This is a genomic window from Caulobacter segnis (assembly GCF_003243465.1).
GTDB classification, from domain to species: Bacteria; Pseudomonadota; Alphaproteobacteria; order Caulobacterales; family Caulobacteraceae; genus Caulobacter; species Caulobacter segnis_A.
Genome location: NZ_QFQZ01000004.1, coordinates 1 through 54,603 on the forward strand (window position 1 = coordinate 1; position 54,603 = coordinate 54,603).

Here is a 54,603-nt window from a genome sequence, read left to right on the forward strand (position 1 = left end):
TTGATCAGCACGTCGATGTTGCCGCCGGCGTTGTCGATCGTCGAGACGAAGTCCTGCTGCTGGGTGATGGCCAGCCAGACGCCCTTGAACTGGACGTCGACGACCTTCCAGGTCTGGCCGCCGCCCAGCACGCGCCACGAGACCGGCAGCGGCTGGCTGATCTGGCCGCCCGAGATGGTGGTGTTGACGATCACGTCGCCGGGCTTGCGAACGACCGAGCCGGTCACCTTCAGCTGTTCGCCGCGGTAGTCGTCGATGCGGTCCTGGTAGACGTTCTCGGCGTAGGTCCTGAAGGCTGGCGCGAAGCGGGCCCGCTGTTCGGGGGTGATGGTGCGGGCGTACTTGCCCAGCACGAAATTGGTCACGCGCGGCACATCCGCCAGTTCGTCGATCGCCTGGTGGAAGACCTGCTTCTTCTGGGCGTCGCTCATGCCTTTGTTGGCCAGCACGGAGATGACGCGCTGGGCCTTGGTCTGCACGAAGGCTTCCGCGCCCGGGTCGCGGGCCTGGGCCATGGCGGGCGCGCTGATCGCGACGGCGCCGAGAAAAGCCAGAAGCGCGGCGTTGGCGCCGCGCCGGGTGTTGAGCTTCAGGGTCATGTTCTTACCAGACGAATTATTGAGGGCTCGGCGTCGCCGGAGCCGTATCGGACGGCGGCGAGTCGAAATCGGGTAGATCCTCGGCTGCGCCGGTGGCCTGTCGAATGAAGGCTTCACGGTACTGTCCGTAGGCGGAACGCGCCGCGACGTATGGGTCGGGCGAGTCCTTCAACGCGCGGAAGGCCGGATCGGCCGAGGCCCGCACGTCGACGATGGTGACGCCCAGACGGGCCTTGCCGAAATCGGTGCTGACGCCGCCGGCCACCGCGCTGACCGGGTCGGTGACCATGTCCAGCGCCCGGCCAATGCCGTCGCGGACGTTCAGCGGACCCATCAGCGGCACGTAGATATAGGCCCCGGGGCCCGCGCCGTAATAGCCGAAGGTCTGGCCGAAGTCGGAGTCGCGGCGCGGCAGATGCATCTTGGACGCCACGTCGAACAGGCCCAGGACGCCGACGGTCGAATTGACCACGAAGCGGGCGGTCGATCGCATGGCCCGCTTGGGCTTACCCTGCAGCGCGAAGTTGATGACGGTGTTGGGCTCGCCGAGATTGTAGACGACCGAGCTCACCCGGTTGCGGACCGGGCGGGGCGTCACGGCCATGTAGCCATGGGCGATCGGCGCCAGCAGCACCTTGTCCAGCCCCATGCCAAGCTTGAACGCGCCGCGGTTGAAGCCTTCCCACGGATCATTGGCGGGCGCCGAACCGGTCGGCTGCTCCTGGGCGTGGACCGCCGGAGCGACGGCCAGAAGCCCCGCAGCCATCGCGATCGCGGCGGCGTTATACCGCCCGCCGAACGCCTGTCGGCGCGCGCCCTTGTCCTGATCGCTCCCACGTGTGCTCCTGATTCCGAAGCCCCCATGTATTGGCGCGCCGCTCCGTATCAAGATTGAGGCGATCATTTCGGTCCACTCAGCTGTTCTTTTGCGCCGATTGCTCGGCGACTGAGGCCGAGAGGCCGCAGTCGGCCGAGATCTTCACAGACGCACAGGACGTCACCGGAGAGTCACGGACGTGCCCAAGCCGTTAGGCGGCATTATCAGATATATCGAAAATAGCTCTTGACCACCTGAGATTCCGATATATCTGTAATTCCGATATAACGAAACGGAGTCGAAAAGACATGTTTGGAAGACATCATCATCATCACCGCGGGCGCTGGGACGGTCGCGGCGACGCGCATCACGGCCGCCACCCGTTCGGCTTTCACGGCGGTCCTCCCGGACGCGGCCGCGGCGGTCGCATGGGCCGGTTCTTCGATCACGGCGACCTGCGCTTCGTGGTGCTCAAGCTGATCGCCGACAAGCCCAGCCACGGCTACGAGCTGATCAAGGCCATCGAGACCGCGGCCGGCGGCGCCTATAGCCCCAGCCCCGGCGTGGTCTATCCGACCCTGACCCTGCTGGAGGAAATGGGCTACGTCACCGCCAGCGACGCCGGCGGCGGCAAGAAGCTCTACACGATCACGCCCGAGGGCGAGGCGTTCCTTGCCAGCAACGACGCGCCCGTCCGCTCGCTGTTCGAGCGCATGGCCGAAGCGGCGTCCGCCAGCGCGGCCTTCTCGCCGCAGATCCTGCGGGCTCGCGAGAACCTGAAGACGGCGTTGCGGCTCAAGCTGCACGGCGGCCAGCTGACGGCCGAACAGATCGCGGCGGTGGCCAAGGCGCTGGACGACGCCGCGTCCGTCATCGAATCGGTCTGAGGGAGGCGACCATGCAGAGCCACGCCCGCGTCGCCACCGACAAGGCGGCCCGCTACATGACCCAGCTGGCCAAGCACTGGAGCCACAAGTTCGAGGTCACCTATGACGAGACCTCGGCCCTGTTTCCGCTGCCGCTGGGAACCTGCCACATGACCGCCCACCCGGACGGCCTCGACATCACGCTCGAGGCCGCCGACCTGGAGGGCTTGACGCGTCTCGAGGACGTGGTGGCCAAGCACCTCGATCGCTTCGCTTTCCGCGAGGGCGAGTTGAAGTACGGCTGGACGCGAGCCTGGCCGGCCGGCGGCCTCGATCCGGCGGCGATCCGCATGAACATCGCTCCCTGAAGCCAGGGGGCCGCGTTCGAAGAACGCTGGTCATCTCCGGTTCATGCGAGCTTCGCTTTAAGGCGGGTCGAGCTTGTCGAGGATGACCATGAAGACTGTGATGACCGCCACCTTCCTGCTGGCGCTGACCTTCGCGTCCGGCGCCGAGGCCGCGCCTCGGGCCCGGGTGCGCGACGTGGTGATCCACGCCGGATGGACCTGGGGCCAGGGCCCCAGCGAGACCTTCACGCGGACCCTGACCGAAGAGGTGGACGAAGGCCTGGCCGCCTGCGCCGCGGGTCAGGACCTGCGGCTCGATCTAAAGATCGAGCGGCTGAATGTGCGCCATCTGGGCGACATCGACCTCAACCGTCCCAACCGCCTGGTCGCCCAGGTCAAGGTGAGGCGGGCCAGCGACAAGGCCGTGATCGATCTCCAGCGGATCGACGTGCAGACGCCCGACGAGGGCCTGATGGCGGCCGTTCGCGACCCCGAGCTCATCCTGGCCGAGGCCACCGGCCGGGCGATCTGCCGGACCTTCTTCGCCGCTCCGGCGGCTTGAGGGCCTAGCCTTCCGTCAGTCCATCAGCCGGCGCGTCAGGTACACGTACTCCAGCGCCTGCCGCCGGGCCGTTTCGGCCAGGTTGGCAGCGCCGGCGTGGCCGCCGTCGATGTTCTCATAATAGAGCACCGGATAGCCCAGCTCCATCAGCCGCGCGGCCGCCTTGCGGGCGTGGGCCGGATGGACGCGGTCGTCCTTGGTCGAGGTCTCGATGAAGACCTCGGGATAGTTCCTGCCGGCCTTCAGGTTGGAGTAGGGGTCGTACTTGGCGATCACCGCCCGCTCGGACGGGATGGCCGGATCGCCGTATTCGCCGACCCACGAGGCGCCGGCCCCGAGCTGGCTGTAGCGGATCATGTCGAACAGCGGCACCTGCACGACGACGGCGTTGTAGAGTTCGGGCCGTTGGGTCAAGGCGACGCCCATCAAGAGGCCGCCGTTGCTGCCGCCCATGATCCCCAGGCGCCGGGGCGAGGTGATCTTGCGGGCGATCAGGTCCTGGGAGACGGCGAAGAAGTCGTCATAGACCTTCTGACGGTTGGCCTTCAGGCCCGCCTCGTGCCAGGCCGGGCCGAACTCGCCGCCGCCGCGGATGTTGGCGACGACATAGGTCCCGCCGCGCTCCAGCCACAGCTTGCCCATAACGCCCGAATAGCCAGGGGTCAGCGGCACCTGGAAACCGCCATAGGCGTAGAGCAGGGTGGGGGACGATCCGTCGTACTTCACGCCCTTGGGCCGCACCACGAAGTAGGGGATCTTCACCCCATCCGAAGAGGTCGCCTCGAACTGCTCGACCACGTGGGTCGAGGCGTCGAAGCGGGCGGGCGAGGCCTTGACCTGCTCGAGCTTCAGCGTCGCCGCGTCGGCCAGCCAGAAGGTGCTGGGCGTCAGATAGCCGGTGACGCTGACAAAGATCCGGTCGTCCTGGTCCGAGGCCGAGCCCAAGCCGATGCTGGAATTGGCCGGCAGGTCCAGTTTCTGCGAGGTCCAGCCCTTGGGGCCGTGGCTGAACACCAGGGCCGCGCCCTTGACGTTGTCCAGCAGGCTGACGACCAGCTTGTTGCGGGTGCTGTTGACGGATTCCACCGACTGGCGCGCGGATGGGCGCAGCACCAGCGTCGCCGCCGCCTTGTCCGGCGCGGCCTTAAGCTTGGCCAGGTCGAAGCTGACCAGGTCGCCGGTTTTGAAGCCCCTGGCCGGCCAGTCCTGCTCCATCAGCACGACCATCTGGCCGTCGACATAGCCCTGGATCGAGCTCTTCAAGGGCAAATCGAGCTTCACCGGCTGGGCGCCGTCGAGCAGATGATATTCACGCTCGAAGAAGGTCACGCCGCGGTAGGCCATTTTCGCGACGACCTTGCCGTCGGCGTCGCGAAGAATGAACGGACTGACCGAGACGTCGGTCTTCTGGCCGCGATAGATCTCGACGGCCTGGTCCAGGGCCTGGCCGCGCTTCAGGGTCTTCAGGACATAGGCGTATCCGGAGTTCGTCAGTTCGCCCGGCGCCCACTCCCGGCCGACCAGAAGGGTGTCCTTGTCGAGCCAGCTATAGTTCTGCTTGCCCTCGGGCAGGACGAAGCCGCCGTCGACGAAGGTCTTGGTCGTGGTGTCGAACTCGCGGACGCTGACCGCGTCCTTGCCGCCGTTCGACAGGGTGACCAGGCAACGGGTCTCTTCGGGCGGCAGGCAGCTGGCGCCCTTGAACACCCAGTTGGCGTTCTCGGCCTTGGAGAGGGCGTCGATGTCGAGGATCGTCTCCCAGGCCGGCTGGGCGGTGCGGTAGCTCTCCAGCGTCGTCTTGCGCCACAGGCCGCGCACGTGGTCGGCGTCCTGCCAGAAGTTGCGCAAGGATCCGTCGCCGGCGAACGAAACCCCCGGTACGCGGTCCTTGGCGTTCAGGATCGCCAGGGCCTTGGCCTCCAGGTCGGCGTAGCGGGCGTCGCCCTGCAGCACGCCCAGGCTGCGCGTGTTCTCGGCCTTCGCCCAGTCGAGGGGGCGGGTTCCCTCGATCTCCTCCATCCACAGATAGGGATCGTCCTTGCCCAGCTCGGACAGGGGCGTGCGGGCTTCGGCGGGCTTGGCGCCGTCGGCGGCGGTCGCGGGGGTCAGGGTCATCAGACTCGTGGTGGCCAGGAGGGCGAGGAGAAGGCGCTTCATCTAGTGGTCCATCAGCTGGCGCGACAGGTAGGTGTAGTGCAGGGCCCAGCGGCGGGCGTTGGCCTTGGGGTCGGCGCCGTTGGCGTGACCGCCGTCGGTGTTCTCGAAATAGAGGTGGTCGACTTTCAGGTCGTCCAGGCGGGCGGCGAACTTGCGGGCGTGGCCGGGGTGGACGCGGTCGTCCTTGGTCGAGGTCGTGATATAGGCCAGGGGATATTTCACGCCGGCTTTGAGGTTCTGGTAGGGGCTGTATTTCTCGATCCAGGCCCGCTCGGCCGGAATGGCCGGGTCGCCGTATTCGCCGATCCACGAGGCGCCGGCCGGCAGCTGGGTGTAGCGGATCATGTCCAGCAGCGGGCTTTCGACCACCACCGCGTTCCACAGGTCCGGACGCTCGGTCATGGCCACGCCCATCAGCAGGCCGCCGTTCGAGCGGCCGTAGGCGCCGAGGTGGCGCGGGGCGGTGGCCTTGTCGGCGATCAGCTTTTCGGCGACCGCGAAATAGTCGTCATAGGCCCGCTGGCGGTTGGCCTTCAGCGCCGCCTCGTGCCAGGCCGGCCCGAACTCGCCGCCGCCCCGGATGTTGGCCACAGCGTAGGCGCCGCCGCGCTCCAGCCACAGCTTGCCGACCAGCGGGTCGTAGACCGGCAGCTTGGACAGGTTGAAGCCGCCATAGGCGTGCAGCAGGGTCGGGTTCTGACCGTTCAGCTTCCAGTCCTTCCTGTGGACCAGGAAGTAGGGGATGGCCGTACCGTCTTTTGAGGTCGCCGATTTCTGCTCGACCACCAGGTTCTTGGCGTCGAACAGGGCGGGCAGGGCCTTGACCGTCTGGGCGGTGGTTCCGGTGGCGTCGGCCAGCTTCAGCTGGGTGGGCGTCAGGAAGCCCTCGACGGTGTAGAAGACGTCGTCGCCCTCGTCGGCGTGCGAGCCCAGCGAGACGGCGGCGTTGTCGATGACCGGCAGCGGCTGGGACGTCACCCCGAACTCGCCGCGTAGCCGCAAACTGACCAGGCTGCCGCGGACATTGTCGTAAACGACGGCCAGCACGCGGTGGTCGGTCACGGCGACCTGGTCGATCGACTGGCGCGGGCCGGGGGCCAGCAGTTGGCAGGGATCGCAGTCGTTGCTGATCGCGATCTCCTTGTCGCGCGCCTTGGTCAGAAATCCTGGCGACACGGCGACGAGCGAGCCGGCTGGAAAGCTCTTCGCCGAGGCATTCGAGTCGATGGTCCACGGCTCCTCGATCTTGAGGACCAGCTTGCCGCCGATCAGACCGCGCACGCCGACCTTCTGCGGGATCGGCAGCCGCTCGGCCCGCTGGCCGTCCCACAGGTAAGTCTCATCGTGGAAGAAGTCGGTGGCGCGGGTCAGCAGCACCACGCGGTTTCCGGCCGCGTCGCGCAGCACGTTCGGCCGGGCCGAGACGTCGCTCTTCTGGCCTCGGAAGATCTCGACCGCCTCGCTCAGCGCCTGGCCGCGCTTCAGCGTCTTGATCACGAAGCCGTAGCCGCTGTCCGTCGTCGTGCCGGGACCCCAGTCGCGGGTCAGGATCAGGGTGTCGGCGTCCAGCCATTCGATGGTCTGCTTGCTCTCGGGTAGGACGAAGCCGCCCGCGGCCGGATCGATGAAGCTCTTGGTCGTCAGGTCGAATTCGCGGACCGTGACGGCGTCCTTGCCGCCGTTAGATAGCGAGATCAGGCACCGGTCGTGGGTCTCGGGTCGGCAGTCCGCGCCCTTCCAGATCCAGTTCCTGCCCTCGGCGGCGGCCAGGGCGTCCAGATCGATCACCGTTTCCCACTGGGGATCGGCGGACTTGTAGGACTCCAGGCTCGTCCGCCGCCAAACGCCGCGAACGTGGGTCTGGTCCTGCCAGAAGTTGAAGACCGTCTTGCCGACGAAGGTCGGCATGGCGATCCGGTCCTTGCTGGCCAGGATCTTCAGCGCGTCGGCCTGCAGGCCGGCGAAGCGCGGATCGGCCGACAGCAGCGGCAGCGTCTTGTCGTTCTGCGCCTTTACCCAGGCCAGGGACTCGGGGCTTTCGACCGCCTCCAGGGCCAGGTGAGGATCTACCGTCTGCGATAAGGCCGCGCCGGCCGGAACGGAGGACAGGATCGCGGCCAGGGCGATCGCGGAACAAGCTCGGAACAGGATCATGGCGGGGGACGGTAGCGCAAATTTTTACCCGCGCCAGAGCTATGCCAAGCGCGATCACACCCCGTCGTCGGGAATGTTCAACAGCTTGCCACAGGCCTTGCAGTGCACGGCGTCCGGATCGTGCCGGCGCAGGCCGCAGGCCTCGCAGGGGTGGACGACCTTGTGTGGCCGCAGGATCGACTGGATCAGGCCGATGAACAGCGACACCCCGCCCAGCATCACCGCCATCGACAGCAGCTTGCCCCAGACCCCCGGCAGGGTGACGTCGCCATAGCCGGTGGTCGTCAGGCTGGTGACCGTGAAGTAGAGCGCGTCGACATAGCCGCCGATGCCCTCGTGCCGGCCCGCGAAGCTCGTATAGACGAAGCCCGTCACCACGAAGACGAAGGTCACCAGCGAACTGGCCGCCCGGGTCACGTCCTCGACCCGGGTGTCGTCGTAGCGTCGCCCGATCGTGCGCCAGAAGAACTCGCTGTGGATCAGGGTCCACAGGCGCAACACCCGCAGGAAGCCGAAGTTGAACAGCCAGGCCGGGAACAGCAGGGTCGCGAGGATCAGCAGGTCCAGCCAGACGATCGGCTTTCGCAGCCACGCCTTTATATCCCCGTGCGCCACGGCCCGCGCGGCCAGGTCCAGCGCCAGGAACGTCGCGACGCCATAGTCGATCAGGTAGAAGGTCACGCCGTGGCGCTGCATCAGCGGCGCGGCGATGAAGAAGGCGATGATCGCGATGTCGATCAGGATGATCGCATAGCGGAATCGCACCGCCGTCGGCGACGCGCCGTGATACAGCGCACGCAGCCGGGCCCGCAGCCTCAGCCCCTCTTGATCCTGACGCTGATGGTCGCGGTGCATTTTGCGCGGCTTTCCACTATATAGCCCGGCCATGAGCCGCACCTTCCTGAAGATGAACGGCCTGGGCAACGACTTCGTCGTGGTCCAGACCCTGACCCAGAGCTTCGAACCCACCCCCGAGGAGATCCGCGCGATCGCCAAACGCGGGGAGGGCGGCATCGGCTGCGACCAGGTCATCGCCATCGACCCGCCCAAGGCCGAGGGCGCGTCGGCCTATGTGCGCTTCTGGAACGCCGACGGCGAGGAGACCGGCGCGTGCGGCAACGGCACCCGCTGCGTGGCCTGGCTTCTGATGCAGTCGGCCGGCAAGACCGAGGTCGCCTTCGACACCGTCGCCGGGCGCCTGTCGGGCGTCGCCGCCGGCGAGAAGCTGGTTACGGTCGACATGGGCCCGCCGCGTCTGGCGTGGAACCAGATCCCGCTGGCCGAAGAGATGGACACCGCCCAGGTCGAGCTGCAGGTCGGTCCCACCGGCGCGCCGCTGGTCCAGGCTCCGGTCTGCGTCTCGATGGGCAATCCGCACGTCGTCTTCTTCGTCGACGCCCCAGTCAGCGACGACTTCGCCGCCAAGGTCGGCGGCCAGGTCGAGCACCACCCGCTGTTCCCGGAAGGCGTCAATGTCGGCTTTGCTCATATCGAGCGCCGCGACCACATCCGGCTGAAGGTCTGGGAGCGCGGCGCGGGCCTCACCGCCGCCTGCGGCACCGGCGCCTGCGCCGCCCAGGTCGCCGCCGTCCGCCGGGGCCTGACCGATCGCAAGGCCAAGGTCGAGTTTGAGAGCGGCGCGCTGACCATCGAATGGCGCGAAAGCGACGGCCACGTGATCATGACCGGCCCGGTCAGCATGGACTTCGCCGGCAAGCTGCCCGAGGCGGTCGCCGCTTAACGCCATGGCGACCTACACCGTCATCAAGGCGACGCCCAAGCCGAAACCCGAAGCCGGGGAGGAGGGCGGTCCCGCCGTCGTCTCCTCCGGCCCGGACGGCGTCCAGGTGGTGACCTTCGGTTGCCGCCTCAACGCCTATGAGAGCGAGGCCATCCGCGCCCGCGCCGCCGCCGACGGCGTCACCGACGCGGTGGTGTTCAATACCTGCGCGGTCACGAACGAGGCGGTGCGCCAGGCCCGCCAGGCGATCCGCAAGGCCCGCCGCGAGCGCCCGGGCGCGCGGGTGATCGTCACCGGCTGCGCCGCCCAGGTCGATCCGGCCGCCTTCGCCGCCATGCCGGAGGTCGACCTCGTGCTCGGCAACGCCGAGAAGGCCGCGCCCGGCGCGCTGCTGGAAACCGGCCGCGTGCGGGTCAACGACATCATGTCGGTCAAGGAGACCGCCGGTCACCTGATCGACGGCCTGAAGGACCGCGCCCGCGCCTATGTGGAGGTCCAGAACGGCTGCGACCACCGCTGCACCTTCTGCATCATCCCCTATGGCCGGGGGAACTCGCGTTCGGCGCCCGCCGCCGAGGTCGTCGAGCAAGTCCGCAAGCTCACGGCCGAAGGCTACCAGGAAGTGGTGCTGACCGGCGTCGACGTCACCTCGTGGGGCGCGGACCTGCCCGAGCAACCGACCCTGGGCCAGTTGGTCGGCCGTATCCTGCGCATGGTCCCCGACCTGCCGCGCCTGCGCCTGTCGTCGATCGACGCGGCCGAGATCGATCCCGACCTCTTCGCGCTGCTGGAGACCGAGCCGCGCCTTATGCCGTATCTGCACCTGTCCCTGCAGGCCGGCGACAATCTGATCCTCAAGCGCATGAAGCGTCGCCACAGCCGCGAGGACGCGCTGAAGCTGGTGGCCGAGGTGCGCCGCGTGCGCCCCGACACCGCCTTCGGCGCCGACCTGATCGCCGGCTTCCCGACCGAGAGCGACGAAGCCTTCGAGAACACCCTGCGTCTCGTGGAGGAGGCGGATCTGGCCTTCCTGCACGTCTTCCCCTACAGCCCGCGCCCCGGCACGCCAGCCGCGCGGATGCCGCCGGTGAAGGGGCCGGTGATCAAGGACCGCGCCCGCCGCCTGCGCGAGGCGGGCCAGCGGGGCCTGGAACGTCATCTCCAGCGCCAGGTCGGCCGCGTGCTGTCGGGCCTGGTCGAACGCGACGGCCTGGCGCGGGCCGAGGACTTCACCGAGATCCGCTTCGAGGGCGAGGCGCCGGCGGGCCGGATCGTGGCCTTCAAGGTCACGGGCCATGACGGCGCCCGGGTGCTTGGGGAGCGGGTCTCCTGATCCGGCGCGCGCTCACCGCGGCTGCTCTGTTCGCCGTCCTGGCCATGGCCCCGGCGCGCGCCGAGCCGGCCAGGCCGGTGACGTTCAGCGTCATGACCTACAATGTCGAGGGCCTGCCCTGGCCGGTCCGCAGCGGCCGCGGCGAGGCGCTGAAGGCGATCGGCCACGAGCTGGCCAAGATGCGCAAGGCCGGTGACGAGCCCGACGTCGTGCTGATCCAGGAGGGCTTCCGCTCCGAGATCTGGGACCTGATCGACGAGAGCGGCTATCCGTATGTGGCGCGCGGACCCAACAAGGGCCAGCGCGATCCGAACATGCTGGAGGGCCAGAAGCCCGATTTCCGGCGCGTGAAATATCGCCGCAAGGGCGAGGGCTTGGGCAAGTGGGGCTCCAGCGGCCTGTGGGTGCTGAGCAACCACCCGATCAACTGGGTCAAGTCGCACGCCTATCACTACTGCGCGGGCCTGGACTGCCTGGCCAACAAGGGCGTCATGCTGGTCAGCCTGGACGTGGCGGGGCTGCCGACGCCGGTCGAGGTCGCCGACACCCACCTCAATTCCAAGGGCGCCTCCGGCGTGCCGCGTAGCCGGGCGACGCAGGCTCACCACCTGCAGGCCGACGAGCTGAAGGGCTTCATGCGGGAGGACCGCACGCCGGGCGCGCCGCTGCTGGTCGGCGGCGACTTCAACGTCATGCACTCGGCGGAGCGCTTCGACCACGTGATGGCCGACTACCCGTTCGAGGTGGTCAGCCGCTGGTGCCACCATCGCCCCGGCGCCTGCGACACCCAGATCTCCTATGACGGCGACGCGCCGTGGCTGGACACCCAGGACCTGATCGGCTTCCTGGACGGGGAACGGGTCACGGTGACCCCCGTCGCGGTCGAGGCGACGTTCGACGGCGCCTCAGAACCGGTGCTGTCCGACCACGACGGCTACAAGGTGACGTTCCGGCTGACGCCGAAGGGATAGGGACCATGGGCTTGAGCGGCGGCTGCCAGTGCGGCGCGGTCCGGTTCCGGGTCGAGGGCGAACCCGGCCGCGCCTCCATCTGCCATTGCCGCATGTGCCAGAAGGCGTTCGGCGGTCCGTTCGGGGCGCTGGTGAGCGTGGCCGTCGATCAGCTGACCTGGACGCGTGGCCAGCGAGCGACCTTCCAGAGCTCGGACAAGATCCGGCGCGGCTTCTGCGCCGCCTGCGGCACGCCACTGACCTTCGAATGGAGCGCCGACAAGATCGACCTGGCGTTGTTCGCCTTCGACGATCCGTCGGCGGTCGAGCCGGTGGTTCAGCTTGCCGTCGAGAGCCGGCCGGCCTGGATGGAGCACCTCGCGGACATGCCGGTGCGGCCGCCGATGGGGCCGACGGGGGCGGTGGTGAGCCGGCAGCATCCCGATCACGACACGTGAGTCCTTCTCCCCTTGCGGGAGAAGGTGGCCCGAAGGGCCGGATGAGGGGTCGATAGGCGGGGCCGTCAGCGCGACCCCTCACCCGACCCGCTGCGCGGGCCACCCTCTCCCGCAGGGGGAGAGGGAAACTCTTCCCCCATGAAGCCCGGCAGGCTCCAGCCGAACTTGATCGCGCAAGCCCGCAACCCGAAGGCGGCGGCGAAGCCCGCGATCCCGGCCGGCCAGAACGCCACGCCCGCCAGCTGCAGCACCGTGAACACGGTCGCCCCCAGCAAGGCGGCGGTGATGTAGATCTCGCGGCGGAGCAGGAGGTTGGGCTCCTCGGCCAGCACGTCGCGGATCACGCCGCCGAAGGCGGTGGTCAGAACGCCCATGACCACGGCGCTGAACGGATGCACGCCCAGGCCCAGCGCCTTGGCCGTGCCGACCACGGCGTAGGCGGCCATGCCCAGGGCGTCCAGCCACAGCAGCGCGCGGAACCGCCAGCCGCGCTTGCCCAGCAGCCAGACCACGGTGGCGGCGGCCAGGCAGGCGACGATGTAGCCGGGCCGCTGCACCCAGAACACCGGCGCGCCGATCAGCAGGTCGCGCAGGGTTCCGCCCCCGACGCCGGTGATCGCCGCGAAGAATCCGAAGGTGATGATGTCGTGCTTGCGCCGGGCCGCCGCGAGGGCGCCGGTTGCCCCAAAAACGGCCGCTGCGGCGTAGTCGAGCCAGAAAAGCGCCGTTCCCAAAGGGTCAAGTTGCACGTCCATGCCCTTTCCTTCGCACGGCTGGGCGGCCCGCGCTAACCGTGTCCGGTTAAATCCCGATTTACACTTTCGCCCGGTCGGCTAAAGGGGCGCGGATGAGCGACAAGCCCGATCAGAAAAAAGGCTGGTTCCAACGCCTGACGTCAGGCCTGGCCCGGTCTTCCCAGCAGATGACCGAGCAGGTCACGGGGGTCTTCACCAAGAAGCCCCTGGACCAGGACCAGCTGGACGCCCTGGAAGAGATGCTGATCGAGGCCGATCTCGGCCCCGAGATCGCCGCCCGTATCACCGACGCCTTCGGCAAGGCGCGCTTTGGCAAGTCGTCGACCGACGACGAGGTCAAGGAGGCCCTGGCCGAGCTGATCGCCGCCGAGCTGGCCGACCGCCAGGGCGACTTCGACCCGCTGAGCGGCCCGCGTCCCTATGTGGTGCTGTTCATCGGCGTCAACGGCTCGGGCAAGACCACGACGCTGGGCAAGATCGCCGCTGACCTGACCGAGAAGGGCGCGCGCGTGCTGATCGCCGCCGGCGACACCTTCCGCGCCGCCGCGGTCGAGCAGCTGAAGGTCTGGGCCGACCGCGCCGGGGCCGACTTCATGTCCAAGCCCACCGGCTCGGACGCCGCCGGCCTGGCCTATGAGGCCGTCGAGCGCGCCAAGGCCGAGCACTACGACGTCGTGCTGATCGACACGGCCGGCCGCCTGCAGAACAAGCAGGGCCTGATGGACGAGCTGCTCAAGGTCATCCGTGTCGTGAAGAAGGTCGATCCGGACTATCCGCACGAGACCCTGCTGGTCCTGGACGCCACCGTGGGCCGCAACGCCCTGGCCCAGGAGAAGATCTTCGGCAACCAGGTCGGCGTGTCGGGGATTGTCATGACCAAGCTGGACGGCACCGCGCGCGGCGGGGTGCTGGTGCCGGTGGCCCGCGCCTCCGACAGCCCGATCAAGCTGATCGGGGTGGGCGAGGGGATCGAGGACCTGCAACCGTTCGACGCCCGGGCCTTCTCGCGCTCGCTCGTCGGCCTCAAGGACTGATCCGTGAACGAAGCGCCGGTCGAGGCCTCCCAAGCGGCCCCCAAGAAGAACGCCGGCTGGGTGCGGACGGTCGTCGACTATGGCGCGGCCATCGCGTTCGGCGTCGCCTATTTCGTCACCAAGGACTTCCAGAAGGCGACCTGGGTTCTGGTCGCCGCCTCGGCCGCCGCGCTCGCGATCGGCTATGCGGTCGAGCGCCGCCTGGCCCTCCTGCCGCTGTTCTTCGGCGGCATGGCGCTGGTGTTCGGGACCCTCGGGCTCGTCTTCCACTCCGACATCTTCGTGAAGATCAAGGTCACGGTGATCAACCTGGCCCTGGCCGCCTTCCTGCTGGGCGGGATCCTGACGGGCCGCCAGCCGCTGAAGCTGCTGATGGGCGAAGCCCTGCATCTGCCGGACGCCGCCTGGCGGACCCTGAGCCTGCGCTACGCCGGCTATTTCGCCCTAGTCGCCGTGCTGAACGAGATCGTCCGTCATACCCAGGACACCGACACCTGGGTCAAGTTCCGTCTGGGCCTGCTGCCGTTGGCCCTGGTGTTCGTGGCCACCCAGATCCCCTTCATGATGAAGCACATGGCCAAGGGCGACGCCCCCGCGGCGGCGGAACCTCCGGACGCGGGCTTCTAGTCCCACGCGCTTTCCGCCGTCCACGGACCGTTGTCGTCAAATCGACGCGTTCCGGTGCTAGCCTTTGTCCGTCGGTCGAGGGACCGTGCGATGTGGGGGCGCGAGACATGGCCAAGAGCAAGGGCGACAAGGCGATCGGCGGTTTGCTGGAGCGTTCGCCCAGTCATCTGCTGCACCGGGTCCTGCAACTGGCGCTCGACATCTATGCCGAGGAATGCGGTCAGGCGGGGGTCACCCAGCGCCAGTTCGCCGTCCTCGCCGCCGTGGCCGAGAACGAGGGCGTCACCCAGACGGCCTTGGTCCGCGCCACCGGCATCGACCGCTCGACCCTGGCCGACATGGTCGCCCGGATGATCACCAAGGGCCACCTGGAGCGCCAGCGCTCCAGCGAGGACGCCCGCGCCAACAGCGTGCGCCTGACCACCGCCGGCCGCGAGGCGCTCGAAGCCGTTCGCCCGATGGTCGCCATGGCCGACGCCCGCATTCTCGCCCTGCTCAAGCCCAGCAAGCGCGAAGGATTCCTTGACCTGCTGGCGGACGTCGCCGGCGCCGACCTGCACCCGGAAGAGGCCGCCCCGAAGTCCAAGAAGGCCAAGGCTGAAAAGACCGACAAGCCGAAGAAGGACAAGAAGGTGAAGAAGGACAAGGCCGCCAAGAAGGCGGCCTGACCGCGCTACTTGGCGTCTGGCCCCGGCATGTGGCCGTAGCTGACGACCTTGGTGATTCGCCAGTCGTCGCCCGTCCGCTTCCAGATCATCAGGAACTTGGCGACCCCGCCGCCCTCGCCCTCGGCGACCGACCGGAAGCCATGCAGCCCCTCCTCGATCGCGCCATAGCCCTTGATCGGATAGACCTTCAGCGAGCCGGGCGTCAGCACGCGCTGGACCTTGCCGCAGATGTACTTTCGGGTGTTCTCGACCACGATGTCGCGCCCGACCGTGACGCCGCCGTCGTCGTGGAAGAATTCGACGTCGGGGGCGAAGAACTTGCCGAACGCCACCATGTCGCAGCGGTTGTAGGCGTCGAAGGCCTGCCGATCGAGCTCGGCCACGGTCTTGACCAGGTCTGGATCGGTCTCGGAGGCGCGCGCCGGTCCTGCGGCCAGGAGGCAGACGGCTAGAGCGGCGATGGCGGTGCGCATGAGATCCCTGCCTTGCGAAGCGACGGCCGTGGGACTCTAAAGGTCTGGTCTTTCAGGTCGACCGGATTTTCCGCAACCGGCCGGTCGGACGTCGGAGCGTCAGACCAGGATGTTCAGCAGCGAACCAGGCCGCAGGATCTTCTGCGGCTGGGCGTCGGGCTGGACGAACGGCTTTTGCGGCGCCGCGCGTTGCTGGGGCTGAGCCTGGGCCTGCAGCTGAACCGTCGAGGGAGCCGCCGCAGGACGGGCCGGCGCGGCTTCGGTCAGGGCCGCCTGGAAGAAAGCCGCGCGCGTCGCCGCGCCGGTCTTGGCGGGGACCGACGGGGTTTGCGACGGAACGACGGGCCAGCCGGCGGGACGGACGTTGCTCATGACTCGGAATCTAGCACGGTTAACAAAGCGTGCGCGAGTATGGTCAACGCAAAGTTAACAAGATCGCCCCGCGACCTGTCCGCGCACCCGGTAAGACGCTACTTCGCCTTCTTCAGCAGGTCCTCGGCTGCGTCCGGCGTCAGCGGGCCGGTGTGCTTGGCGATGATCACGCCGTCGGAGCCGACCAGATAGGTCTCCGGCACGCCGGTGACGCCGAACTCCAGCCCCGCGCGGCCGTCGCGGTCGACCAGATGCAGGGCGAAGGGATCGCCGAGCCGGGTCAGGAACGCCTGGGTGTTGGCGGGCGCGTCCTTGTAGGCGACGCCCACCACCTTCACGCCCTGGGCCTTCAGGGCCATCAGCTGCGGGTGCTCCACCTCGCAGGGGGCGCACCACGAGGCGAAGAAGTTCACCAGCACAGGGCCTTCGCTGGCGTCGCGGATCGCGGTCGGCGTCCCGCTGGTCAGTTCGGGCAATTGCAGGGCGGGGGCGGGCTTGCCGACCAGGGCGTGGGGCTGCACGCGCGGGTCGCGCTTGAGCGCATAGCCGGCGAACAGGCCGGCCAGGGCCAGCAGGATCAGTAGCGGAACGAAGGCCAGCCAGCGCTTCACGACTTGGTCGACTCCAACTCAGCCTGCAGGCGCTCGGCCTCGCGCCGCCAGCGGCGGGCCATGAGGAGGCTGCTGGCGATCATCCAGGCGAAGGCCAGGGCCGAGATCGCGAAGGCGGGCCACAGATAGATCGCGTACTTGCCCGCGTCGAAATCGAAGCTCATCGCGCGCCCTCCGCCAGCTTCAGCGACAGGCTGCGGGCCTTGCGCCGCCAGACCAGGGCGCGGATCCGCACCAGCCACAGGGCGCCGAAAGCGCCGAGATAGGCCAGGCCCATCAGCACGGCCGGCCAGGCGTAGATCGCCGGCAGGCCGTCGCCCTTGGCGGCCATGAAGGTCGAGGATCCCTGGTGCAGTGTGTTCCACCACTCGACCGAGAACTTGACGATCGGCAGGTTGATCAGTCCGACCAGGGCGAGGATGGCGGCGGCACGGGCGGCCTTCTGCTCGTCTTCGAGCGCTCCACGCAGGGCCATGTAGCCGAGATAGAACAGCAGCAGCACCAGCACCGAGGTCAGGCGCGCGTCCCAAACCCACCAGGCGCCCCACATCGGCTTGCCCCACAGCGAGCCGGTGATCAGCGCCAGCGCCGTGTAGACCGCGCCGATCGGGGCGCAGGCCTGGGCGGCGAGGTCGGCGAGGGCCTGGCGGAACACCAGGGCCAGAAAGCTGGCGACGCCCAGGCACAGATAGATGAACAGCGACAGCGAGGCGGCCGGGATGTGGATGAACATCATCCGCACGGTGTCGCCCTGCTGGTAGTCCTCGGGGACCAGGAAGGTCATGACAAGGCCCGCGGCGGCGGCGATCGCGGACAGAACGCCCAGCAGCGGGGCGGCCCATCGCGAGAAGGCCATGAACCGCTCGGGGTTGGTCAGGAAATCGAACGTGTGGCGCGCGTCCATGGATCACGCTCTAGAGCGGCCGGGCGGCGCGGGCAATGGCCGTATCGCTACGGATCAGGAGAAGAAGGGCGACGCGTGCAGGCGCGCCGCCCTCCGGACGCAGGGTCGGGGTCAGCCGACCTTGCGCTGGATCACCATCGTCCGCGAGCCTTTGAACGGCGCGGGGCCGCGGGTCTCGAAACGACGGATGATCATGTGGTCGCCGCCGGCCTCCAGGTCCAGGGCGTCGAAGGCCTTCTGCTGGCTGGGCGACAGGGCGGTATAGAAGGCTCGCGTGGCGGCGGCGCGCTTCTGGATCGCCTCGGCGGCCTTGGTCATCTGGTCGAGGCGCTCCAGCGTGGTCGGCGGCTTGCGCTCGACCAGGCGCTCAGGACCGCCTTTGCCGTCGGCCTCGTCCTTCCTGACCAGGATCTTGGGCGAGGTCGCTTCGACATAAGCCTTCAGGGCGCCGTCCTGGTCCGGCCGCAGCTGCAGGACGTCGCGCAGATGCTCGGCGCGCTTGACCGGATCGAGGCCGCGGCCGTGGTGCATGACCATCATGCCCGGACCCATGGCCATCATCGCGTCCATCGGCGGCGGAGGCGGGGCTGGCGGCGCGGGGGGAGCCGGCGGCGGGGGTGGCGCGGGGATCTGGGCCGAGGCCGCGCCGGCGGCCAGGGCGGTGACGGCGGCGCCCGCGAGCGCCAGGCGGAGAAGGCTTTTACGCATGGTGTGAGCTCCTGTCAGTTGAACTGCCAGAAGCTTGGCCACCGCGATGTGGCGCGAAAATGTCAGCTTAGATGAACAATTCTACAGACTTGACGCGCGGTTGAGACAGCCGGGTTTGCAGATCCGCTCGCCGGCGCTATCACCACTGACATTTCCGGGACATAGCGACGCTACACGTCGATACGAGGCCGGCCGAGCGGCCCGCCCGCCCCCGCTCATCTTCCGCGCGGAGTCCGCATGAAGTCGATCGCGTTCATGGCCTTGGCCCTGGCTGGCGTCTGCTGGGGGCTCGGCTTTCCCACCGGCAAGCTGATCCTGACCGAGGCGCAGGCCGCCCACATGGTGCTGCTGCGGTTCGTGGTCGCCGCCTTGGCCGCCGCGCCGTTCGCGCTGCGCAAGCCCGAGGTGCGGGCGCTGTTCCGCTCGCCGGTCGTGCTGGCCTCGGGCGTGATCTACGGCGTGGCGTTCCTGGTCCAGTTCGAGGGCCTGGCCCATGTCAGCGTCACGGTCGCGGCCCTGCTGGTCGGGGCCATGCCGGCGCTGATCGCGGTCAGCGCCCGGGTGCTGGGCGAGAGGGTTTCGCGGCTGTCCTGGGCCGGCGTGGCGGCGGCGACCCTGGGCGCGGCCCTGATCGCGGGCAAGCCGGACGGCGCCAGCTCGCCTTGGGGCGTCGCGCTGTCGATCGCCTCGCTGTTCCTGTTCCTGGCCTGGCTGTTGACCCTGCGCCGGGCGCCGCCCGCGCCGAACGCCATGGCGATCCCGGCGGTGTCGATCATCATCGCCGCGGTCACCATCCTGCCGATCGCCTTCGTGATGCACGGCGCGCCGAGGCTCGACTTGAGCGCACCGGTCTGGGCCGCCGTCCTCGCCCAGGGCGTGCTGGCGACCCTGCTCGCCACCGCCGCCTGGCAGTTCGGATCGGCGCGGGTCGGGGCCGCGAGCGCCGGGGTGTTCATCAATATCGAGCCGCTGATGGGCGCAGCCTGCGGCGTGCTGCTGTTCGGCGACCACCTGACCTTGCCGCTGCTGGCGGGCGGCGCGCTGATCATCGGCGGGAGTCTCGCGGTGGTGCTGGGCGAGCGGAGCGCCGCGCCGGGCGAGCTGCAGGCGACCGTCGCCCCGACCCCCTAGTCGAGGGCGTTCCGGCAGGCCGCGCCCATGGCCAGCGGCGAAAGGGCGACCGCCCCGACGCAATAGGCCAGCATCAGCAGCAGGCCGCCGGTCCAGGGCAGGCCGGCCGAATAGCCGTCCAGCGCCCCGGCGCCGAAGATCACCGGCGGGGCGAACAGCGGCAGCACGATGACAGCGACCAGCAGGCCGCCGCGCTTGCCGCCCAGCGCCAGGGCCGCGCCCAGCCCGCCGAGGAAGGCGAAGGCCAGACCCCCGACCAGGGCGCACAGCATCAGCAGCGGCATGACCTTCAGGTCCGCGCCCAGCATCAGCGCCGCTACCGGCGCGGCGAGGGCCAGGGGCGCGCCGGTCGCCAGCCACTGGGCAAGGCACTTGGCCACCGCGACGGCCTCCAGCGGCGCGGGGCCCAGCGCCAGCAGGTCCAGGGTCCCGTCCTCGTAGTCGCGCTCGAACAGGCGCTCCAGCGAGAGCAGCGCCGCCAGGGCGAGGGCCAGCCAGGCGACGCCCGGCGCGATCGCGGCCAGGCGCTCGGGCGCGCGGCCCGACGCCATGGGCAGCAGCACCACGACGCAGGCGTAGAAGGTCAGGGCCAGCAGCGGCCCGCCGCCATTGCCCCAGGCCAGGGAGAGCTCCCGGCGGAGAAGGACGCCGAACGCCTTCATTGGCCAATCTCCACGGACCGCGTGGGGATCGGCAGCGGATCGTGCACCGAGGCCAGGATCATGCCGCCGCCGGCCAGATGCTCGCTCATCACCTCGCCGAACGCGGCGCGCTGTCCCGCGTCCAGGGGGGCCATCGGCTCATCCAGCAGCCACAGCGCCCGCGGGCTGGCGGCGAGGCGCGCCAGCGCCAGGCGTCGACGCTGGCCAGCGGACAGGCGGCGAACCTCCAGGTCCAGCAGGCGCACCAGGTCGAAGCGCTTGGCGGCCGCGCGGGCGCTCTCCTCGGTCCCGCCGGTCCACAGGGTCTGGAAGCGCAGCTCTTCCCAGGCCGTTCGGTTGGACTTGAGCCCGTCCTGGTGGCCCAGCAGGTGCAGCTGCTCGGCCCGCGCCGCGTCGGCCTCCAGCGGTCCGGTGTCGCCCTCGAAGGTGATCTTCCCCTCGGCGGGGCGCAGCAGGCCGGCGACCGCGCGCAGCAGGCTGGTCTTGCCTGCGCCATTTCGTCCCACCAAGACGGCCGCTTCGCCGGAAGACAGTCTGAGGTCAAGGTTCGAGAACAGACGGCGCTCGCCCCTGGTAATCGCCAAATCCTTTATGAGAACAACTCTCAACACGCCAAGACCCCGCGCGCGACATGGACGTTAGGCCAACGCAGCGCTAAGAAGCGCGCGGTCGTCCCCCTCCAGTCGGTTTGGGTGGTACGCGGCGCGGAGGCGGAACCTGTGTGTCCCTTCCGATCAGCGCGTGATCCCGGGAGTGGTTTTCGGGCGGCCGTGGACAGAGAAGGATCCTCAGAAATGGCGTCTGTTGACAGCCTGAAAGCCCGTCGCGAGCTTACCGTCGGCGGCAAGACCTACGTCTATTACAGCCTTCGCGCCGCCGAGGAAGCCGGTCTTGCCGGAACTTCTTCGCTGCCGGTCTCGATGAAGGTGCTTCTCGAGAACCTGCTGCGCAACGAAGACGGCGTCTCGGTCGCCGAGGAAGACTTGAAGGCCGTCGCCGCCTGGCTGCAGAACAAGGGCTCGGTCGAGCACGAGATCAGCTTCCGCCCCGCGCGCGTGCTGATGCAGGACTTCACCGGCGTTCCCGCCGTCGTCGACCTGGCCGCCATGCGCGACGCCATGGTCGCCCTGGGCGCCGACCCGGCCAAGATCAACCCGCTGAACCCGGTCGATCTGGTCATCGACCACTCGGTGATGGTCGACAACTTCGGCGACGCCAAGGCCTATGACGCCAACGTCAAGCGCGAGTACGAGCGCAACATCGAGCGCTACCGCTTCCTGCGCTGGGGCTCGTCGGCCTTCAACAACTTCCGCGTCGTGCCGCCCGGCACCGGCATCTGCCACCAGGTGAACCTGGAATACCTGGCCCAGACCGTCTGGACCAACACCGTCGACGGCGCCGAAGTCGCCTATCCCGACACCGTCGTCGGCACCGACAGCCACACGACCATGGTCAACGGCCTGGCCGTCCTGGGCTGGGGCGTGGGCGGCATCGAGGCCGAGGCCGCGATGCTGGGCCAGCCGATCCCGATGCTGATCCCGGAAGTCATCGGCTTCAAGCTGACCGGCGCCCTGCCGGAAGGCGCGACCGCGACCGACCTGGTGCTGACCGTCACCCAGATGCTGCGCAAGAAGGGCGTGGTCGGCAAGTTCGTCGAATTCTACGGCGACGCCCTGGCCAACCTGACCCTGGAAGACCAGGCGACCATCGCCAACATGGCCCCGGAATACGGCGCCACCTGCGGCTTCTTCCCGATCTCGGCCTCGACCATCGCCTATCTGAAGGGCACCGGCCGCACGCCGGAACGCGTCGCCCTGGTCGAAGCCTACGCCAAGGAGCAGGGCCTGTGGTGGGAGCCCGGCGTCGCCGAGCCGACCTTCACCGACAACCTGGAGCTCGACCTCTCGACCGTCCAGCCCTCGCTGGCCGGTCCGAAGCGCCCGCAGGACCGCGTCCTGCTGGCCGACGCGGCCGCCAAGTTCGCCGAGTCGCTGGCCGGTGAGTTCGGCAAGGCGGAGACCCCCGATCTGCGCGCCCCGGTCGAGGGTGAAAACTTCGACGTCGGCCACGGCGACGTGGTCATCGCGGCCATCACCTCGTGCACCAACACCTCCAACCCCTCGGTGCTGATCGCCGCCGGCCTGCTGGCCAAGAACGCGGTCGCCAAGGGCCTGAAGGTCAAGCCGTGGGTGAAGACCTCGCTGGCTCCCGGCTCGCAAGTCGTCACCGACTACCTGGCCAAGGCCGGCCTCACCAAGTCGCTGGACGCCCTGGGCTTCAACCTCGTGGGCTATGGCTGCACCACCTGCATCGGTAACTCGGGCCCGCTGCCGGAAGCCATCAGCAAGACGATCAACGACAACGACCTGGTCGCCTGTAGCGTGCTCTCGGGCAACCGCAACTTCGAAGGCCGCGTGAACCCGGACGTCCGCGCCAACTACCTGGCCTCGCCGCCGCTGGTGGTGGCCTACGCCCTGGCCGGCAGCCTGAAGATCGATCTGGCCACCCAGCCGATCGGCCAGGACAAGAAGGGCAACGACGTCTACCTGAAGGACATCTGGCCCTCGAACGAGGACATCGCCGCCCTGCAGCGCAAGGCGATCAACGAGAAGATGTTCGCCAGCCGCTACGGCGACGTCTTCAAGGGCGACAAGAACTGGCAGGGCATCAAGGTGACCGGCGGCCAGACCTACGCCTGGGAAGCCGATTCCACCTACGTCCAGAACCCGCCCTACTTCCCCAACATGTCGATGACGCCGACCCCGGTGACCGACATCGTGGAAGCCCGGATCCTGGCCGTGTTCGGCGACTCGATCACCACCGACCACATCAGCCCGGCCGGTTCGATCAAGGCTTCCAGCCCGGCCGGCAAGTTCCTGATCGACCACGGCGTCCAGCCGGTGGACTTCAACGGCTACGGCGCTCGCCGCGGCAACCACCAGGTGATGATGCGCGGCACCTTCGCCAACATCCGGATCCGCAACCGCATCACCCCGGACATCGAAGGCGGCGTGACCAAGCACTTCCCGACCGGCGAAGTGATGTCGATCTACGACGCGGCCATGAAGTACCAGGAAGAAGGCCGCCCGGCGGTCGTCTTCGGCGGCAAGGAATACGGCACCGGCTCGTCGCGTGACTGGGCCGCCAAGGGCACCAAGCTGCTGGGCGTCCGCGCGGTGATCTGCGAGAGCTTCGAGCGCATCCACCGCTCGAACCTGGTCGGCATGGGCGTGCTGCCGCTGCAGTTCGTCCAGGACGGCTGGCAGAAGCTGGAGCTGACCGGCGAGGAAATCGTCTCGATCCGGGGTCTGACGGATCTGGCGCCGCGCAAGCAGCTGATCGTCGAGCTGTACCGCCCGACCGACGGCCGCATCGCCCGCTTCCCGGTCCGCTGCCGCATCGACACCCCGACCGAGCTTGAATACTTCAAGAACGGCGGCGTGCTGAACTACGTGCTGCGCAACCTGGCGCGCGCGGACTAAGCGCGAGCCTCCGGGCTTGAAACGAGACGGCCGGCTCCTCGCGGGGCCGGCCGTTTTCGTTCGATCCCCGGCTGACAACGATGTCTTCCCCGTTTCTCCCCATGGACCGCTGCTATTCACGGCCTCGTGAACGGCGATCCTGGGCGTTCTTGGCTTAAGTGACCCGCAAATGCGTAAGGCCGCCCTCTCCCTGTTCTGCCTGACCCTGTCCGGCGTCGCGTCGTCCCTGGCGTGGGCTCCGGCCGCCTGGGCGGGCAAGCCGCCCGTGGTGGTCGAGCTGTTCACCGCCCAGGGCTGCTCGTCCTGCGGCAAGGCCAACCAGCTGGCCGCCGAACTGTCACAGCGCGACGGCGTCCTGGCCCTGACCTATTCGGTCGACTACTGGGACTATCTGGGCTGGAAGGACACCTTCGCCAAGCCGGACTTCGCCGAGCGCCAGCGCGCCTACGCCAAGAAGTTCGCCCTGCGCGACGTGCCCACCCCGCAGATCGTGGTGGCCGGCCGCGTCCAGGCCTCCGGGACCAAGGCCGAGGCGGTCGAGGACCTAGTCAAGTCGGCGGCCAAGGCCCCGCTCAATCCGCCGGACATGGAATTCGTCGGCAAGACCCGGGTCGCCGTCGGCTCGGGCCCGGCGCCGCGCGGCGGCGGCGAGGTCTGGCTGGTGCGCTACGACCCGCGCGAGCAGGACATCGCCGTCAAGCGCGGCGACAACAAGGGCCAGACCCTGATCCACCGCAATGTGGTGCGCGAGCTGGTGCGCCTGGGCCCCTGGGCGGGCAAGCCCAAGCTCTACCGCCTGCCCGCGGCCGCCGACGCCGACCTCGTCACGGTGGTGCTGCTGCAGGGCGCCAAGGGCGGCCGCATCCTGGGCGTTCTGCAGGCGCCCGCCGCCGAGCACTGAGCCCAGGGGCTCAGGCGAACTCGCAGGCTTCCAGACAAGGAAAAACCCGCGCGGCTGGAGGGGGAGTGGCCGCGCGGGTTCCTTTAAGCGTCGCCGAAGTCTGTGGACCGGAGGGGCTGGGGGACTGGACAGGACCCCGATCCGTCTTCGTCGACACTGTTCTTATCGACCCGCAACCCGGCGAGGACGGGACCAAACCAAGGTCCTTTGGCGCCGTCCCGTGGCCATGGCGGGGCAAGTATCTCGACCCTGTTACACACTGCGCGGCGCGCGCAAAAAGCCCGCGCGGGAGGGGGATCCGCGCGGGCTCATGGGGGAGGGGATATTTCAAGTTTGTCGGCTGACCGGCCCGCGATCGGGGGGCTGGGGGGGCTGTTCAGGATCCTGACCGCAGGGTCTCCGATCAGCCGACACTCACCTTATCGACCCCCAAACAGGCGGGCGAAGGACCGAAATAAGGTCCTTTCGGGGCGCGCCGTGTCCATGGCGTGTCATTTCGCCAAAGCGTGTCCTGTCTGACACGACGCTGTTCCATTCGGCGGTTTTCGGACTAGATTCGCCGCATGGCCCTGGAGTCCCAGCCCACCCCCGTCGGCGGCGTCGTCTTCTTCGAGCGGCGAGAGCTCGACCAGCTGATGCGCCTCTATGGCCGCATGGTCGCGGCGGGCGAGTGGCGCGACTATGGGATCGCCGGCCTTTCCGATCGAGCCGTCTTCTCTATCTTCCGCCACGCGGCCGAGGCGCCGCTCTATCGGGTCGAGAAGCATCCCGCCCTGGCTCGTAAGCAGGGGGCCTGGGCGGTGTTCGGCCAGGGCGGCCAGATTCTCAAGCGCGGCCACGAGCTGGCCCAGGTGCTGCGGGTGTTCGAGAAGGGCAAGTTCTCGGTCGTCGACTGAGGCCTTCAGGTCAGAACGAAAAGCCCAGCTTGGCGCCGACGAAGCGGCCGTCGTTGTCGTAGCCGCGCGCCGTGCCGACGCCGCTGGTGTCCGCGCTGGGCTGGATGCCGCACAACACCCCGACGCCGCCCGACACGCCACCTTCCCGACGCTCGATGGCTGTGCGCGCGACGCCTCTTGGCAGGGGCGCCGGCGCGTGGGCGTAGCGCAGCTCGATCGGCCCCACCGGCTTCAGGTTCAGGGGCGCGGCGAGATTGGGCGTCCTGGCGAAGCTCGAGGCGACCGGCGGATAGGCCGGAGCCGGAGCTTGCGCGTGAGCGAGGCCGGCGGTCGCCAGGGCGGCGGTGAGGGCGAGGGTCCGGATCATCGTCGTCTCCATCACCGACAATGTGGGGTCGATTTCGTCCAAGAAAAAGCCCCGGCGGTCTCCCGCCGGGGCTCGTCTGGTCCGGTTCCGGACGCCGCGGTTAGCGGCGGTTGCCCATGATGCTGAGCAGGAATTGGAACAGGTTGATGAAGTGCAGATAGAGGCTCAGCGCGCCATAGTTGGTGGCCACGGCCATCGACTGCTGGTCGCCGCCCAGCTGGTAGTAGGTCATCTTCAGGTTCTGGGTGTCGTAGGCGATCAGGCCCGCGAAGATGAACACGCCCAGGATGCTGATGATGAAGCCCAGGCCCGGCATCGGGAAGAACATCTGCACCAGCGAGGCCAGCAGCAGGCCGATCAGGCCCATGATCAGGAAGCTGCCGAAGCCGGTCAGGTCCTTCTTGGTGGTGTAGCCGAACAGGCTGAGGCCGCCGAACGCGATGGCGGTGATCAGGAAGGTCGCGGCGACCGAGGCGCCGGTATAGGCCAGCAGCCAGACGCCCAGGCCCGCGCCCATCGAGGCCACCAGCGCCCAGTAGAGGATGCCGGACGAGCGGGCGGTCGGGTTACGCATGGCGAACATGGCCACCAGCATCATGACCAGCGGGGCGAAGCGGATGATGGTGCCCAGCATCGTGAAGCCGGCCAGGCGGCCGTCGGGGGTCAGCACGTACAGCAGGCTGGCCACCGGCTGATAGGCGCTGGTCAGGAAGGCCAGGCCAGCCGACAGCAGGAGGCCCAGCGCCACCTTGTTGTAGACGCCGAGCATGAAACTACGCAGGCCGGCGTCAACCGACATGTCGGCGCGATCCGCCGGGATCGAGCGCGCGTAGCCGCGGTTGAAGTCGTTCATCGAATTGAGCCCTTGAGCTAGGCGTCCACGATGGACGCCTGCCAAATATCGGGTGTCCTACGGCCCGGCGCAATCCCCGTTCGAAAAGTATACATGGTATGCCGCCGGCGGCCGCCTCGACGCTTTCCAAGCCGCCGCCGGACCCCTTAAGAACAAGGCGAACAACAAGAACGAGGGACGCCGATGGAGTACGCCAAGCTGGGTCGGACCGATGTGATGGTCTCGCGCTGCTGCCTGGGCACCATGACCTGGGGCTCGCAGAACACGGAAGCCGAGGCCCACGAGCAGATGGACTACGCTCTGGGCCGCGGCGTGACCTTCTGGGATACGGCGGAGATGTACGCCAGTCCGCCCAATCCGGAGACGCAAGGGCGCACCGAGGAATACATCGGCTCGTGGTTCCAGAAGACGGGCAGGCGTCATGAGGTCGTGCTGGCCTCCAAGGTCGCCGGCCAGGGCGCGGCGTTCGGCGGCCTATCGTGGATGCGCAAGGATGGCGCGACCACCCGCCAGACCAAGGCCCAGATCGATGAGGCCGTCGAGGGCTCGCTGCGCCGGCTGAAGACCGACTATCTCGACCTCTACCAGCTGCACTGGCCCGACCGTCGGGTGCGGGTGTTCGGCGGCCAGACCTTCAAGGACTACGACCAGGACTTCGAAAGCTTCGGCGATATCCTCGAGGCGCTGGACGCCCACGTGAAGAAGGGCTCGATCCATCACGTCGGCGTCTCGAACGAGTTTCCCTGGGGCGTGATGCGCTTCCTGGCCGAGAGCGAGGCCAAGGGCCTGCCGCGCATCGCCTCGATCCAGAACGCCTATCACCTGGCCAACCGCACGTTCGAATACGGCCTGGCCGAGATCGCCATGCGCGAACAGGTCGGCCTGCTGGCCTATTCGCCGCTGGCCCAGGGGCAACTGACGGGCAAGTACCTGGACGGCGCCCTGCCGGCCGGCTCGCGCAAGGCGCTCTACAATCGGATGCAGCGCTACGAGGGACCCGGCTCCCAGGAGGCCTTCCACGCCTATGTCGCGCTGGCCGAGGCCAATGGAATCCACCCGGCCCAGCTGGCCCTGAAGTTCTGCGATGCGCGCCCGTTCGTGACCGCCACCATCATCGGCGCCACCTCGATGGAGCAGCTGAAGACCAATATCGACGCCTTCGACCTGGCCTGGACCGACGACCTGGAGGACGCCGTCAACGCCATCCACGGTCGCCACCCCAATCCCTGCCCGTAAGCGTTCAGTCAGAATGATCCGTCTCTTCACCGCCATCGCCGTCCCGCCCGAAATCGGCGAGGGCCTGCTCTCGCGCCAGCATGGGATCGAGGGCGCGCGCTGGCGGCCGCTGGAGTCGTTCCACATCACACTGCGGTTCATCGGCGATGTCGCCGAGACCGTCGCCGACGATCTCGACGAGGCGTTGATGCAGATCGAGGCGCCGGCCTTCGACCTGACGCTGGCCGGCGCGGGCCATTTCGGCGAGGGCGCGGATATCCACGCCGTCTGGGCTGGGGTCGAGGACAGCGCGCCGCTGCGCCGCCTGCAGAAGGCCAACGAAGGGGCCGCCCGCGCCGCCGAGCTCAAGCCCGAGACGCGGGTGTACACGCCGCACGTCACCCTGGCTTATCTCAAGCGGCCGGCGGTCTCCGAGGTCGGCGCCTGGATCCAGGCGCACAACCTGCTGAGGTCGCCGAGCTTCCGCGTTGATCGTTTCGGGCTCTATTCCAGTTGGCAGACGAGCAGTGGGTCGGTCTACCGGCTGGAGCGGGAGTACGGGCTCACCTAGCGCGCATCTCCAAAAGCACGTTCTCGTGTCATCCCGGCCGAAGCGTAGCGTAGAGCCGGGACCCAGGGAGTGAAGAAACGCCGCGGTCGCGGCCCCTGGGTCCCGGATAAGCGCTCCGCGCTTTCCGGGATGACACGGAAATGGGTGGCTGAAGCTATGTCAGCCCCTACAGCATCGACGGGATGACGCGGTCCGGCGGCCGGTGGCCGTCCATGAAGGTCTTCACGTTGACGATGACCTTCTCGCCCATGTCGACGCGGCCCTCGACCGTGGCCGAGCCCATGTGGGGCAGCAGCACGACGTTGGGCAGCTTCAGGAGCTTGGGATTGATGGCCGGCTCGTGCTCGTAGACGTCGAGGCCGGCGCCGGCGATCTCGCCCCGGGCCAGCATGTTGGCCAGGGCGCCCTCGTCGATCACCTCGCCGCGCGCGGTGTTGACCAGCACGGCGTGCGGCCGCAGCAGCTTCAGGCGGCGCGCGGACAAGAGGTGGTAGGTCGCCGGGGTGTGCGGGCAGTTGACCGAGACGAAGTCCATCCGGGCCAGCATCTGGTCGAGGCTTTCCCAATAGGTGCAGCCCAGCTCCTCGGCGATGCGCGGGCTGACCGGCTTGCGGTTGTGATAGTGCACCTGCATGCCGAAGGCCTTGGCGCGGCGGGCGACGGCCTGGCCGATGCGGCCCATGCCGATGATGCCCAGGCGCTTGCCCCACAGGCGACGGCCCAGCATCCAGGTCGGCGACCAGCCGTGGAACCCGCCGGCCTTGACCACCTCTGCGCCTTCGACGATCCGGCGCGAGGCGGCCATGATCAGGGTCATGGTCAGGTCGGCGGTGTCCTCGGTCAGGACGCCGGGCGTGTTGGTGACGATGATGCCGCGCGCATTGGCCGTGGCGACGTCGATATTGTCTACGCCCGCGCCGAAATTGGCGATCAGCTTGAGCCGATCGCCGGATCGCGACAGAAGGCGCGAGTCGATGCGGTCGGTGATGGTCGGGACCAGCACGTCGGCGCGGCTCATGGCGTCGACGAGCTCATCGGCGGTCATCGGCGTGTCGGTGACGTTGAGGTCGGTGTCGAACAGTTCGCACATCCGCGTCTCCACCGGATCGGGGAGTTTGCGGGTGACGACGACTTTGAGCTTGCGGGCGGCCATGGTCGGACTGAAAAGCTCTCACTGACGGGCGTTTGAAAGCTGTAGCAAAGGGGCCCGAAGGGGCCAAGCAACATGCCGTCGAAAACAGAACAAGGTTCGCCCCGAATGCGTTTCGTGCGGCTTTTGGCCGGTTTGGCCGCCCTGGCGGCCGGTCACGCCGCCGCCGAAGGCCCCAGGATCACGCCCTCGGGCCTGGATGTGCCGCGCTACGTCTCGCTGAAGTACGCCGAGGTCAATGCGCGCAAGGGCCCGGACGAGGCGCATCAACTGCTGTGGATCTACCGCGCCAAGGGCCTGCCGGTGCAGATCATCGCCGAGACGCGCGAATGGCGGCGGATCTGCGACCCAGAGGGCGGGGTCGCCTGGGTGCACAAGCGCACCGTCGACGGCCGTCGCTCGGCCATGCGCGTCCAGTCGACCAGCCTGCCTTTGCTCAGCGCCCCGAAGGACGGCGCCAAGGTCAGGGCCTACCTGAAGCCCCGGGCCGTGGCGGCGCTCGACAAGTGCGAGAAGGGCTGGTGCCGCCTGCGCGCCGACGGCGCCTCGGGCTGGGCGCGCGAGGGCGAGATCTGGGGCGCCGACCCCGCCGTCCAGTGCCGCAAGGATTGATCCTGATCACGATCTGTTTCGACAGGGAAACATTGAGGCCCGCCCCGGCGCCGTGCTAGGGCGTGGCGCATGCAGAAGAACGCCTACTCCTACGAAGAACTCCTGGCTTGCGGCCGCGGCGAGCTTTTCGGCCCCGGAAACGCCCAGCTCCCGGCCCCGCCGATGCTGATGTTCGACCGGATCGTCCGGATCGAGTCGGAGGGCGGCAAGTACGGCAAGGGCTATGTCGAAGCCGAATTCGACATCAATCCCGACCTCTGGTTCTTCGGCTGCCACTTCATCGGCGACCCGGTCATGCCGGGCTGCCTGGGCCTGGACGCCATGTGGCAGCTGGTCGGCTTCTTCCTCGGCTGGTCGGGCGCGCCGGGTCGCGGCCGCGCCCTGGGCGTCGGCGAGGTCAAGTTCACCGGTCAGGTGACTCCGGACGTCAAGAAAGTCGTCTACAAGATCGACCTGAAGCGGGTCATCATGCGCAAGCTGGTCATGGGCATCGGCGAGGGCGTGCTGGAGGCCGACGGCAAGGTCATCTACGAAACCAAGGACCTGAAGGTCGGAACGTTCACGCCTGAACAGATGGCTTGATCCGTTAGTTATAGACCGGTCGTTTAGTGAAAGAACCGGCCCCTGACGGATCGGAGGGGGAGAAGAGGATTTACAGAATGCGTCGCGTCGTCGTCACCGGACTGGGGATCGTCTCGTCCATCGGCAACAACGCCCATGAGGTGCTCGCCTCCCTGCGCGAGGCCAAGTCCGGCGTGGTCGCCGCTCCGGAATATGCGGAGCTCGGCTTCCGCTGCCAGGTCCATGCCGCGCCCCAGATAGAGTGGGAGCCGCTGGTTGACCGTCGCGCGGCGCGGTTCCTTGCGCCCGGCACGGCCTACGCTCACATCGCCATGGAGCAGGCGATCGCCGACTCGGGCCTGACCGAGGCCGAGATCAGCCACGAACGCACCGGCCTGATCGTCGGCTCGGGCGGTCCTTCGACCCGCGTGATCGTCGAGGCCGCCGCCACGACCCGCGAGAAGGGCCCCAAGCGGATCGGTCCGTTCGCCGTGCCCAAGGCCATGAGCTCGGGGCCGTCGGCGGTGCTGTCGACCTGGTTCAAGATTCGCGGGATCAACTATTCGATCAGCTCGGCCTGCGCGACCAGCGCCCACTGCATCGGCGCGGCCGCCGAGCAGATCCAGCTAGGCAAGCAGGACGTCGTCTTCGCCGGCGGCTGCGAGGAGCTGGACTGGACCCTGTCGAACCTGTTCGACGCCATGGGCGCCATGAGCAGCAACTTCAACGACCGTCCGGCCGTGGCCAGCCGGGCCTACGACAAGGCCCGCGACGGCTTCGTGATCGCCGGCGGGGCCGGGATCGTGGTGCTGGAAGAGTACGAACGCGCCAAGGCGCGCGGCGCCAAGATCTACGGCGAACTGGTCGGCTACGCCGCCAATTCCGACGGCTACGACATGGTCGCCCCGTCGGGCGAAGGCGCGGCGCGCTGCATGCGCCTGGCCATGGCCGAGGCCGGGAACCGGACCATCGACTACCTGAATCCGCACGGCACCTCGACGCCGGTCGGCGACAGCAAGGAGATGGGCGCGGTGCGCGAGGTGTTCGGTGACAAGCCGCCGATGATCTCGTCGACCAAGTCCCTGACCGGTCACAGCCTGGGCGCCGCCGGCGCGCAGGAGGCCATCTACTCGATCCTGATGCTCGACAACGGCTTCGCCGCCGAGAGCGCCCACATCGAGGCGCTGGATCCCGAGTTCGCCGACCTGCCGATCCTGCGCCAGCGCGTCGACAAGCCGCTGACGACGGTGATGTCCAACAGCTTCGGCTTCGGCGGCACCAACGGCACGCTGATCTTCAGCCGCGTCGACTGACGGGCCGCTTGGCGACCGCCCGCCAAGCCTTCGACATCTACCGCGCCGGCCGCCTGGCCGAGGCCGCCGCGCTGTGCGAACGGCTGGTCGCCGAAGCGCCCAGCGTCGAGGCTTGGCACATCCTGGGTGTTTCGCGCCTGGGGCTAGACCAGCCGGAGGCGGCGCTGTCGGCGCTCGACGCTGGTTTGGCGCTGGACCCTCAGCGGCCGGGCCTGCTGTCCGCCAAGACCCTGGTCCTCAACAGCCTGGGACGCGACGTCGAGACGGTGGCCGCCGCGCGCGCCGCCCTTGGTGTCGACCCCGATAATCCGCCGGTTCTTAGCGCCTTGGCCGCGTCGTTGCAGCGCCTGGGCGGCTTCGCGGAGGCGCTGGCGGTTCACGACCGCCTCTTGGAGGCCTCGCCCAAGGACGCCAAGGCCCTGGCCGGCCGTGCGGCGCTGCTGCTGCTGCTGAACCGTCCGGCCCAGGCCGCGCGCGACCTCGAAGCGGTGATGGAGATCGATCCGCTGCATCCGCGCCTGGCCGGCGACCTGATGTGGGCGCGGCGTCAGACCTGCGACTGGGACGAGGACGCGGCGCTGGACATGCTGGTCAAGGCCGAGCTCAAGCTGGGCCGCCTCGGCATAGCGCCGTTCGCGGCCCTGGCGATCTTCGACATTCCCGCCCTGCACCGTCGCTGCGCCACCCTGGCCGCGCCGCCCGAGGTTCCGGCGCCGGCCTGGCCGCCCCGCCCCGCGGGCGAACGCCTCCGCGTCGCCTATCTCTCGGCCGACCTGCACGAACACGCCACGGCCCGCCTGCTGGCGGGGGTGCTGGAGGCGCACGATCGCGGCCGGTTCGAGATCTTCGCCGTCTCCTACGGTCCGGAGGTCCCCGGCCCGATGCGCGATCGCTTGAAGGCGGCCTGCGAGCACTGGATCGAGGCGCGCGCGCTGTCCGACGCCGAGATCGCGGGCCGGTGCCGGGCGCTCGGCGTCGACATCGCCGTCGACCTGAAGGGCTACACCCAGGACGGTCGGCCGGGGATCCTGGCGCATCGCCCCGCGCCGGTCCGGGTCAGCTGGTTGGGCTATCCTGGCACGCTGGGCTCCCACGTGGATGTCGTCCTCGCCGACGCCGTGACCCTTCCCCCTGAGGCGGAGAAAGACTGGTCGGAGCGTGTGGTCAGACTGCCGCTCTATCAGCCGAACGACGCCCTCGGTCCGGTTCCGTCGCCCCCCAGGCGCGCCGAGGTTGGGCTGCCCGAGGATGCTTTCGTCTTTGGCTGCTTCAACAATCCGGCCAAGATCACGCCCGAGGTGTTCGCGGCCTGGACGCACATCCTGAAGGCCGCGCCAGATGGTGTGCTGTGGCTCTATGACGGCGCGCCGGGCGCGGCGGAAAACCTGCGCGCCCACGCGGCCAAGGCCGGGATCGCGCCCGAGCGCCTGATCTTCGCCCCGCCGGTCCCGCACGAGGCGCACCTGGCCCGCCACGCCCTGGTCGACCTGATGCTCGACACCTGGCCCTATGGCGCCCACACCACCGCCAGCGACGCGCTGCGGATGGGGGTTCCCCTGCTGACCCTGCCCGGCCAGAGCTTCGCCAGCCGGGTCGGGGCCAGCCTGCTGACGGCGTTGGCGCTGCCGGAGCTGATCGCGGAGGGCCGGGCGGCCTACGTCGCCAAGGCCGTCGCGCTGGCGAGCGATCGCGCTCGTCTGGAAGGGCTCAAAGCCCGTCTCCACAAGGTCGTTCGGACCTCCGCCGTCTTCGATCCGGCCGCCTTCGCCCGCTCGCTGGAGGCCGCCTTCGAAGGTCTGGCCAAACGCTGAAGGGTTCCGCGCAGCCCCCGCGCCTGCTAACCAGCGCTCAACGATTTGCCAAAGAGGGCCCGACACATGGCCGACGATTACGCGTTCCCCAAGGGCGAGCTGATGCGGGGCAAGAAGGGCCTCGTCATGGGCGTGGCCAACCACAACTCGATCGCCTGGGGCATCGCCAGCCAGCTGGCCGCCCAGGGCGCCGAGATGGCCTTCACCTATCAGGGCGAAGAGCTGGAGCGTCGCGTGCGCCCGCTGGCCGAGAGCATCGGCGTCAAGACGATGATCCCGGCCGACGTCACCGACGACGCCTCGATGGACGCCGCCTTCGCCCAGATCGAGAAGGAGTTCGGCACGCTGGACTTCGTCGTCCACTCGGTGGCCTTCGCCAACAAGAACGAGCTGAAGGGCTCGTTCGTGGACAACACCACCCGCGAAGGCTTCCTGATGGCCATGAACATCTCGGCCTTCAGCTTCGTGGACGTCGCCAAGCGCGCGTCGAAGCTGATGCCGAACGGCGGCTCGCTGATCACCATGACCTATCTGGGTTCGGAGCGGACCATCCCGAACTACAACACCATGGGCGTGGCCAAGGCCGCGCTGGAAGCGGCCACCCGCTACATCGCCCGCGACCTGGGCCCCAAGGGCATCCGCGCCAACGCCATCTCTGCCGGCGCCATGCGCACCCTGGCGCTCGCCGGCATCTCGGGCGGCCGCAGCATGATCGCCCAGGGCCGCGCCTTCTCGGCGATGAAGGAAGACACCTCGATGGAAGGCGTCGCCGGCTGCGCCCTGTGGCTGGCCTCGGACCTCGGCAAGTCGACCACGGGCGAAGTCGTCCACGTTGACGCCGGCTTCCACATGATGGGCATGCCTGATCAGGACGAGGCGTAGGTCGTAAAGCTGTCATCCCGGCTGTTCGCGACGCTCCGGCCGGGATGACAGCTTCTTTCTAAGGCGCGTAGGCCCGCATGAAGCGTTCGGCCGCTTCGCGCGCCAGGCGGACATATTCCTCCGGCGTCTTGTCGGAGGGCAGCCGCAGCATCGAGCGCATCTGGCTGTGGCCCATGACCATCCCCGAGAAGAACTCGGCGGCCTGGTCGAAGTTCTCGACCCTGAGGCGGCCAAGCTCGGTCTCCAGCTTCAGGAACTCCGCCAGCTGGCGGCGGGCGGCGCGGGGACCGGCCTCGAACACCTCCTGGGCGACGTCGGGCATCTCGTTCGCGCCCATCATGATCACCCGCATCATTGAGTAGCTCTTGTTGGTGATCACCGTCTCCAGCATCGAGCGGGCGTAGGCCTCCAGCGCCTGGGCGGGATTGCCCGCCGCGTCCGGATCGCGCAGGGGCGCGGTGATCGCCTCGACGCGACGGGTCATCAGGGCGCGCATCAACTCGGCCTTGGAGCCGTAGTGGTTGTAGACCGTCTGCTTGGAAACGCCCGCCCGCTTGGCGATCGCCTCCATCGGCGCGGCCAGGCCGCGCTCGCCGATCACCTCGACGGCGGCGTCGAGGATGGCCTCGGTCTTGGCGACGTCGATCTGTCCGGGAATGCGCGGCATCAGTGAGCGTCCGACGGCGGAGGCGGCGCGCCCTTGGCGGGGGTGGCCAGCAGCGAGACGAAGGCCGCCAGCAAACACCCGATCGCCAGCAAGGTGAAGCTGTCGCCGAACGCCATCACGGTGGCCTGCTGCTCGAGCATGCCGCCGATGGCCTTGCGCGCCGCGCCGGCCGGGTCGGCGACCCCCAGCTGCATCATGCGCTCGGTCAGACCGGCCATCATGCCGGCGGTCGGGCCGCCCTGGGTCACCTTGGACGTCATGTCGTCGTAATAGAGCGCCGTCTGCTGGGTGATCGAGGTCGCCAGCAAGGCCAGGCCCACGGCGCCGCCGGTGTTGCGGGCCAGGTTCACGAGTCCCGAGGCGTTCTTGACCATGTGCGGCGGCAGGGTGCTCATCGTCACCTGCTGGGTGGCGATCATGGCGATCATCACGCCCACGCCGCGGCAGGCCTGCACCCCGGCGAACTCCCAGAAGCCCCAGTCCTTGGTGACGCCATGGGCCATGTACATGCCCCAGGCAGCCAGCAGGAAGCCCAGGCACATCGGCACGCGCGGGTCGGTCTTTCGGACGAGGCGGCCGGCGATCGGGCCGGTCAGGAACATCGACAGGCCCGAGACGATCATGGTGGTGCCGACCTCGGACGCCGAATAGTGGCGCACCCGGCCCAGGAACTGCGGCAGCAGGAAGGTGCCGCCGAACAGGCTGGCGCCGGACACCGCGGTCATCAGCACGCCGACCGTGAAGTTGCGGTTCGAGAACGCCCGCAGCTCGACGATCGGGTTCTTGTAGGTCAGCTGCCGCCAGACGAAGAGCGCGCCGCCGATCACCGCGGTGACCGTCAGCCAAAGGATCGAGGTGTCGTCGAACCAGTCGTCCTTGGCGCCTTCCTCCAGCACGTACTGCATGCTCATCAGGAAGACGGCCATGACGCCCAGGCCGAACCAGTCGAAGCCCTTGGCGAGACTGGGGTCGCCCTTGTCGAAGTCGCCCCAGCGATACACGCCGAACAGGACGAGCAGGCCGGTCGGCACGTTGATGAAGAACAGCCAGCGCCAGGACAGGGCCTCGGTCAGGTGGCCGCCCAGGGTCGGGCCGACGGTCGGGGCCAGGGTGACGATCAGGCCCATGATCACGCTGGCCGTCACGCGCCGCTCGGGCGGGAAGGCCGTGAAGGCCACGGCGAACACGGTCGGGATCATCGCCCCGCCGATGAAGCCCTGCAGCGCCCGCGTCAGGATCATCATGTCGATCGACGACGACAGGCCCGTCAGCACGCTCATGACGATGAAGCCCAGGCACGAGGCCAGGTACAGGCGCTGGGTGCCCCAGAGGCGTGAGAGGTACCCCGACAGCGGGATCATCACGACCTCGGGGATCAGATAGGCGGTCTGGATCCAGCTGATCTGGTCGGTGCTGGCCCCGACCCCCGCCTGGATCTGCGGCAGCGAGGCCGCGACGATCTGGATGTCCAGGATGGCCATGAACTGGCCGATGACCATGGCCCCGAAGCCGAGGAACAGCTTGGTCCAGTCGACTTCGGGCTTGGCCGGCGGCGCGATGGGCGCCGGTGCGGCGGGGAGGGCGGCGTCGGTCATGACGCGTCCGCCGTCTAGCGGTCCACGCCCTGGCGGGCGACTTGCGGCGAGCTCTGGCCGGCCTCGGCGAACGAGGGACCCGAGCGATCGCGGACGTCGATCTTGACCTCGACCGAGAGGCCCGGACGCAGGGCCGCGCCCAGCTGGCTGCGGTCGACGGCGATCTTCACCGGCAGGCGCTGGGTGATCTTGGTGAAGTTGCCGACCGCGTTCTCGACCGGGATCAGGGCGAACTCCTGGCCGGTGGCCGGCGCGAAGCTGTCGACCTTGCCGACGATCTTCTGCTTGCCGAAGGCGTCGGCCTTGATCTCGACCGGCTGGCCGACGCGGATGCGGGCGACCTGGGTCTCCTTGAAGTTGGCGACGATATAGGCCTGGCCCAGCGGCACGACCGACATCAGGGCCACGCCCGGCTGGACCAGCTGGCCCGGACGCACCGAGCGGGCGCCGACCACGCCGGCGACCGGCGCGCGGATCACCGTCCGCTCCAGGTTCAGCTTGGCCTGCTCGACGGCGGCGTGGGCGGCGGCGGCCTGGGCCACGGCCTGGGCCTTGGCCGAGCCCAGCGATTGGGCGGCGCGGCGCTCGGCCTCGAGCGCGGCCTGGGCGCTGGCGACGCCGGCGGCGGTCTGGGTGGCGGCGGCGCGCTCGGTCTGGACCTTCTGCTGCGAGACCCAGCCCTGCGTGGCCAGGCTGTTGTAGCGGTCGAGGTCGGCCTTGGCCCGGCTGGCGTCGGCCTGGGCGCTGGTCACGCCGGCGGCCCGCTGGGCGATCACGGCTTGCTCCAGGCTGTTCTTGTCGTCGATCGCGCGGACGGCGGCGTCGGCGGCGCTGGCGTTGGCGATCGCCTGGTCGACGATGGCCTGGAAGGTCGAGGGGTCGATCTTGGCCAGCACCTGGCCGGGCTCGACCCGCTGGTTGTCGGCCACCAGCACCTCGGCCACATATCCGGAGACCTGCGGACTGATCTGCACGGTGTCGGCCTGGACGAAGGCGTTGTCGGTGCTCTCGAAGCGCTGCTTGTCCAGGAACCACAGGGTTCCGCCGACCACGACGGCGATCACGACGGCCCCGCCGATGATCATCGGGACCAGCTTCTTCTTTTGCGCCATGAACCAAACCCCAGACAGCGTGAGCGCGCCCGATAGAGCCATCGGACCGGCGCGACAAGCGGATAAATGGACGCAGTCGTCCAAAAATCAACGGCGGTCCGAAGAAGTTTTTGCGTCGGACGCCGAAAGCCTCGCCGCGGGCAAACGCAGTCGGCGCGCGAAAGCTCCACCGGCTGGTGAACCGGAGCGCCTCAGGATCGTTGAGAGCCTTGGCGAGACCAGGCCAAGGAGGTCCCGATGAACGCCCAGCGACCGGCGCAGCGCCCCTGCCTGGAACTTGTCCGTCCCCTGCTGTGGCTGGCCGCCGCGGCGTTCGCGGCGGGGTTTGGCGGCTATCTGGCCGTGGCGGGCCGCGCCCTGGGGCTTTAGACCCCGGTCGAACCGAAGCCGCCGGCGCCGCGATCGGTCTCGTCCAGGTCCGCGACCTCGACCAGCGGCCATTGCGGCGCGGCGGCGATCACGCCCTGGGCGATGCGGTCGCCGCGGCGGATCGTGAAGTCCTCCTCGCCCAGATTGATCAGCAGCACGCAGACCTGGCCGCGATAGTCGCTGTCGACCGTGCCCGGGGCGTTGACCACCGTGACGCCGTTCTTGAAGGCCAGACCCGAGCGCGGCCGCACCTGCATCTCGTAGCCGTCGGGCACCGCCACCGAGAAGCCGGTCGGGGCCATGCAGCGCGCGCCGGGCTTCAGCACGATCGGCTCCTCTTCCGGCACCGCGGCCCGCAGGTCGAAGCCCGCCGCGCCCGCCGTGGCGTAGGCCGGAACCGGCAGGTCGGCGTTGCCTTCCCAGCGCTTGAAGCGGATGGCGAGACCGGCGGGGATGGCGGACATGCGGACGGTTCCTGTTCTGGCGTCAGCACGCCTGTAGCCGATTTGCCGGGGTCGAGGCCAGGGCCGGGCGGCGCCCGATCAGGCCAGGACCGGCAGGCGCACGATGAAGGCGCTGCCCTGGTTCTCGCCGGCGCTTTCCACCCGGATCGTCCCGCCGTGCAGATCGACCAGCTGCTTGACCAGCGCCAGGCCGATGCCCAGCCCGCCCTGCGACTTGCCCAGGTGATCCTCGACCTGGGCGAAGATCTCGAAGATCTTGGTCTGCATCTCGGCGGGAACCCCCACCCCGGTGTCCGACACGGTGATCGTCGCCCAGCCGTCGGAGACGACGGTGGTCAGGGCGACCTTGCCGCCCGTGGGCGTGTACTTGGCGGCGTTGTTGAGCAGGTTGGAGACGATCTGGGCCAGGCGCGTGTGGTCGGCGTCCATCCAGACCGGCTCGGTCGGCAGCTCGGTGACGAAGGCGTGGCCGCCCGCCTCGATATTGTGCTGGCTGGCGTCGATCGCCGCGCCCAGGACCTCGCCCAGCTCGACCCGCGCCTTCTTCAGCACGATCTTGCCCTGGCTGACCCGCGACACGTCCAGCAGGTCGTCAACCAGGTGCGTCAGGTGGTCCAGCATCCGGTCCATACGGGACCGGATGTCCTGGGCCCGCTCGGGCGGGATGTCCTTGTTCAGCAGGTGCAGGCCGCCGCTGAGCGCCGCCACCGGGTTGCGCAGCTCGTGGGCCAGCACCGCCAGGAAGCTGTCCTTGTGGCGATCGGCGCGCCGCAGGGCCTGGGCGGCGGCCTCCAGCTCGTCGCGCTGCAGCTCGATCTGCCGGCGCTGCTGGTAGAGGTCGAAGAAGACATTGGCCTTGCTTCGCAGCATGTGGGCCTCGATCGGCTTCTGGATGAAGTCGACCGCGCCGGCCTCGTAGCCCCGGAAGCGGCGCTGGCTGCTGGCCGCCCCGGCGGTGACGAAGATGATCGGAATGTGCCGCGCGCGTTCGCTGCCGCGCATGAACTCGGCCAGCTCGAAGCCGTCCATGCCGGGCATCTGCACGTCCAGCAGCGCCAGGGCCACCTCATGCTCCAGCAGCAGTTCGAGCGCCTCCTCGCCCGACCGCGCCTTCAGGCATCGCAGGTCGTCGCGCTGCAGCAGGGCCTCGAGCGCCAGCAGGTTCTCTTCCAGATCATCGACCAGCAGGACGTTGATCGGCGTGTCCGCGGTGTTCATGGGGTTCCCAAACTCGACAGGTAGGACGCGATCGCGTCCAGGGTCATGACCGAAGCGGTCGGGCAGGCTTGCAGGGCGGCGTCGGGCATGGCCGTGGCGTAGGCTTCGGCCCGATCCTGGATGATGGCCACCCCGCCCGCCTCGACCACCGCCTTCAGTCCGGCGGCGCCGTCGTGATTGGCGCCCGACAGCACGACGCCGACCAGGCCCGCCCCGAAGGCGTCGGCGGCGCTCTCGAACAGGACGTCGATCGAGGGGCGCGAATAGTTGACGTGCTCCTCCGTCGACAGGGCCAGATGGCCGGTCGTCTCCACCAGCAGGTGATAGTCGGAGGGGGCGAAATAGACGCCGCCGCCGACAAGCGGTTCCTTGTCCTCGGCCTCCTTGACGGCCAGGCGGCATTTGGTCCGCAGCAACGGGACCAGGACGTTGTCGCGGTCCGGCGGCACGTGGACGACCACCAGCACCGGCAGCGGGAAGCTGGCCGGCAGCGCCGGCAGCACCGCCAGCAAGGCCTGGACCGCGCCGGCCGAGGCGCCGATCGCGACCGCCGTGGCCGGGGACCGGCTCATGGCTCGCGCCTCTGGTAGATCTTCTCGGCGCCCGCGAACTCCACGAAGGCCGGGGCGTGGGCCGAGAAGCGCAGGCTCTCCTTGGAGCCCAGACCGAGGAACCCCTTGCGCGCCAGGGACTCGCGGAAGAGGCCGATCGCCCGGTCCTGCAGCGGACGATCGAAATAGATCATCACGTTGCGGCACGAGATCAGGTGCATCTCGGCGAACACCGCGTCGGTGACCAGGCTGTGGTCGGAGAACACCACCCGGTTGCGCAGCGACTTGTCGAAGACCGCCCGCCCATAGGCCGCCGTATAGTAGTCGGACAGCGAGGACTTGCCCCCCGACGCCTGGTGGTTCTGGGTGAACTTGCGGATCCGGTCCAGGGCGTAGATCCCGGCCTCGGCCGCCGCCAGCGCCTCGGGATTGATGTCGGTGGCGTAGAAGATCGTCCGGTCGTACAGCCCTTCCTCGCGGAACAGGATGGCCAGCGAATAGACCTCCTCGCCCGTGCTGCAGCCGGCGATCCACACCTTCAGCGACGGATAGGTGCGCAGGTGCGGCAGCACTTTCTCGCGCAGCGCCCGGAAGTAGGACGGGTCGCGGAACATCTCGCTGACCTGCACGGTGAGGAAGTCCAGCAGGCGCGGCAGCATGGCCGGATCGTGCAGGACGCGATCCTGCATGGCCGAAACCGACGCAAAGCCCAGCTGGGTCCGCGCCTGGATCAGGCGACGCTTGATCGACGCCCGCGCATAGTGGCGGAAGTCGTAGTGATAGCGCTGGTAGAGCGCCTCCAGCAGCAGCTGGATCTCGAGGTCCTCGATCTCCGACACGCCCTACCTCGGCATCCAGACGCGGACCAGCGACAGCAGTTTGTCGACGTCGATCGGCTTGGCCATGTAGTCGTTGGCTCCGGCCTCGATGCAGCGCGCCTGGTCGTCGGGCATGGCCTTGGCCGTGAGCATCAGGATCGGCAGCTTCGACCAGCGCGGATCGTCGCGGATCGTACGGGTGGCCGTCAGGCCGTCCATCACCGGCATCATCACGTCCATCAGGACCAGATCGATCCCCTTGGCCGGGTCCTGCGCCGCGCGGCCCAGGGCGTCGATCGCCTCCTGGCCGTTGCGGGCGATCTCGACCACGGCCCCGCGCGGCTCCAGCACGTTGGTCAGGGAGTAGACGTTGCGGATGTCGTCCTCGACCACCAGGATCCGACGGCCTTCCAGCACCGCGTCGCGGTTGCGCGCCTTCTGGATCATCTTCTGCTGCTCGGGCGGCAGCGCCGAGACCACCTGGTGCAGGAACAGCGAGACCTCGTCCAGCAGCCGCTCGGGAGACTTGGCCCCCTTGATGATGATCGAGCTGGAATAGCGGCGCAGGCGCTGCTCGTCGTCGGCCGACAGGTCGTGGCCGGTATAGACGATCACCGGCGGGAAGGCGTGCTCGCCGTCCTGGCTCAGCGTCTCCAGCAGCGAATAGCCCGAGGCGTCGGGCAGGGTCAGGTCCAGCACCATGCAGTCGAAGGTCTCGCGCCGCAGGGCGTCCAGGCACTCGGCCGCCGTGCCGACACCGACCGTCTCGACCTCGCCCGAGGACAGCAGCCGGCCCAGCGCGTCGCGCTGCACCGCGTCGTCCTCGACGATCAGCACGCGCCGCACCGTGCTGGCCAGCTTGGCCTCCAGGGTCTTGAGCACCTCGGCCAGGTCGTCGCGCTTGACCGGCTTGAGCATGTAGCCGATCGCGCCCAGCGACAGGGCCGTCTGGCTGTGATCCTCGGCCGAGATGACGTGGATCGGGATGTGGCGGGTGGCGTCGTCGCGCTTCAGCCGATCCAGGACCAGCAGGCCGGACTCGTCGGGCAGGCCGACGTCCAGCACCACGGCGCTGGGCTTGAACTCGCGGGCCAGCTTCAGGGCCTCCTCGGCCGTGCTGGCCACCAGGCACTGGAAGCCGAGCTCGCGCGAGAGATCGCGGACGATGCCGGCGAACCGATCGTCGTCCTCGACCACCAGCAGGACGCGCCGGGCGCCCTGCGCCTGCTCGCGATCATCCTCGACGGTCGTGGTCCGCGCGATCCGCTTGGGGCGGGCCGGGGCCGGGGCGGCCGGCGCCTCGGCCAGCCGCGGCGGCTCGCGCGGGGCGATGCGGGACGGGTCGTAGGCCTGCGGAATGGTGATGGTGAAGGTGCTGCCTTCGCCGGGCCGGCTCTCCAGGCCGATCGTCCCGCCCAGCAGACGCGTAAGCTGCCGGCTGATCGAGAGCCCAAGGCCGGTGCCGCCGTACTTGCGGCTGATGGTGCCGTCGGCCTGGCGGAAGGCTTCGAAGATCGCCTCCTGCTGCTCGCGCGAGACCCCGATACCGGTGTCAACGACCGAGAACGCGATGCTCTTGTCGCCGGCCGGAACGATCTTCAGCCGCACGCCGCCTTTCTCGGTGAACTTGAAGGCGTTGGAGAGCAGGTTCTTCAGCACCTGCTCCAGGCGCTGGCGGTCGGTCTCGATCACCTTCGGCGCGCCCTCGGCGACCTCGATCGCGAAGTCGAGGCCGCGGCTGTCGGCGACCGGACCGAACAGCTGGCGCAGGTCGGTCGTCAGCCGTTGCAGCGACACGCTCTCGGGGCGCACCTCGACGTGGCCGGCCTCGATCTTCGACAGGTCCAGGATGTCGTTGATCAGGTTCAACAGGTCGTTGCCCGACGACTCGATCGTCTGGGCGAACTTCACCTGCTCGGCCGAGAGGTTGCCGTTGGGATTGTCGCTGAGCAGCTTGGACAGGATCAGCAGCGAGTTGAGCGGCGTGCGCAGCTCGTGGGACATGTTGGCCAGGAAGTCGGACTTGTACTGGCTGGCCTGCTCCAGCTCGCGGGCCTTCAGCGTCACGGCCGCGCTGGTTTGTTCCAGCTCGTCGCGCTGGGTTTCCAGCAGCTGGGCCTGCTCCTCCAGCTGGCTGTTGGTCTGCTCCAGCTCGGCCTGCTGCTGCTCCAGCCGCGTCTGGGATTCCTTCAGGGCGCGGCCCTGCTCCTCGAGCTCCTCGTTGGAGACGCGCAGCTCCTCGCTCTGGACCTGCAGCTCCTCGGACTGGCGCTGGGTTTCCTCCAGGGTATCCTGCAGCTCGGCGCGGTAGCGGGCCGAGCGCAGCGCGATCCCGATCGTGCCGCCGACCTCGTTCAGCAGCTCCAGCACGCGGTCGTCCACCGGGTGCAGGAAGCCCAGCTCGATCACCGCATTGACGACGCCGTCGGCCTTGGTCGGCACGATCACCAGGTGCTTGGGCTTGTCCTGGCCCAGGGCCGAGCCGACCGTGATGTAGCCGTCCGGTACGTCGCGGATGACCGTCGCCTGGCCCTCGGCCGCGACCTTGCCCAGCAGGCCTTCCTTCAGGCTGAAGCGCTCGGGCGTCTGGGCGTCGGCGGGGATGCCCAGGCTGGCGGCGCGATAGAACTGGCCGCCGTGGCCCTTGAACAGGGCGCCGGCCTGGAAGCCCAGATACTGCGACAGGAAGGCCAGGATGTTGTCGGCCAGCATCTCGACCGAGACATCGCCGATCGTCGCCGAGGACAGGCCGACCTGGCCGGCTTGCAGCCATTCTTCCCGCGCTTGGGCCCGGGCGGCGCGGCGGATCAGGTAGAACACTACCAGGGTCAGAACGCCGCCCAGCAGGCTGGCCAGCACGCCGCTGAACAGGGCGGTGTCGTAGGCCGAGCCCATCGCCGTCAGGCGCAGGGCGCGCAGGCGACTCTCCTCCTGCCGCATCACACGCACCTGCTCGCGAATGGAGTCCATCTCGGCCTTGCCGCGATCGGTGTTGACCACCGCCAGGGCGGCGGCCGGACCGACGCTCCGGCGCAGGGTGATGGTTTCCTCCAGCTCGCCCAGCTTGGCCGCGATCTGGCGCTTGAGAACCGTCAGGTTGGCCTTCTGCGTGGGGTTGTCGCGGGTCAGACGCTCGACCGCCTCGGTCCGCGCGGTCACGTCGGAGACGGCGGCCTGGTAGGGCTCAAGATACCGGTCGTTGCCGGTCAGCAGATAGCCGCGCTGCCCGGTCTCGGTGTCCTGCACCGTCAGCAGCAGGTCGTCGATCGCCATCAGCACGTCGTGCGAGTGCCAGATCTTCTGGCTGCTGGCCCGCAGCATCTCGACGTTGCGGTAGGCGACGAAGCCGCTGCCCAGGAAGAACAGCAGCACGATGGCCAAGCCGACGGCCGCCCAGGTCTCCATGCGGGACCAGGGCAGGGACGAACGCGAGGGGTTTGTGGCGGACATGACGATCCAGGAACTCGGGCGCTAGACGCTGATGGCGGACGGCGGGTGTCGGGCGCGCCCTGTGCAAGGCGCCGCGTGATCCCGGATCACCGAAGCAAACCCACGATCACCGAAGCCGACAAGGAGCCCCACCCGCGCGTAAGAGCGTGGGGGCTCAAACGCCGCCCTACGCTCAAGGTTCCCGCTATGATCCCCGTTTTGGGGACGGCTACACCAGGGCCTGGGCGATCCGCGCCGCGATCTGGGCCGCAACCACGTCCTTGGCCGCGCGGTCCCAGCGCTCTGTCCCGTCCTTGGTGACCAGCAGCACGGCGTTCTCGCCACCGCCCATCACGCCCGGCTGGGTGACGTCGTTGGCGATGATCCAGTCGCAGCCCTTGCGGGCCAGCTTGGCGCGGGCGTGCTCCTCGACATGGTCTGTCTCGGCCGCGAAGCCGACGACGAGTTTTGGCCGTTGGGGGCCCGAGGCCGACAGGGTCGCCAGGATGTCGGGGTTCTCGACGAAGGTCAGGGCCGGGGGCCCGCCCTTCTCCTTCTTCAGCTTGGTCCCGAACGCCTCGTCGACGCGCCAGTCGGCGACGGCCGCGACGAAGACGCCGACATCGGCCGGCAGGGCGGCCTGGCTGGCGGCCAGCATCTGGCGGGCGGTCTCGACATCGACGCGCTTGACGCCGGGCGGGGTGGGCAGGAACACCGGGCCGGCCACCAGGGTGACCTCGGCGCCCAGCCGCGCCAGGGCCTCGGCGATCGCGAAGCCCTGCTTGCCGCTGGACCGGTTGGTGACGCCGCGCACCGGGTCGATCGGCTCAAAGGTCGGGCCGGCGGTGACGATGGCCCGCTTGCCGACCAGCGGCCTGGCGGTCGGGCCCTCCAGCATGGCGACGATGGCGGCGAAGATCTCTTCCGGCTCGGCCAGGCGCCCGGGGCCGAACTCGCCGCAGGCCATGGCGCCCTCGGCCGGATCGACGAAGGACACGCCGTCGGCCTTCAGCGTCGCGACATTACGCTGGGTGGCCGGGTGCAGCCACATCCGCACGTTCATGGCCGGGGCCATCAGCACGGGCTTGTCGGTGGCGAGCAGGGCGGTGGTGGCCAGGTCATTGGCGTGGCCGTGGGCCGCCTTGGCGATCAGGTCGGCGGTGGCCGGCGCGACCACGACCAGATCAGCCTGCCGCGACAGCTCGATGTGACCCATCTCGTGCTCGTCGGTCAGGGAGAACAGGTCCTGATAGACCTTGTCCTCGGCCAGGGCCGCCAGCGACAGCGGCGTGACGAACTGCTCGCCCGCCTTGGTCAGGACAGGTCGCACGGCGATCCCCGCGCGGCGCAGCAAGCGCACCAGCAGCAGCACCTTGTAGGCCGCCACCCCGCCGCCGACGATCAGAAGAACCCGCTTGTCGCCCACGCCCAGCTCCCGCTCCCGCGTTCGTCTCGTCCCCTGCACATGCCCATCCGCGCGCCAAAGCGCCAGTGACAATCCCACGGCGAAGATTCCGACTCGACTCTCGTTCCGCTTTCGTTCATTAAACGTCAGGGTAGAGCAATGGGGCGAATACGATCATGAAGGTTGTGAGACGGGTTCCTCTCGGTGTCGTCGCCTGGCTGGGCGTGCTGGCCCTGGCGGCCTGTGACAGCGGCGCCTCCGCCGTCAAGGCGCCGAAGGGGGGCGAGCGGGCCAGCACGGCGTCCGAAGGCGAAGCGACCGAGGCCTCAAGCGAAGGCGTCCGCCGCAGCGATCCGCGCGACGCGCCGGTCAAGCTGGTCGCCGGCAAGCCCTACTGGGCCGCCAACCGCACCCGCACCGCCGAGGAGAACGCCCAGCGCTCGTTCGAGCGCAACGGCGAGGTGTTCGGCGCCAAGACCGCCGACGACTATGTCGCCAAGGTCCACGCCTTCGTCAGCGATCCGCCCAAGGGGGCCCAGACCCTGAAGCGCGCCAATGGCGACCTCCTGATCTACGACCCCAAGGACAACGTCTTCGCGGTGGTCTCGCGCGAGGGCGCGCCGCGCACGATGTTCAAGCCGGACGAGGGCGCGGCCTATTGGGACGAACAGAAGACCCGAGAAGCCCGCCGCGCCACGGCGGCGAAGAAGCGCGAGCGCAACGAGGCGGAGGGTTAGCGCGACAGCAGCAGCCCCGTCACGAAGGCCGCCCCCGCCGTCGCGGCGCCGATCAGGAACCACAGCAGCGGCCAGACGTGCGGCCGCTCGCCGTGGACCTCGGTGGTCGCCGGCGGGGCCTCGGCCAGGCGGGCGATGGCGCGGAGAGCGCGCAGGGCCTCCTCGGCGAAGTCGCGGACCTTGGCGGCGGGCGACAGCTCGCGGCCGATCCAGCGGCGGACCACCGGGTCGGCGGCGGCCCACAGGTCGTGGGTCGGGTCGATGCGGCGGGCCACGCCCTCGACCGTGACCATGGTCTTCTGCAAGAGGACCAGCTCAGGCCGCAGGGCCATGTCGAACAGGGCGGTGATTTCGAACAGCTGGGCCAGCAGCCGGCCCATCGAGACGTCGCGGGCGTTGCGGCCGAACACCGGCTCGCCGACGGCGCGCAGGGCCTGGGCGAAGGCGTCCTTGTCCTGGTGGGCCGGGACGTAGCCGGCGTCGAAATGAACCTGGGCGATGCGGGCGTAGTCGCGGTTCAGGAAGCCGTACAGGATCTCGGCCAGGTAGCGCCGCTCGCCCGCGCCAAGGCGTCCAACGATGCCGTAGTCGACGGCGACCACGCTGGCGGGTGCGGCGACGAACAGGTTGCCCTCGTGCAGGTCGGCGTGGAACAGGCCGTGGTCCAGGGCTTGGGCGAGAAAGCCGCGGGTGACGTTCTCGGCCAGGGCCTTGCGGTCCAGGCCGGGCAGGTCCAGGGCCGCCGCGTCGGACAGCGGGACGCCCTCGGCCCAGGTCAGGGTCAGGACGCGCTTGCCCACGCCTTCCCAGCACACCGTGGGGGCGCGCATATAGGGGTCCTTGGCCATGGCCTCGCCCAGTTCGGCGCAGCCGGCGGCCTCGAAGCGCAGGTCCATCTCCAGCGCGAGGGCGCGGATCACGACCTCGACGAACTCGGTCGGACGCAGCCGGCGCGAGGCCGGCGCCAGGGTCTCGGCCAGCCGCGCGGCCAGGCGCAGCACGCCGGTGTCGCGCGCGACCTGGCGCTCGACGCCGGGCCGTAGCACCTTCACAGCCACCTTGCGGCCATCGACCAGCGTGGCCGGATGGGCCTGGGCCAGCGAGGCGGCGGCGACCGGCTCGCCGATCTCGGCGAAGATCTCGTCCAGCGGCTTGCCGAGGTTGCGGGCGATCTCGGCCCGCGCGACCGCCAGCGGGAAAGCCGGCAGTCGGTCCTTCAGGTGCGACAGGTCCTCGGCGAAGGCGGTTCCGAAGATGTCGGCGCGGGTCGACAGGAACTGGCCCAGCTTGATCGCCGCCGGGCCTTGGCTTTCAAGCACCCGCGCCAGGCGCTCGCCGGGCCGACCGCGCTTGGCGGCGCCGCCGGCGAACAGCCGCAGCAGGCGTCCGACCAGCTTGGCGGAGCCCGGCAGCAACGGTTCGGCCTCGCGCGGGATCAGGGCGTCGGCCCTGACCAGCGTCCAGCCCGCGCCCGTCAGGCGGAAAAACGCGGAGAGGGAGGTCAACCCAAAGGCCCCGCATCTTCAATCCGACCTTCCCGGCGAATGCCGGGATCCAGATTCAGCTCAAGCGCGAGCAAGCCTTGGCGCTCCTCGGCCCTAAGATCTGGGCCCCGGCATTCGCCGGGGAAGTCGGCGGAGAGAAAAACCATTGGCCTACAGCGCCCAGCCCTGGTGCAGGGCCGCGACGCCGCCGGTGAAGTTGGTGTAGCTGACGCGCTTGAAGCCGGCGTTCTCGATCATGCCGGCGAAGGTCTTCTGGTCGGGGAAGCGGCGGATGCTCTCGACCAGGTACTGATAGGCGTCGCGGTCCTTGGCGACCCACTCGCCGACCTGCGGGATGACCTTGAAGCTGTAGGCGTCATAGGCTTTCGCGAGGGCTTCCGTCACCGGCCGCGAGAACTCCAGGCACAGGAAGCGGCCGCCCGGCTTGAGCACCCGGCGCGCCTCGCGCAGGGCCGCGTCGATGTCCGTCACGTTGCGGATGCCGAAGCTGATCACATAGGCGTTGGCGTAGTTGTCGGGCAGCGGCAGGCGCTGGGCGTCGCCGACGGTCCAGGTGATCTCCGGTTCGCCGCCGCGCTCGATGCCGGTGGCGATCATCTCGGCGTTGTAGTCGATGATGTTGATGGTCGCGTCGGGACCGCCGCGCCGCTCCTGGGCCTGCCGCGCCATCTTGGCGAAGCGGCGGGCCATGTCGCCGGTGCCGCCGGCGCAGTCGATGATCACCTCGCCCGGCTGCGGGTTCAGGCGCGCGGCGACCGCGTCCTTCCACAGCCGATGCACGCCGCCGCTCATCAGGTCGTTCATGATGTCGTAGTTCTTGGCCACGCGGTCGAACACGCCGCGCACCAGGCCCGCCTTCTGCGAGGCGTCGACGTCCTTGAAACCGAAGCTGGCGGAGGTGTTGCTCATGACGTCCCGGGGGCGAACTCTCTATATGGAGGTTCGCTATTAGCCCGCGTCACGCGCGCCGTCATCGAAGCTTTTTATCTTACGGCGTGGCGGACGCCGAAACCGCTTACACTTTCGTCTGCCACGCTCTTAAGGGTTTGCCGATGCCCGAACTGCCCGAAGTGGAGACCGTCCGACGCGGTCTTGAGCCCGTCCTGTCCGGCGCGCGCCTCGCCCGCGTGCGGGCCAACCGCCCCGACCTGCGCTTTCCCCTGCCCGACGGCTTCGTCCAACGGCTGACCGGCGCGACGATCCTGCGCCTGGATCGCCGGGCCAAGTACATCCTGGCCCCGCTGGACCGGGGCGACACCCTGGTGATGCATCTGGGCATGACCGGGCGCTTCGAGATCGCCGCCCCGGAGGGAACGGTCCGCCCCGGCGACTTCGCCCGCGTCGTCACGCCCGAGGACAAGCACGCCCACGTCATCTTCGAGACCGAGGCCGGCGCGACCGTCACCTATTACGACCCCCGCCGCTTCGGCTTCATGGACCTGATCCCGACCGAGGGCGTCGACCGCCACCCCTGGTTCGCGACCATGGGCCCCGAACCGCTCGGCGACGCCTTTGACGCCTGGACGCTGGAAAAGGCCTTCGCGAACCGCAAGCAGGGCCCCAAGACCCTGCTGCTGGACCAGCGCACGGTGGCGGGCCTGGGCAATATCTATGTCTGCGAAGCCCTGCACCGCGCCCACATCTCGCCGTTCAAGCCGGCGGGCGGCGTCGCCAAGAAGCGGCTCGGACCGCTGGCCGCGGCGATCAAGGACGTGCTGGCCGAAGCCGTCGAGGTCGGCGGCTCCACCCTGAAGGACTTCGCCGCCGCCGACGGGGCGCTCGGCTACTTCCAGCACCGCTTCCGCGTCTACGACCGCGAGGGCGAGCCCTGCCCGACGCCTGGCTGCAAGGGCGTGATCGCCCGCGAGGTCCAGGCCGGAAGGTCGACGTTCTTCTGCCCCGTTTGCCAGGTGTGAGGGCGCTGCGCGTCGTTTGACATTGCGGATTACAATTGTAATTCTTCCGCCTTCTGGCGGAGGTGATGATGATGACGCAGGCGCTCTGGAGCGTGTTCGACCATGCGGCGCTTCCTCAGAAGATCGTCCTGGCCCTGCTCTGCGCGGCGCTGCCCGGAACCCTGATCGCCGCCGTGCTGGGCGGAAGGACCCCTCGCAACCTGTGGCGACGCATCGTGTCCGAGCTGCGGTTCGCCGGCCCGGCCCTCGGCCTCTTGGTGGGCGGCCTCAACAGCTTCCATATGGGCCGCACCATCCAGACGCTGCCGTTCGACGCGACCCTGAAGCAGGTGGCGCCGGGGATATTCGAGGTGTCCACGCTGGTCAGCCTCGGCGCGTTGGTGGGTCTGGTGGCGGTGGTCGCGCATGGGGCGATGGAGCGGGACGAGCGGGCTTATTGAATGAAGGGAAGACTCCAGCGGCCGCCGCATTGACTCCCTCGTCCGCCCCCGTATTTTCCGCCCCGTTCGAGTGACTGGCGTTGAAGGTGGGCGACCACCGGGGAGCTCGATACGCATAAGCCGCGCGCCTGGGCTCCCTTTTCCGATCACGAAACCTGGAGTCCGCCGTGCCCGCCGCCCCCGACTATCCGTCCGCTCCCGATCTCGTCGCCCCCAAGCGCGCCCTGCTGTCGGTCTCCGACAAGACCGGCCTGGTCGAGGCGGCCAAGACCCTGCACGAGGCCGGCGTGGAGCTGGTCTCCACCGGCGGCACCAAGGCCGCGATCGCCGCCGCCGGGATCCCCGTGAAGGACGTCTCGGATCTGACCGGCTTCCCCGAGATGATGGACGGCCGGGTGAAAACCCTGCACCCGGTGGTGCACGGCGGGCTTCTCGGCGTCCGTGATGCGGCCGATCACGCCAAGGCCATGGCCGACCACGGCATCGGCGGCATCGATATCCTGTATGTGAACCTCTATCCGTTCGAGGCGACCGTCGCGAAGGGCGGCAGCTACGCCGAATGCGTCGAGAACATCGACATCGGCGGCCCGGCCATGATCCGCTCGGCGGCCAAGAACCACGGCTATGTCGCCGTCTGCACCGATCCGGCCGACCTCGCCGAAGTGCTGGAAGCGCTGAAGGCCGGCGGGACGACGCTGGCCCTGCGCCAGACCCTGGCGGCCCGCGCCTACGCCCGCACGGCGGCCTATGACGCGGCGATCTCGGCCTGGTTCGCCCAGGCGCTGGGCCAGGACTTCCCGGCCCGCAAGTCGATCGCCGGCGCGCTTCGCCAGACCATGCGCTACGGCGAAAACCCGCACCAGAAGGCGGCCTTCTACACCTTCCCGAACCCGCGTCCGGGCGTGGCCACGGCCAAGCAGCTGCAGGGCAAGGAGCTCAGCTACAACAATATCAACGACACCGACGCGGCCTTCGAACTGATCGCCGAGTTCGACCCGGCCCAGGGCCCGGCGGTGGCGATCATCAAGCACGCCAATCCCTGCGGCGTGGCCGTCGGCGCGACCCAGCGCGAGGCCTATGAGCGGGCGCTCGCCTGCGACCCGACCTCGGCCTTCGGCGGCATCGTGGCCGTCAACTCGCGCCTGACCCGCGAGGCGGCGGAAGCGATGGTCGAGATCTTCACCGAGGTCGTGATCGCCCCGGAGGCCGACGAGGACGCCGTGGCCGTCTTCGCCGCCAAGAAGAACCTGCGCCTCTTGGTCACCGGCGGCCTGCCCGACCCCCTGTCCACCGGCGACACCTTCAAGAGCGTGGCCGGCGGCTTCCTGGTGCAGTCGCGCGACGACGCGCGCATCAAGGCCTCGGACCTGAAGATCGTCACCAAGCGCCAGCCGACAGAGGAAGAAGTGCGTGACATGCTGTTCGCCTTCACCGTCGGCAAGCACGTCAAGAGCAACGCCATCGTCTACGCCCGCGCCGGCCAGACCCTGGGTGTCGGCGCCGGCCAGATGAACCGCAAGGACTCGGCCCGGATCGCGGCCCTGCGGGCGGCGGACTTCGGCCTGGATTTGAAGGGTTGCGCTTGCGCCTCGGAAGCCTTCTTCCCGTTCGCGGACGGCCTGATCCAGGCCGCCGAGGCCGGGGCGACGGCGATCATCCAGCCGGGCGGCTCGATGCGCGACGGCGAGGTGATCGAGGCGGCCGACAAGCTGGGCCTGGCCATGGCCTTCACCGGCGTGCGGGTGTTCAGGCACTAGTTCCTATGAGGTGAAGATGGACGGCGCCGCCTGGGGCGAACAGATCGCCCGCCACTCCCGGGTGTTCAAGCCGGAGGGCCCCGGGCCCTTCCCGGTGGCGCTGATCCTGCACGGCTGTGGCGGCAAGACGCCGTTCCTCGAGGTCTATGCCCAGGTCGCCGTGGCGGCGGGCTGGGCCGCCGTGGTCGTCGACTCGTTCCTGCCGCGTGGCGTGTCGAGCCTCGACGCCAAGCTGACCGTCTGCACCGGCCTGCGGGTGCGGGGGCCGCAGCGGGCGGGCGACCTCTTCGCCATGCTGGCCTGGCTGGAGGGGCAGGCCTGGGCGGACGCCTCGCGGCTGTTCCTGGCGGGCTGGAGCCATGGCGGCTGGACGATTATGGACGCCTATGCGCTGGGCGGCCGGGCGGCGGCGATCACCCGCGTGTCCGACGCCGATCCGGCGCGGCTGCGGGCGGCGGTGAAGGGCGCGCTGCTGGTCTATCCCTATGCCGGCTATCCGGCCCTGACGACGCGCCAAGGCTGGGGCGAGGGGGCACCGCCGGTCTGGTCGGTGCTGGCTGGCAAGGACCAGGTGGTCGGCTGGCGGGCGCCCAAGCTGGCCCTGGATCGCCTGACGCGCGACGGCCTCAGCGTCGACCAGATGTTCCTGCCGGACGCCACCCACGCTTTCGACGACGACAAGGCCAACGATCCCCGAGCGCGCTATCGGCCGGACCTGTTCGCCCAGGTCCAGGCCTATTTCACACAGGCCTTGAAGGCTTGCGCCTAGGCGATGGCCGCTGAGACGCGCTTGCGGAGCGGGCTCGGGCCCCGGTAAAGCCGCCGCCAGACCCACTCCAACGGTCCCATCTCGAAGCGGTCCAGCCACCAGCGCGACCACAGGATCTGCGCGATCCAGATGGCGACCGTGATCGCCGCCAACCCCGGCCGATCGACCTCGCCATGCAGGCCAAGGCCTCGCCCGCCATAGAAGATCGCGGTCATGATCACCGACTGGGCCAGATAGTTCGTGAAGGCCATCTGGCCGACCGGGGCCAGGGCGCGTGGGATCGCCGACCACGGCGTCGACCGCGTGGCGAACACCATCAGGGCGACATAGGCCAGGGTCGTCGGCGGGGCGAGCGCCCACTGGACGCCGACGGCGACCATGCCCAGCCCCCTCGGCAAGCCCATCACCGCCTCGGCGACGAAAAGACCGCCGACCAGGAGCGATGCGAGCACGCCCCCGACCAGCAGACGGCGATAGACGCGACCGGAGGCCTCGCCGGTCAGCACGCCGGCCTTGAAGGCGCCCAGGCCGAGCATCATCAGCGCCGAGGTCATCACGAAGATGATCGGCTCGGCGGGCAGGAAGGCCAGGCGGTCCTTGGCGTTCTGGACCAGCGACTGCAGGAAGTCCCCGCCATAAGCGGCCTCGGCCGCCTTGGCCTTGGCCAGCATCTTGGCCGTCTCCAGGGCCTGCTGGTCGGCGGCCTGTGGTGTGAAGGCCGCGAAGCTCAAGCCCACCAGCGACAGCAGGCTGAAGACGATCCAGATCGTCAGGCCTGTCCGGATCAGCTTTCGGGCCGGCCAGGATCGGACGAATAGGACCACGAAGCCGGCCAGGGCGTAGCTCAGCAGGACGTCGCCGTACCAGATCAGAAAGCCGTGCAGCAGGCCGAAGACCACCATCCAGAGGAGGCGCCGGCGCAGGATCGCGCCGCGATCCTTGTCCGACCGTTCGCCGCCCACCAGGAAGATCGACACGCCGAACAGCATGGCGAACAGGGTCACGAACTTGCGCTGGAACAGCCACTGGGTGACGACCCAGACCGACAGGGTCGCCGGGCCGGTACCGTGCGGCCAGTGGCTGGCCGATTCAGCGACGACCGGCGGGACGGCGAAGTCCGGCGCGTTGCACAGCAGAATGCCCAGCACGCCCAGACCGCGCAGGGCGTCGAGAAGAACGATCCTATCCTTGTTCATGACCACCCCACGACGCCCCACGCCGCGAGCCTGCCTCGCCGCGGCGTGGAGCGCAACCATGGGACTAGGCCGCGGACAGCTCGCGCAGGGCCGCGTTGGCGATCGTCAGCTT

Annotated in this window: 57 protein-coding genes and 1 riboswitch (1 of these 58 only partly in view); of the genes, 27 read left to right on the forward strand and 30 right to left on the reverse strand. The window is 68.9% G+C overall.

Annotation, left to right across the window (positions count from 1 at the left end; all coding sequences use genetic code 11):
- A partial coding sequence (locus tag DI526_RS02200; protein ID WP_304273592.1) for a phospholipid-binding protein MlaC occupies positions 1 to 599 on the reverse strand: 599 nt, incomplete at its 3' end.
- Between the two features lie 16 nt (positions 600 to 615).
- Positions 616 to 1,365 (reverse strand): VacJ family lipoprotein, encoded by a 750-nt coding sequence (locus tag DI526_RS02205; RefSeq protein WP_304273593.1) that lies wholly within the window; start codon positions 1,363 to 1,365, stop codon positions 616 to 618.
- 359 nt (positions 1,366 to 1,724) lie between these two features.
- On the opposite strand from DI526_RS02205, the gene DI526_RS02210 reads away from it, so the two are divergent.
- The 3 genes from DI526_RS02210 to DI526_RS02220 all read left to right on the forward strand — a co-directional run bounded on the left by DI526_RS02210 (position 1,725) and on the right by DI526_RS02220 (position 3,191).
- Entirely contained in the window at positions 1,725 to 2,303 is a 579-nt protein-coding gene (locus tag DI526_RS02210) for a PadR family transcriptional regulator (RefSeq protein ID WP_304273595.1), read from the forward strand.
- Positions 2,304 to 2,314: 11 nt separating this feature from the next.
- On the forward strand, positions 2,315 to 2,650 hold the full coding sequence (locus tag DI526_RS02215; protein WP_304273597.1) for a DUF2218 domain-containing protein: 336 nt from the start codon (positions 2,315 to 2,317) through the stop codon (positions 2,648 to 2,650).
- A gap of 88 nt (positions 2,651 to 2,738) precedes the next feature.
- Positions 2,739 to 3,191, forward strand: coding sequence for a hypothetical protein (locus DI526_RS02220; RefSeq protein ID WP_304273599.1), 453 nt, complete (start codon positions 2,739 to 2,741; stop codon positions 3,189 to 3,191).
- Between the two features lie 15 nt (positions 3,192 to 3,206).
- Here DI526_RS02220 and DI526_RS02225 read toward each other — a convergent pair whose 3' ends face one another.
- The 3 genes from DI526_RS02225 to DI526_RS02235 are packed head-to-tail and all read right to left on the reverse strand — an operon-like array spanning position 3,207 to position 8,357.
- On the reverse strand, positions 3,207 to 5,348 hold the full coding sequence (locus DI526_RS02225; RefSeq protein ID WP_304273601.1) for a prolyl oligopeptidase family protein: 2,142 nt from the start codon (positions 5,346 to 5,348) through the stop codon (positions 3,207 to 3,209).
- Positions 5,349 to 7,502, reverse strand: a complete 2,154-nt coding sequence (locus DI526_RS02230) for a prolyl oligopeptidase family protein (protein WP_304273604.1) — start codon at positions 7,500 to 7,502, stop codon at positions 5,349 to 5,351. It lies immediately after the preceding gene.
- Positions 7,503 to 7,556: 54 nt separating this feature from the next.
- Entirely contained in the window at positions 7,557 to 8,357 is an 801-nt protein-coding gene (locus tag DI526_RS02235) for a potassium channel family protein (RefSeq protein ID WP_304273606.1), read from the reverse strand.
- A 31-nt stretch (positions 8,358 to 8,388) separates the two neighbouring features.
- Between DI526_RS02235 and dapF the strand changes: the two genes are divergently transcribed.
- From dapF to DI526_RS02255, 4 genes are read left to right on the forward strand one after another with little or no spacing between them, the layout of a single operon-like run.
- Positions 8,389 to 9,243, forward strand: coding sequence for a diaminopimelate epimerase (gene dapF / locus DI526_RS02240; protein ID WP_304273607.1), 855 nt, complete (start codon positions 8,389 to 8,391; stop codon positions 9,241 to 9,243).
- 4 nt (positions 9,244 to 9,247) lie between these two features.
- Positions 9,248 to 10,576, forward strand: coding sequence for a tRNA (N(6)-L-threonylcarbamoyladenosine(37)-C(2))-methylthiotransferase MtaB (gene mtaB, locus DI526_RS02245; RefSeq protein ID WP_304273609.1), 1,329 nt, complete (start codon positions 9,248 to 9,250; stop codon positions 10,574 to 10,576).
- A gap of 44 nt (positions 10,577 to 10,620) precedes the next feature.
- Positions 10,621 to 11,547 (forward strand): endonuclease/exonuclease/phosphatase family protein, encoded by a 927-nt coding sequence (locus tag DI526_RS02250; protein WP_304273611.1) that lies wholly within the window; start codon positions 10,621 to 10,623, stop codon positions 11,545 to 11,547.
- Between the two features lie 5 nt (positions 11,548 to 11,552).
- A complete protein-coding gene (locus tag DI526_RS02255) occupies positions 11,553 to 11,984 on the forward strand; it encodes a GFA family protein (RefSeq protein WP_304273613.1) in 432 nt (143 codons plus the stop codon).
- Between the two features lie 65 nt (positions 11,985 to 12,049).
- Here the strand turns inward: DI526_RS02255 and DI526_RS02260 are convergent, their stop codons facing one another.
- Complete coding sequence (locus DI526_RS02260) at positions 12,050 to 12,739, reverse strand: trimeric intracellular cation channel family protein (RefSeq protein ID WP_304273615.1); 690 nt, start codon at positions 12,737 to 12,739, stop codon at positions 12,050 to 12,052.
- Between the two features lie 92 nt (positions 12,740 to 12,831).
- Here DI526_RS02260 and ftsY point away from each other — a divergent pair, with 92 nt between their 5' ends.
- The 3 genes from ftsY to DI526_RS02275 all read left to right on the forward strand — a co-directional run bounded on the left by ftsY (position 12,832) and on the right by DI526_RS02275 (position 15,068).
- Entirely contained in the window at positions 12,832 to 13,773 is a 942-nt protein-coding gene (gene ftsY / locus DI526_RS02265; RefSeq protein ID WP_304273617.1) for a signal recognition particle-docking protein FtsY, read from the forward strand.
- Between the two features lie 3 nt (positions 13,774 to 13,776).
- Entirely contained in the window at positions 13,777 to 14,400 is a 624-nt protein-coding gene (locus DI526_RS02270) for an inner membrane-spanning protein YciB (RefSeq protein WP_304273619.1), read from the forward strand.
- 107 nt (positions 14,401 to 14,507) lie between these two features.
- Positions 14,508 to 15,068, forward strand: a complete 561-nt coding sequence (locus tag DI526_RS02275) for a MarR family winged helix-turn-helix transcriptional regulator (RefSeq protein ID WP_304273621.1) — start codon at positions 14,508 to 14,510, stop codon at positions 15,066 to 15,068.
- Between the two features lie 5 nt (positions 15,069 to 15,073).
- Here the strand turns inward: DI526_RS02275 and DI526_RS02280 are convergent, their stop codons facing one another.
- The 6 genes from DI526_RS02280 to DI526_RS02305 form a co-directional block, all read right to left on the reverse strand.
- Positions 15,074 to 15,541, reverse strand: coding sequence for a nuclear transport factor 2 family protein (locus DI526_RS02280; RefSeq protein ID WP_304273623.1), 468 nt, complete (start codon positions 15,539 to 15,541; stop codon positions 15,074 to 15,076).
- A gap of 99 nt (positions 15,542 to 15,640) precedes the next feature.
- Complete coding sequence (locus DI526_RS02285) at positions 15,641 to 15,913, reverse strand: hypothetical protein (protein WP_304273625.1); 273 nt, start codon at positions 15,911 to 15,913, stop codon at positions 15,641 to 15,643.
- Positions 15,914 to 16,011: 98 nt separating this feature from the next.
- On the reverse strand, positions 16,012 to 16,524 hold the full coding sequence (locus tag DI526_RS02290) for a DsbE family thiol:disulfide interchange protein (protein ID WP_304273626.1): 513 nt from the start codon (positions 16,522 to 16,524) through the stop codon (positions 16,012 to 16,014).
- Entirely contained in the window at positions 16,521 to 16,688 is a 168-nt protein-coding gene (ccmD, locus tag DI526_RS02295; RefSeq protein WP_304273628.1) for a heme exporter protein CcmD, read from the reverse strand. Before ccmD ends, DI526_RS02290 begins: the two co-directional genes overlap by 4 nt.
- Positions 16,685 to 17,428, reverse strand: a complete 744-nt coding sequence (gene ccmC, locus DI526_RS02300) for a heme ABC transporter permease CcmC (protein ID WP_304273630.1) — start codon at positions 17,426 to 17,428, stop codon at positions 16,685 to 16,687. The genes ccmD and ccmC overlap by 4 nt, the downstream gene beginning before the upstream one ends.
- A gap of 111 nt (positions 17,429 to 17,539) precedes the next feature.
- Positions 17,540 to 18,136 (reverse strand): Spy/CpxP family protein refolding chaperone, encoded by a 597-nt coding sequence (locus DI526_RS02305; protein ID WP_304273632.1) that lies wholly within the window; start codon positions 18,134 to 18,136, stop codon positions 17,540 to 17,542.
- 237 nt (positions 18,137 to 18,373) lie between these two features.
- Here DI526_RS02305 and DI526_RS02310 point away from each other — a divergent pair, with 237 nt between their 5' ends.
- The gene (locus DI526_RS02310) at positions 18,374 to 19,267 is read left to right on the forward strand and encodes a DMT family transporter (protein WP_304273634.1); all 894 of its coding nucleotides are present in this window, start codon (positions 18,374 to 18,376) and stop codon (positions 19,265 to 19,267) included.
- On the opposite strand, the gene ccmB is transcribed toward DI526_RS02310, so the two are convergent.
- The gene (ccmB, locus tag DI526_RS02315) at positions 19,264 to 19,929 is read right to left on the reverse strand and encodes a heme exporter protein CcmB (protein ID WP_304273636.1); all 666 of its coding nucleotides are present in this window, start codon (positions 19,927 to 19,929) and stop codon (positions 19,264 to 19,266) included. The two genes, DI526_RS02310 and ccmB, sit on opposite strands and share 4 nt — an antisense overlap.
- Positions 19,926 to 20,540, reverse strand: coding sequence for a heme ABC exporter ATP-binding protein CcmA (gene ccmA / locus DI526_RS02320; protein WP_304273637.1), 615 nt, complete (start codon positions 20,538 to 20,540; stop codon positions 19,926 to 19,928). Before ccmA ends, ccmB begins: the two co-directional genes overlap by 4 nt.
- A gap of 183 nt (positions 20,541 to 20,723) precedes the next feature.
- On the opposite strand from ccmA, the gene acnA reads away from it, so the two are divergent.
- The 3 genes from acnA to DI526_RS02335 all read left to right on the forward strand — a co-directional run bounded on the left by acnA (position 20,724) and on the right by DI526_RS02335 (position 25,208).
- Positions 20,724 to 23,411, forward strand: coding sequence for an aconitate hydratase AcnA (gene acnA, locus DI526_RS02325; protein ID WP_304273639.1), 2,688 nt, complete (start codon positions 20,724 to 20,726; stop codon positions 23,409 to 23,411).
- A gap of 169 nt (positions 23,412 to 23,580) precedes the next feature.
- A complete protein-coding gene (locus tag DI526_RS02330; protein ID WP_304273641.1) occupies positions 23,581 to 24,312 on the forward strand; it encodes a thioredoxin family protein in 732 nt (243 codons plus the stop codon).
- A gap of 563 nt (positions 24,313 to 24,875) precedes the next feature.
- A complete protein-coding gene (locus DI526_RS02335; protein ID WP_304273643.1) occupies positions 24,876 to 25,208 on the forward strand; it encodes a DUF2794 domain-containing protein in 333 nt (110 codons plus the stop codon).
- Between the two features lie 10 nt (positions 25,209 to 25,218).
- Here the strand turns inward: DI526_RS02335 and DI526_RS02340 are convergent, their stop codons facing one another.
- Together DI526_RS02340 and DI526_RS02345 are read right to left on the reverse strand one after the other, a co-directional pair.
- The gene (locus DI526_RS02340) at positions 25,219 to 25,575 is read right to left on the reverse strand and encodes a hypothetical protein (RefSeq protein WP_304273645.1); all 357 of its coding nucleotides are present in this window, start codon (positions 25,573 to 25,575) and stop codon (positions 25,219 to 25,221) included.
- A gap of 100 nt (positions 25,576 to 25,675) precedes the next feature.
- Positions 25,676 to 26,428, reverse strand: coding sequence for a Bax inhibitor-1/YccA family protein (locus DI526_RS02345; protein ID WP_304273646.1), 753 nt, complete (start codon positions 26,426 to 26,428; stop codon positions 25,676 to 25,678).
- A gap of 183 nt (positions 26,429 to 26,611) precedes the next feature.
- Here DI526_RS02345 and DI526_RS02350 point away from each other — a divergent pair, with 183 nt between their 5' ends.
- Both DI526_RS02350 and thpR read left to right on the forward strand, forming a co-directional pair.
- Positions 26,612 to 27,664, forward strand: a complete 1,053-nt coding sequence (locus DI526_RS02350; protein ID WP_304273648.1) for an aldo/keto reductase — start codon at positions 26,612 to 26,614, stop codon at positions 27,662 to 27,664.
- A gap of 13 nt (positions 27,665 to 27,677) precedes the next feature.
- Positions 27,678 to 28,214: an RNA 2',3'-cyclic phosphodiesterase gene (gene thpR / locus DI526_RS02355; RefSeq protein WP_304273650.1), complete on the forward strand. Its 537-nt coding sequence runs from the start codon at positions 27,678 to 27,680 to the stop codon at positions 28,212 to 28,214.
- Between the two features lie 166 nt (positions 28,215 to 28,380).
- Here thpR and DI526_RS02360 read toward each other — a convergent pair whose 3' ends face one another.
- Entirely contained in the window at positions 28,381 to 29,367 is a 987-nt protein-coding gene (locus DI526_RS02360; protein WP_304273652.1) for a D-glycerate dehydrogenase, read from the reverse strand.
- A gap of 72 nt (positions 29,368 to 29,439) precedes the next feature.
- Here DI526_RS02360 and DI526_RS02365 point away from each other — a divergent pair, with 72 nt between their 5' ends.
- From DI526_RS02365 to DI526_RS02385, 5 genes are all read left to right on the forward strand, one after another.
- On the forward strand, positions 29,440 to 29,976 hold the full coding sequence (locus tag DI526_RS02365) for an SH3 domain-containing protein (protein WP_304273654.1): 537 nt from the start codon (positions 29,440 to 29,442) through the stop codon (positions 29,974 to 29,976).
- 69 nt (positions 29,977 to 30,045) lie between these two features.
- Complete coding sequence (gene fabA, locus DI526_RS02370) at positions 30,046 to 30,558, forward strand: 3-hydroxyacyl-[acyl-carrier-protein] dehydratase FabA (protein WP_304273656.1); 513 nt, start codon at positions 30,046 to 30,048, stop codon at positions 30,556 to 30,558.
- 77 nt (positions 30,559 to 30,635) lie between these two features.
- Positions 30,636 to 31,850: a beta-ketoacyl-ACP synthase I gene (fabB, locus tag DI526_RS02375; RefSeq protein WP_304273657.1), complete on the forward strand. Its 1,215-nt coding sequence runs from the start codon at positions 30,636 to 30,638 to the stop codon at positions 31,848 to 31,850.
- Positions 31,851 to 31,858: 8 nt separating this feature from the next.
- On the forward strand, positions 31,859 to 33,661 hold the full coding sequence (locus DI526_RS02380; protein ID WP_304273659.1) for a hypothetical protein: 1,803 nt from the start codon (positions 31,859 to 31,861) through the stop codon (positions 33,659 to 33,661).
- Positions 33,662 to 33,727: 66 nt separating this feature from the next.
- Positions 33,728 to 34,543: an enoyl-ACP reductase gene (locus tag DI526_RS02385; RefSeq protein WP_299003539.1), complete on the forward strand. Its 816-nt coding sequence runs from the start codon at positions 33,728 to 33,730 to the stop codon at positions 34,541 to 34,543.
- A gap of 58 nt (positions 34,544 to 34,601) precedes the next feature.
- Here the strand turns inward: DI526_RS02385 and DI526_RS02390 are convergent, their stop codons facing one another.
- The 3 genes from DI526_RS02390 to DI526_RS02400 are packed head-to-tail and all read right to left on the reverse strand — an operon-like array spanning position 34,602 to position 37,917.
- Positions 34,602 to 35,210: a TetR/AcrR family transcriptional regulator gene (locus DI526_RS02390; RefSeq protein ID WP_304273662.1), complete on the reverse strand. Its 609-nt coding sequence runs from the start codon at positions 35,208 to 35,210 to the stop codon at positions 34,602 to 34,604.
- A complete protein-coding gene (locus DI526_RS02395; RefSeq protein ID WP_304273664.1) occupies positions 35,210 to 36,805 on the reverse strand; it encodes a DHA2 family efflux MFS transporter permease subunit in 1,596 nt (531 codons plus the stop codon). The genes DI526_RS02390 and DI526_RS02395 overlap by 1 nt, the downstream gene beginning before the upstream one ends.
- Positions 36,806 to 36,819: 14 nt before the next feature.
- Positions 36,820 to 37,917, reverse strand: a complete 1,098-nt coding sequence (locus DI526_RS02400) for an HlyD family secretion protein (protein WP_304273666.1) — start codon at positions 37,915 to 37,917, stop codon at positions 36,820 to 36,822.
- 237 nt (positions 37,918 to 38,154) lie between these two features.
- Here DI526_RS02400 and DI526_RS02405 point away from each other — a divergent pair, with 237 nt between their 5' ends.
- Positions 38,155 to 38,286 (forward strand): hypothetical protein, encoded by a 132-nt coding sequence (locus DI526_RS02405; protein ID WP_304273668.1) that lies wholly within the window; start codon positions 38,155 to 38,157, stop codon positions 38,284 to 38,286.
- Here DI526_RS02405 and dut read toward each other — a convergent pair.
- The 6 genes from dut to coaBC all read right to left on the reverse strand — a co-directional run bounded on the left by dut (position 38,283) and on the right by coaBC (position 46,192).
- A complete protein-coding gene (gene dut, locus DI526_RS02410) occupies positions 38,283 to 38,750 on the reverse strand; it encodes a dUTP diphosphatase (protein ID WP_304273670.1) in 468 nt (155 codons plus the stop codon). The genes DI526_RS02405 and dut overlap by 4 nt on opposite strands.
- A 78-nt stretch (positions 38,751 to 38,828) precedes the next feature.
- A complete protein-coding gene (locus DI526_RS02415; RefSeq protein ID WP_304273672.1) occupies positions 38,829 to 39,968 on the reverse strand; it encodes a hybrid sensor histidine kinase/response regulator in 1,140 nt (379 codons plus the stop codon).
- Positions 39,965 to 40,540, reverse strand: coding sequence for a chemotaxis protein CheB (locus tag DI526_RS02420; RefSeq protein ID WP_304273674.1), 576 nt, complete (start codon positions 40,538 to 40,540; stop codon positions 39,965 to 39,967). The genes DI526_RS02415 and DI526_RS02420 overlap by 4 nt, the downstream gene beginning before the upstream one ends.
- Complete coding sequence (locus tag DI526_RS02425; RefSeq protein WP_304273676.1) at positions 40,537 to 41,358, reverse strand: protein-glutamate O-methyltransferase CheR; 822 nt, start codon at positions 41,356 to 41,358, stop codon at positions 40,537 to 40,539. The genes DI526_RS02420 and DI526_RS02425 overlap by 4 nt, the downstream gene beginning before the upstream one ends.
- A gap of 3 nt (positions 41,359 to 41,361) precedes the next feature.
- Positions 41,362 to 44,787 (reverse strand): response regulator, encoded by a 3,426-nt coding sequence (locus tag DI526_RS02430; protein WP_369691864.1) that lies wholly within the window; start codon positions 44,785 to 44,787, stop codon positions 41,362 to 41,364.
- Between the two features lie 208 nt (positions 44,788 to 44,995).
- The gene (gene coaBC / locus DI526_RS02435) at positions 44,996 to 46,192 is read right to left on the reverse strand and encodes a bifunctional phosphopantothenoylcysteine decarboxylase/phosphopantothenate--cysteine ligase CoaBC (RefSeq protein WP_304273678.1); all 1,197 of its coding nucleotides are present in this window, start codon (positions 46,190 to 46,192) and stop codon (positions 44,996 to 44,998) included.
- A gap of 155 nt (positions 46,193 to 46,347) precedes the next feature.
- On the opposite strand from coaBC, the gene DI526_RS02440 reads away from it, so the two are divergent.
- A complete protein-coding gene (locus DI526_RS02440; RefSeq protein ID WP_304273680.1) occupies positions 46,348 to 46,908 on the forward strand; it encodes a hypothetical protein in 561 nt (186 codons plus the stop codon).
- On the opposite strand, the gene ubiB is transcribed toward DI526_RS02440, so the two are convergent.
- Positions 46,905 to 48,413, reverse strand: a complete 1,509-nt coding sequence (ubiB, locus tag DI526_RS02445; protein ID WP_304273682.1) for a 2-polyprenylphenol 6-hydroxylase — start codon at positions 48,411 to 48,413, stop codon at positions 46,905 to 46,907. The two genes, DI526_RS02440 and ubiB, sit on opposite strands and share 4 nt — an antisense overlap.
- 150 nt (positions 48,414 to 48,563) lie before the next feature.
- Complete coding sequence (locus DI526_RS02450) at positions 48,564 to 49,322, reverse strand: class I SAM-dependent methyltransferase (RefSeq protein WP_304273684.1); 759 nt, start codon at positions 49,320 to 49,322, stop codon at positions 48,564 to 48,566.
- A 143-nt stretch (positions 49,323 to 49,465) separates the two neighbouring features.
- Between DI526_RS02450 and mutM the strand changes: the two genes are divergently transcribed.
- The 4 genes from mutM (at position 49,466) to DI526_RS02470 (ending at position 53,295) form a co-directional block, all read left to right on the forward strand.
- Entirely contained in the window at positions 49,466 to 50,329 is an 864-nt protein-coding gene (gene mutM / locus DI526_RS02455) for a bifunctional DNA-formamidopyrimidine glycosylase/DNA-(apurinic or apyrimidinic site) lyase (RefSeq protein ID WP_304273686.1), read from the forward strand.
- A 71-nt stretch (positions 50,330 to 50,400) separates the two neighbouring features.
- Entirely contained in the window at positions 50,401 to 50,769 is a 369-nt protein-coding gene (locus tag DI526_RS02460; RefSeq protein ID WP_304273688.1) for a hypothetical protein, read from the forward strand.
- A 60-nt stretch (positions 50,770 to 50,829) separates the two neighbouring features.
- A riboswitch (ZMP/ZTP riboswitch) is annotated at positions 50,830 to 50,910 on the forward strand.
- Positions 50,911 to 50,936: 26 nt separating this feature from the next.
- Positions 50,937 to 52,526: a bifunctional phosphoribosylaminoimidazolecarboxamide formyltransferase/IMP cyclohydrolase gene (gene purH / locus DI526_RS02465; protein WP_304273690.1), complete on the forward strand. Its 1,590-nt coding sequence runs from the start codon at positions 50,937 to 50,939 to the stop codon at positions 52,524 to 52,526.
- 16 nt (positions 52,527 to 52,542) lie between these two features.
- Positions 52,543 to 53,295 (forward strand): dienelactone hydrolase family protein, encoded by a 753-nt coding sequence (locus tag DI526_RS02470; RefSeq protein ID WP_304273692.1) that lies wholly within the window; start codon positions 52,543 to 52,545, stop codon positions 53,293 to 53,295.
- On the opposite strand, the gene DI526_RS02475 is transcribed toward DI526_RS02470, so the two are convergent.
- Positions 53,292 to 54,491, reverse strand: a complete 1,200-nt coding sequence (locus tag DI526_RS02475) for a DUF418 domain-containing protein (protein WP_304273694.1) — start codon at positions 54,489 to 54,491, stop codon at positions 53,292 to 53,294. The two genes, DI526_RS02470 and DI526_RS02475, sit on opposite strands and share 4 nt — an antisense overlap.
- A gap of 64 nt (positions 54,492 to 54,555) precedes the next feature.
- Positions 54,556 to 54,603, reverse strand: the 3' end of a protein-coding gene (locus DI526_RS02480; RefSeq protein WP_304273696.1) for an NAD-glutamate dehydrogenase. 4,773 nt of this gene lie beyond the right edge of the window; 48 of the gene's 4,821 nt are visible here — the last part of the coding sequence; its start codon lies beyond the right edge, outside the window; it ends in the stop codon at positions 54,556 to 54,558.

Bases quoted from the DNA above. Each gene is read 5' to 3' on its own strand.
- acnA (WP_304273639.1), top strand. From the start codon at position 20,724: ATGGCGTCTGTTGACAGCCTGAAAGCCCGTCGCGAGCTTACCGTCGGC.
- DI526_RS02345 (WP_304273646.1), bottom strand. From the start codon at position 26,428: ATGAACGACTTCAACCGCGGCTACGCGCGCTCGATCCCGGCGGATCGC.
- DI526_RS02275 (WP_304273621.1), top strand. From the start codon at position 14,508: ATGGCCAAGAGCAAGGGCGACAAGGCGATCGGCGGTTTGCTGGAGCGT.
- DI526_RS02210 (WP_304273595.1), top strand. From the start codon at position 1,725: ATGTTTGGAAGACATCATCATCATCACCGCGGGCGCTGGGACGGTCGC.
- fabA (WP_304273656.1), top strand. From the start codon at position 30,046: ATGCAGAAGAACGCCTACTCCTACGAAGAACTCCTGGCTTGCGGCCGC.
- thpR (WP_304273650.1), top strand. From the start codon at position 27,678: ATGATCCGTCTCTTCACCGCCATCGCCGTCCCGCCCGAAATCGGCGAG.
- mutM (WP_304273686.1), top strand. From the start codon at position 49,466: ATGCCCGAACTGCCCGAAGTGGAGACCGTCCGACGCGGTCTTGAGCCC.
- DI526_RS02335 (WP_304273643.1), top strand. From the start codon at position 24,876: ATGGCCCTGGAGTCCCAGCCCACCCCCGTCGGCGGCGTCGTCTTCTTC.
- DI526_RS02390 (WP_304273662.1), bottom strand. From the start codon at position 35,210: ATGCCGCGCATTCCCGGACAGATCGACGTCGCCAAGACCGAGGCCATC.
- DI526_RS02470 (WP_304273692.1), top strand. From the start codon at position 52,543: ATGGACGGCGCCGCCTGGGGCGAACAGATCGCCCGCCACTCCCGGGTG.
- DI526_RS02215 (WP_304273597.1), top strand. From the start codon at position 2,315: ATGCAGAGCCACGCCCGCGTCGCCACCGACAAGGCGGCCCGCTACATG.
- ccmD (WP_304273628.1), bottom strand. From the start codon at position 16,688: ATGAGCTTCGATTTCGACGCGGGCAAGTACGCGATCTATCTGTGGCCC.
- DI526_RS02430 (WP_369691864.1), bottom strand. From the start codon at position 44,787: ATGTCCGCCACAAACCCCTCGCGTTCGTCCCTGCCCTGGTCCCGCATG.
- dapF (WP_304273607.1), top strand. From the start codon at position 8,389: ATGAGCCGCACCTTCCTGAAGATGAACGGCCTGGGCAACGACTTCGTC.
- DI526_RS02420 (WP_304273674.1), bottom strand. From the start codon at position 40,540: ATGAGCCGGTCCCCGGCCACGGCGGTCGCGATCGGCGCCTCGGCCGGC.
- DI526_RS02285 (WP_304273625.1), bottom strand. From the start codon at position 15,913: ATGAGCAACGTCCGTCCCGCCGGCTGGCCCGTCGTTCCGTCGCAAACC.
- DI526_RS02350 (WP_304273648.1), top strand. From the start codon at position 26,612: ATGGAGTACGCCAAGCTGGGTCGGACCGATGTGATGGTCTCGCGCTGC.
- DI526_RS02365 (WP_304273654.1), top strand. From the start codon at position 29,440: ATGCCGTCGAAAACAGAACAAGGTTCGCCCCGAATGCGTTTCGTGCGG.
- DI526_RS02205 (WP_304273593.1), bottom strand. From the start codon at position 1,365: ATGGCTGCGGGGCTTCTGGCCGTCGCTCCGGCGGTCCACGCCCAGGAG.
- DI526_RS02225 (WP_304273601.1), bottom strand. From the start codon at position 5,348: ATGAAGCGCCTTCTCCTCGCCCTCCTGGCCACCACGAGTCTGATGACC.
- DI526_RS02255 (WP_304273613.1), top strand. From the start codon at position 11,553: ATGGGCTTGAGCGGCGGCTGCCAGTGCGGCGCGGTCCGGTTCCGGGTC.
- DI526_RS02440 (WP_304273680.1), top strand. From the start codon at position 46,348: ATGAAGGTTGTGAGACGGGTTCCTCTCGGTGTCGTCGCCTGGCTGGGC.
- DI526_RS02450 (WP_304273684.1), bottom strand. From the start codon at position 49,322: ATGAGCAACACCTCCGCCAGCTTCGGTTTCAAGGACGTCGACGCCTCG.
- DI526_RS02395 (WP_304273664.1), bottom strand. From the start codon at position 36,805: ATGACCGACGCCGCCCTCCCCGCCGCACCGGCGCCCATCGCGCCGCCG.
- dut (WP_304273670.1), bottom strand. From the start codon at position 38,750: ATGTCCGCCATCCCCGCCGGTCTCGCCATCCGCTTCAAGCGCTGGGAA.
- DI526_RS02280 (WP_304273623.1), bottom strand. From the start codon at position 15,541: ATGCGCACCGCCATCGCCGCTCTAGCCGTCTGCCTCCTGGCCGCAGGA.
- ccmC (WP_304273630.1), bottom strand. From the start codon at position 17,428: ATGGACGCGCGCCACACGTTCGATTTCCTGACCAACCCCGAGCGGTTC.
- DI526_RS02250 (WP_304273611.1), top strand. From the start codon at position 10,621: ATGGCCCCGGCGCGCGCCGAGCCGGCCAGGCCGGTGACGTTCAGCGTC.
- DI526_RS02415 (WP_304273672.1), bottom strand. From the start codon at position 39,968: ATGAACACCGCGGACACGCCGATCAACGTCCTGCTGGTCGATGATCTG.
- DI526_RS02220 (WP_304273599.1), top strand. From the start codon at position 2,739: ATGAAGACTGTGATGACCGCCACCTTCCTGCTGGCGCTGACCTTCGCG.
- fabB (WP_304273657.1), top strand. From the start codon at position 30,636: ATGCGTCGCGTCGTCGTCACCGGACTGGGGATCGTCTCGTCCATCGGC.
- ccmB (WP_304273636.1), bottom strand. From the start codon at position 19,929: ATGAAGGCGTTCGGCGTCCTTCTCCGCCGGGAGCTCTCCCTGGCCTGG.
- DI526_RS02400 (WP_304273666.1), bottom strand. From the start codon at position 37,917: ATGGCGCAAAAGAAGAAGCTGGTCCCGATGATCATCGGCGGGGCCGTC.
- DI526_RS02330 (WP_304273641.1), top strand. From the start codon at position 23,581: ATGCGTAAGGCCGCCCTCTCCCTGTTCTGCCTGACCCTGTCCGGCGTC.
- DI526_RS02230 (WP_304273604.1), bottom strand. From the start codon at position 7,502: ATGATCCTGTTCCGAGCTTGTTCCGCGATCGCCCTGGCCGCGATCCTG.
- ftsY (WP_304273617.1), top strand. From the start codon at position 12,832: ATGAGCGACAAGCCCGATCAGAAAAAAGGCTGGTTCCAACGCCTGACG.
- mtaB (WP_304273609.1), top strand. From the start codon at position 9,248: ATGGCGACCTACACCGTCATCAAGGCGACGCCCAAGCCGAAACCCGAA.
- DI526_RS02340 (WP_304273645.1), bottom strand. From the start codon at position 25,575: ATGATCCGGACCCTCGCCCTCACCGCCGCCCTGGCGACCGCCGGCCTC.
- DI526_RS02360 (WP_304273652.1), bottom strand. From the start codon at position 29,367: ATGGCCGCCCGCAAGCTCAAAGTCGTCGTCACCCGCAAACTCCCCGAT.
- DI526_RS02235 (WP_304273606.1), bottom strand. From the start codon at position 8,357: ATGCACCGCGACCATCAGCGTCAGGATCAAGAGGGGCTGAGGCTGCGG.
- DI526_RS02305 (WP_304273632.1), bottom strand. From the start codon at position 18,136: ATGCGTAAAAGCCTTCTCCGCCTGGCGCTCGCGGGCGCCGCCGTCACC.
- DI526_RS02405 (WP_304273668.1), top strand. From the start codon at position 38,155: ATGAACGCCCAGCGACCGGCGCAGCGCCCCTGCCTGGAACTTGTCCGT.
- DI526_RS02260 (WP_304273615.1), bottom strand. From the start codon at position 12,739: ATGGACGTGCAACTTGACCCTTTGGGAACGGCGCTTTTCTGGCTCGAC.
- DI526_RS02475 (WP_304273694.1), bottom strand. From the start codon at position 54,491: ATGAACAAGGATAGGATCGTTCTTCTCGACGCCCTGCGCGGTCTGGGC.
- DI526_RS02310 (WP_304273634.1), top strand. From the start codon at position 18,374: ATGAAGTCGATCGCGTTCATGGCCTTGGCCCTGGCTGGCGTCTGCTGG.
- DI526_RS02385 (WP_299003539.1), top strand. From the start codon at position 33,728: ATGGCCGACGATTACGCGTTCCCCAAGGGCGAGCTGATGCGGGGCAAG.
- DI526_RS02460 (WP_304273688.1), top strand. From the start codon at position 50,401: ATGACGCAGGCGCTCTGGAGCGTGTTCGACCATGCGGCGCTTCCTCAG.